At 71.8% G+C, this 57,671-nt stretch carries 52 protein-coding genes (2 of these 52 only partly in view); 30 read left to right on the top strand and 22 right to left on the bottom strand.

The window, feature by feature from the left end; translation table 11 throughout:
* Positions 1–571, top strand: partial view of an alpha-hydroxy acid oxidase gene (locus ABD987_RS10575; RefSeq protein ID WP_345389771.1) — the final stretch only. 641 nt of this gene lie to the left of the window's left edge; the window shows 571 of its 1,212 coding nt (coding positions 642–1,212); its start codon lies off the left edge, out of view; it ends in the stop codon at positions 569–571.
* Positions 572–716: 145 nt separating this feature from the next.
* Entirely contained in the window at positions 717–2,333 is a 1,617-nt protein-coding gene (locus tag ABD987_RS10570) for an L-lactate permease (RefSeq protein ID WP_345389768.1), read from the top strand.
* Here the strand turns inward: ABD987_RS10570 and ABD987_RS10565 are convergent.
* Together ABD987_RS10565 and ABD987_RS10560 are read right to left on the bottom strand one after the other, a co-directional pair.
* The gene (locus tag ABD987_RS10565) at positions 2,314–2,955 is read right to left on the bottom strand and encodes a nicotinamide mononucleotide transporter family protein (RefSeq protein WP_345389765.1); all 642 of its coding nucleotides are present in this window, start codon (positions 2,953–2,955) and stop codon (positions 2,314–2,316) included. The genes ABD987_RS10570 and ABD987_RS10565 overlap by 20 nt on opposite strands.
* A 99-nt stretch (positions 2,956–3,054) precedes the next feature.
* Positions 3,055–3,756: an MOSC domain-containing protein gene (locus ABD987_RS10560; protein WP_345389762.1), complete on the bottom strand. Its 702-nt coding sequence runs from the start codon at positions 3,754–3,756 to the stop codon at positions 3,055–3,057.
* A 174-nt stretch (positions 3,757–3,930) separates the two neighbouring features.
* On the opposite strand from ABD987_RS10560, the gene ABD987_RS10555 reads away from it, so the two are divergent.
* On the top strand, positions 3,931–7,170 hold the full coding sequence (locus ABD987_RS10555; protein WP_345389759.1) for a S8 family peptidase: 3,240 nt from the start codon (positions 3,931–3,933) through the stop codon (positions 7,168–7,170).
* 59 nt (positions 7,171–7,229) lie between these two features.
* On the opposite strand, the gene ABD987_RS10550 is transcribed toward ABD987_RS10555, so the two are convergent.
* The 3 genes from ABD987_RS10550 to ABD987_RS10540 form a co-directional block, all read right to left on the bottom strand.
* Complete coding sequence (locus ABD987_RS10550) at positions 7,230–7,967, bottom strand: mechanosensitive ion channel family protein (RefSeq protein WP_345389756.1); 738 nt, start codon at positions 7,965–7,967, stop codon at positions 7,230–7,232.
* Between the two features lie 529 nt (positions 7,968–8,496).
* Complete coding sequence (locus tag ABD987_RS10545; protein ID WP_345389932.1) at positions 8,497–9,690, bottom strand: ABC transporter permease; 1,194 nt, start codon at positions 9,688–9,690, stop codon at positions 8,497–8,499.
* Positions 9,691–9,719: 29 nt separating this feature from the next.
* Positions 9,720–10,631: an ABC transporter ATP-binding protein gene (locus tag ABD987_RS10540; RefSeq protein WP_345389753.1), complete on the bottom strand. Its 912-nt coding sequence runs from the start codon at positions 10,629–10,631 to the stop codon at positions 9,720–9,722.
* A gap of 137 nt (positions 10,632–10,768) precedes the next feature.
* Between ABD987_RS10540 and ABD987_RS10535 the strand changes: the two genes are divergently transcribed.
* The 5 genes from ABD987_RS10535 to ABD987_RS10515 all read left to right on the top strand — a co-directional run bounded on the left by ABD987_RS10535 (position 10,769) and on the right by ABD987_RS10515 (position 15,809).
* Positions 10,769–11,983, top strand: coding sequence for a PucR family transcriptional regulator (locus tag ABD987_RS10535; protein ID WP_345389750.1), 1,215 nt, complete (start codon positions 10,769–10,771; stop codon positions 11,981–11,983).
* Positions 11,984–12,279: 296 nt separating this feature from the next.
* A complete protein-coding gene (locus ABD987_RS10530; RefSeq protein WP_345389747.1) occupies positions 12,280–13,206 on the top strand; it encodes an ACP S-malonyltransferase in 927 nt (308 codons plus the stop codon).
* Positions 13,203–14,189 (top strand): beta-ketoacyl-ACP synthase 3, encoded by a 987-nt coding sequence (locus tag ABD987_RS10525; protein ID WP_345389744.1) that lies wholly within the window; start codon positions 13,203–13,205, stop codon positions 14,187–14,189. The genes ABD987_RS10530 and ABD987_RS10525 overlap by 4 nt, the downstream gene beginning before the upstream one ends.
* A 68-nt stretch (positions 14,190–14,257) precedes the next feature.
* On the top strand, positions 14,258–14,503 hold the full coding sequence (locus ABD987_RS10520; RefSeq protein ID WP_345389741.1) for an acyl carrier protein: 246 nt from the start codon (positions 14,258–14,260) through the stop codon (positions 14,501–14,503).
* Between the two features lie 58 nt (positions 14,504–14,561).
* Positions 14,562–15,809, top strand: coding sequence for a beta-ketoacyl-[acyl-carrier-protein] synthase family protein (locus ABD987_RS10515; RefSeq protein WP_345389738.1), 1,248 nt, complete (start codon positions 14,562–14,564; stop codon positions 15,807–15,809).
* Positions 15,810–15,865: 56 nt separating this feature from the next.
* Here ABD987_RS10515 and ABD987_RS10510 read toward each other — a convergent pair whose 3' ends face one another.
* Together ABD987_RS10510 and ABD987_RS10505 are read right to left on the bottom strand one after the other, a co-directional pair.
* Complete coding sequence (locus tag ABD987_RS10510) at positions 15,866–16,474, bottom strand: hypothetical protein (protein WP_345389735.1); 609 nt, start codon at positions 16,472–16,474, stop codon at positions 15,866–15,868.
* Between the two features lie 29 nt (positions 16,475–16,503).
* The gene (locus ABD987_RS10505) at positions 16,504–17,007 is read right to left on the bottom strand and encodes a DUF3145 domain-containing protein (protein ID WP_345389732.1); all 504 of its coding nucleotides are present in this window, start codon (positions 17,005–17,007) and stop codon (positions 16,504–16,506) included.
* Positions 17,008–17,633: 626 nt separating this feature from the next.
* Here ABD987_RS10505 and ABD987_RS10500 point away from each other — a divergent pair.
* Positions 17,634–19,250: a hypothetical protein gene (locus ABD987_RS10500; RefSeq protein WP_345389729.1), complete on the top strand. Its 1,617-nt coding sequence runs from the start codon at positions 17,634–17,636 to the stop codon at positions 19,248–19,250.
* Between the two features lie 93 nt (positions 19,251–19,343).
* Here ABD987_RS10500 and ABD987_RS10495 read toward each other — a convergent pair whose 3' ends face one another.
* Positions 19,344–20,738 (bottom strand): dihydrolipoyl dehydrogenase family protein, encoded by a 1,395-nt coding sequence (locus ABD987_RS10495; protein WP_345389726.1) that lies wholly within the window; start codon positions 20,736–20,738, stop codon positions 19,344–19,346.
* A gap of 143 nt (positions 20,739–20,881) precedes the next feature.
* Between ABD987_RS10495 and ABD987_RS10490 the strand changes: the two genes are divergently transcribed.
* On the top strand, positions 20,882–21,565 hold the full coding sequence (locus ABD987_RS10490) for an Lsr2 dimerization domain-containing protein (protein WP_345389723.1): 684 nt from the start codon (positions 20,882–20,884) through the stop codon (positions 21,563–21,565).
* 88 nt (positions 21,566–21,653) lie between these two features.
* Here ABD987_RS10490 and ABD987_RS10485 read toward each other — a convergent pair whose 3' ends face one another.
* The 3 genes from ABD987_RS10485 to ABD987_RS10475 form a co-directional block, all read right to left on the bottom strand.
* Positions 21,654–22,397, bottom strand: coding sequence for a lipoate--protein ligase family protein (locus tag ABD987_RS10485; protein WP_345389720.1), 744 nt, complete (start codon positions 22,395–22,397; stop codon positions 21,654–21,656).
* A gap of 93 nt (positions 22,398–22,490) precedes the next feature.
* Positions 22,491–22,664, bottom strand: a complete 174-nt coding sequence (locus tag ABD987_RS44550; protein ID WP_378214017.1) for a hypothetical protein — start codon at positions 22,662–22,664, stop codon at positions 22,491–22,493.
* A 250-nt stretch (positions 22,665–22,914) separates the two neighbouring features.
* Positions 22,915–23,586, bottom strand: coding sequence for a TetR family transcriptional regulator (locus ABD987_RS10475; RefSeq protein ID WP_345389717.1), 672 nt, complete (start codon positions 23,584–23,586; stop codon positions 22,915–22,917).
* A gap of 96 nt (positions 23,587–23,682) precedes the next feature.
* Here ABD987_RS10475 and ABD987_RS10470 point away from each other — a divergent pair, with 96 nt between their 5' ends.
* The 9 genes from ABD987_RS10470 (at position 23,683) to ABD987_RS10430 (ending at position 32,599) form a co-directional block, all read left to right on the top strand.
* Positions 23,683–24,786, top strand: coding sequence for a ferredoxin reductase (locus ABD987_RS10470; RefSeq protein ID WP_345389714.1), 1,104 nt, complete (start codon positions 23,683–23,685; stop codon positions 24,784–24,786).
* Positions 24,787–24,805: 19 nt separating this feature from the next.
* Entirely contained in the window at positions 24,806–25,921 is a 1,116-nt protein-coding gene (locus ABD987_RS10465; RefSeq protein WP_345389711.1) for a fatty acid desaturase family protein, read from the top strand.
* Positions 25,922–25,931: 10 nt separating this feature from the next.
* A complete protein-coding gene (locus ABD987_RS10460) occupies positions 25,932–26,180 on the top strand; it encodes a hypothetical protein (RefSeq protein ID WP_345389708.1) in 249 nt (82 codons plus the stop codon).
* A gap of 559 nt (positions 26,181–26,739) precedes the next feature.
* Positions 26,740–28,029 carry a sensor histidine kinase gene (locus ABD987_RS10455; protein WP_345389705.1) on the top strand — a complete coding sequence of 430 codons (1,290 nt, stop codon included), beginning with the start codon at positions 26,740–26,742 and terminating at the stop codon, positions 28,027–28,029.
* Between the two features lie 60 nt (positions 28,030–28,089).
* Positions 28,090–28,734 carry a response regulator transcription factor gene (locus ABD987_RS10450; protein WP_345389703.1) on the top strand — a complete coding sequence of 215 codons (645 nt, stop codon included), beginning with the start codon at positions 28,090–28,092 and terminating at the stop codon, positions 28,732–28,734.
* 122 nt (positions 28,735–28,856) lie between these two features.
* On the top strand, positions 28,857–29,162 hold the full coding sequence (locus ABD987_RS10445; RefSeq protein WP_345389700.1) for a hypothetical protein: 306 nt from the start codon (positions 28,857–28,859) through the stop codon (positions 29,160–29,162).
* A 37-nt stretch (positions 29,163–29,199) separates the two neighbouring features.
* The gene (locus tag ABD987_RS10440) at positions 29,200–29,610 is read left to right on the top strand and encodes a secondary thiamine-phosphate synthase enzyme YjbQ (protein ID WP_345389697.1); all 411 of its coding nucleotides are present in this window, start codon (positions 29,200–29,202) and stop codon (positions 29,608–29,610) included.
* A 19-nt stretch (positions 29,611–29,629) separates the two neighbouring features.
* Positions 29,630–30,337: a haloacid dehalogenase-like hydrolase gene (locus tag ABD987_RS10435; protein ID WP_345389694.1), complete on the top strand. Its 708-nt coding sequence runs from the start codon at positions 29,630–29,632 to the stop codon at positions 30,335–30,337.
* A 102-nt stretch (positions 30,338–30,439) separates the two neighbouring features.
* Positions 30,440–32,599: a bifunctional lysylphosphatidylglycerol flippase/synthetase MprF gene (locus tag ABD987_RS10430; protein WP_378214016.1), complete on the top strand. Its 2,160-nt coding sequence runs from the start codon at positions 30,440–30,442 to the stop codon at positions 32,597–32,599.
* A gap of 173 nt (positions 32,600–32,772) precedes the next feature.
* On the opposite strand, the gene ABD987_RS10425 is transcribed toward ABD987_RS10430, so the two are convergent.
* Together ABD987_RS10425 and ABD987_RS10420 are read right to left on the bottom strand one after the other, a co-directional pair.
* Positions 32,773–33,762 (bottom strand): DUF8017 domain-containing protein, encoded by a 990-nt coding sequence (locus ABD987_RS10425; RefSeq protein WP_345389691.1) that lies wholly within the window; start codon positions 33,760–33,762, stop codon positions 32,773–32,775.
* Between the two features lie 16 nt (positions 33,763–33,778).
* Entirely contained in the window at positions 33,779–35,527 is a 1,749-nt protein-coding gene (locus tag ABD987_RS10420) for a proline--tRNA ligase (RefSeq protein WP_345389688.1), read from the bottom strand.
* A gap of 122 nt (positions 35,528–35,649) precedes the next feature.
* Between ABD987_RS10420 and ABD987_RS10415 the strand changes: the two genes are divergently transcribed.
* Positions 35,650–36,006 carry a VOC family protein gene (locus tag ABD987_RS10415; RefSeq protein WP_345389685.1) on the top strand — a complete coding sequence of 119 codons (357 nt, stop codon included), beginning with the start codon at positions 35,650–35,652 and terminating at the stop codon, positions 36,004–36,006.
* Between the two features lie 35 nt (positions 36,007–36,041).
* Positions 36,042–36,947 (top strand): 2-hydroxyacid dehydrogenase, encoded by a 906-nt coding sequence (locus ABD987_RS10410; RefSeq protein ID WP_345389683.1) that lies wholly within the window; start codon positions 36,042–36,044, stop codon positions 36,945–36,947.
* A gap of 5 nt (positions 36,948–36,952) precedes the next feature.
* Here ABD987_RS10410 and ABD987_RS10405 read toward each other — a convergent pair whose 3' ends face one another.
* Together ABD987_RS10405 and ABD987_RS10400 are read right to left on the bottom strand one after the other, a co-directional pair.
* Positions 36,953–37,894, bottom strand: coding sequence for an aminoglycoside phosphotransferase (locus ABD987_RS10405; protein WP_345389680.1), 942 nt, complete (start codon positions 37,892–37,894; stop codon positions 36,953–36,955).
* 77 nt (positions 37,895–37,971) lie between these two features.
* Entirely contained in the window at positions 37,972–38,931 is a 960-nt protein-coding gene (locus ABD987_RS10400; RefSeq protein ID WP_345389677.1) for a GNAT family N-acetyltransferase, read from the bottom strand.
* A gap of 65 nt (positions 38,932–38,996) precedes the next feature.
* Between ABD987_RS10400 and yaaA the strand changes: the two genes are divergently transcribed.
* Positions 38,997–39,743: a peroxide stress protein YaaA gene (yaaA, locus tag ABD987_RS10395; protein WP_345389674.1), complete on the top strand. Its 747-nt coding sequence runs from the start codon at positions 38,997–38,999 to the stop codon at positions 39,741–39,743.
* Here the strand turns inward: yaaA and ABD987_RS10390 are convergent.
* Positions 39,730–40,947: an FAD-dependent monooxygenase gene (locus ABD987_RS10390; protein ID WP_345389671.1), complete on the bottom strand. Its 1,218-nt coding sequence runs from the start codon at positions 40,945–40,947 to the stop codon at positions 39,730–39,732. The two genes, yaaA and ABD987_RS10390, sit on opposite strands and share 14 nt — an antisense overlap.
* A 98-nt stretch (positions 40,948–41,045) precedes the next feature.
* Between ABD987_RS10390 and ABD987_RS10385 the strand changes: the two genes are divergently transcribed.
* Both ABD987_RS10385 and ABD987_RS10380 read left to right on the top strand, forming a co-directional pair.
* Complete coding sequence (locus ABD987_RS10385) at positions 41,046–41,675, top strand: MerR family transcriptional regulator (protein ID WP_345389668.1); 630 nt, start codon at positions 41,046–41,048, stop codon at positions 41,673–41,675.
* A gap of 95 nt (positions 41,676–41,770) precedes the next feature.
* A complete protein-coding gene (locus ABD987_RS10380) occupies positions 41,771–42,550 on the top strand; it encodes a PE-PPE domain-containing protein (RefSeq protein WP_345389665.1) in 780 nt (259 codons plus the stop codon).
* Between the two features lie 33 nt (positions 42,551–42,583).
* On the opposite strand, the gene ABD987_RS10375 is transcribed toward ABD987_RS10380, so the two are convergent.
* The gene (locus tag ABD987_RS10375; protein WP_345389662.1) at positions 42,584–43,690 is read right to left on the bottom strand and encodes an NAD(P)/FAD-dependent oxidoreductase; all 1,107 of its coding nucleotides are present in this window, start codon (positions 43,688–43,690) and stop codon (positions 42,584–42,586) included.
* A gap of 249 nt (positions 43,691–43,939) precedes the next feature.
* On the opposite strand from ABD987_RS10375, the gene ABD987_RS10370 reads away from it, so the two are divergent.
* The 4 genes from ABD987_RS10370 to ABD987_RS10355 all read left to right on the top strand — a co-directional run bounded on the left by ABD987_RS10370 (position 43,940) and on the right by ABD987_RS10355 (position 49,921).
* The gene (locus tag ABD987_RS10370) at positions 43,940–44,908 is read left to right on the top strand and encodes a serine protein kinase RIO (protein ID WP_345389659.1); all 969 of its coding nucleotides are present in this window, start codon (positions 43,940–43,942) and stop codon (positions 44,906–44,908) included.
* Positions 44,909–45,223: 315 nt separating this feature from the next.
* Positions 45,224–46,807: a DEAD/DEAH box helicase gene (locus tag ABD987_RS10365; protein WP_345389656.1), complete on the top strand. Its 1,584-nt coding sequence runs from the start codon at positions 45,224–45,226 to the stop codon at positions 46,805–46,807.
* A 308-nt stretch (positions 46,808–47,115) separates the two neighbouring features.
* Complete coding sequence (locus ABD987_RS10360; protein ID WP_345389653.1) at positions 47,116–48,714, top strand: ABC-F family ATP-binding cassette domain-containing protein; 1,599 nt, start codon at positions 47,116–47,118, stop codon at positions 48,712–48,714.
* A gap of 25 nt (positions 48,715–48,739) precedes the next feature.
* On the top strand, positions 48,740–49,921 hold the full coding sequence (locus ABD987_RS10355) for an 8-amino-7-oxononanoate synthase (RefSeq protein ID WP_345389650.1): 1,182 nt from the start codon (positions 48,740–48,742) through the stop codon (positions 49,919–49,921).
* Here the strand turns inward: ABD987_RS10355 and ABD987_RS10350 are convergent.
* Together ABD987_RS10350 and ABD987_RS10345 are read right to left on the bottom strand one after the other, a co-directional pair.
* Positions 49,887–50,351 (bottom strand): GNAT family N-acetyltransferase, encoded by a 465-nt coding sequence (locus ABD987_RS10350; RefSeq protein WP_345389647.1) that lies wholly within the window; start codon positions 50,349–50,351, stop codon positions 49,887–49,889. The two genes, ABD987_RS10355 and ABD987_RS10350, sit on opposite strands and share 35 nt — an antisense overlap.
* 14 nt (positions 50,352–50,365) lie before the next feature.
* A complete protein-coding gene (locus ABD987_RS10345; protein WP_345389644.1) occupies positions 50,366–51,178 on the bottom strand; it encodes a S1 family peptidase in 813 nt (270 codons plus the stop codon).
* A 241-nt stretch (positions 51,179–51,419) separates the two neighbouring features.
* Between ABD987_RS10345 and ABD987_RS10340 the strand changes: the two genes are divergently transcribed.
* Positions 51,420–52,814 (top strand): mycothione reductase, encoded by a 1,395-nt coding sequence (locus tag ABD987_RS10340; RefSeq protein WP_345389641.1) that lies wholly within the window; start codon positions 51,420–51,422, stop codon positions 52,812–52,814.
* Between the two features lie 312 nt (positions 52,815–53,126).
* On the opposite strand, the gene ABD987_RS10335 is transcribed toward ABD987_RS10340, so the two are convergent.
* Positions 53,127–54,419 carry a CynX/NimT family MFS transporter gene (locus ABD987_RS10335; RefSeq protein ID WP_378214015.1) on the bottom strand — a complete coding sequence of 431 codons (1,293 nt, stop codon included), beginning with the start codon at positions 54,417–54,419 and terminating at the stop codon, positions 53,127–53,129.
* Positions 54,420–54,467: 48 nt separating this feature from the next.
* On the opposite strand from ABD987_RS10335, the gene ABD987_RS10330 reads away from it, so the two are divergent.
* Positions 54,468–55,145, top strand: coding sequence for a FadR/GntR family transcriptional regulator (locus ABD987_RS10330; protein ID WP_345389638.1), 678 nt, complete (start codon positions 54,468–54,470; stop codon positions 55,143–55,145).
* A gap of 45 nt (positions 55,146–55,190) precedes the next feature.
* On the opposite strand, the gene map is transcribed toward ABD987_RS10330, so the two are convergent.
* Positions 55,191–56,045, bottom strand: a complete 855-nt coding sequence (map, locus tag ABD987_RS10325) for a type I methionyl aminopeptidase (protein WP_345389635.1) — start codon at positions 56,043–56,045, stop codon at positions 55,191–55,193.
* Positions 56,046–56,069: 24 nt separating this feature from the next.
* Positions 56,070–57,671, bottom strand: the 3' portion of a protein-coding gene (locus tag ABD987_RS10320; RefSeq protein WP_345389632.1) for a penicillin-binding transpeptidase domain-containing protein. Its footprint extends 204 nt past the window's final position; the window shows 1,602 of its 1,806 coding nt (coding positions 205–1,806); the start codon falls outside the window, past its right edge; it ends in the stop codon at positions 56,070–56,072.

Raw genomic sequence — 57,671 nt, 5'->3', positions numbered from 1 at the left:
CCTCGACGGCGCGACGCACCCGGCGTGGTGGTTCAACCTGCTCACCACCGAACCGCTGAACTTCGCGTCGCTGAGCCATTTCGACGGCACCGTGGCCGAGCTGCTCGACAAGCTCTTCGACCCGACACTGAACTTCGACGACCTCGACCGGGTCCGGGCGACCTGGCCGGGCAAGCTCGTCGTCAAGGGCATCCAGAACGTCGCGGACGCGCGCGAGGTCGTCCGGCACGGCGCCGACGTGGTGCTGCTGTCCAACCACGGCGGCCGCCAGCTCGACCGCGCCCCGACCCCGCTCGAACTGCTGCCCGCCGTGCGCGACGAGATCCAGCGTGACGCCGAGGTGTGGCTCGACACCGGCATCCTGTCCGGCGGGGACATCGTGGCCGCGATCGCGAGCGGCGCCGACGCGGTGCTCGTCGGCCGCGCGTTCCTTTACGGACTCATGGCGGGCGGCGAGCGCGGCGTCCAGCGCTGCGTCGACATCCTGCGCACCGAAATGGTCCGCACCATGCAGCTGCTCGGCGTCCGCGCCGTCGACGACCTCCGCCCCGAGCACGTCGTCCTGCGCTGATCACGCGAGATCTCCGTCCAATCACGCGAGATGCGCGTCTGATCACGCGAGTTCGCCCGTCAAGCTTGACGTGACCAGGGTGCCGTGAGCAGGATCACGGGCGCCGTGGGAAAACACGTTCTCGCGCAAGGGAAACGAGGCGGTCATGTTCGTCCAGGAGCTCGCGCCACTCGGCGGCTCGCTCGGGTTGTCCGCGCTCGCCGCGGTGCTTCCGCTCGCCACCGTGCTGGTGCTGCTCGGAGTGGTCCGGTCCAAGGCACAGCACGCCGCGCTGGCCGGGCTGCTCGTCGCGCTCGTGGTCGCGATCGCCGCGTTCGGCATGCCGATCGGACAGGCGGTTTCCGGCGCGCTGCAGGGCGCGGCGTTCGGGCTGTTCCCGATCATGTGGATCGTGGTCAACGCGCTGTGGCTCTACCAGCTCACCGTCCACACCGGACATTTCGACGTGCTGCGCCGCTCGTTCGGCCGGGTCTCGGACGATCCCCGCATCCAGGCGCTGATCATCGCGTTCTGCTTCGGCGCGCTGATGGAGGCACTGGCCGGGTTCGGCGCGCCGGTCGCGATCAGCGCGGTGATGCTGGTCGCCGTCGGCTTCGCCCCGGTGAAGGCCGCGATGGTGGCGTTGCTGGCGAACACCGCCCCGGTCGCGTTCGGCTCGATGGGCACCCCGGTGGTCACGCTCGCCCAGGTCACCGGCCTCCCGCTGGAGCAGGTGTCCTCGATCGTCGGACGGCAGACGCCGCTGCTCGCGCTGGTGGTCCCGCTGCTGCTGGTCATGATCGTCGACGGCCGCCGCGGGCTCCGTGACACCTGGGTGCCCGCGCTGACCTGCGGGATCGCGTTCGCGCTCGTGCAGTTCCTCGCGTCCAACTACGTCTCACCGCAGCTCGCGGACATCGGGGCCGCGCTCGCGGGGGCGGCCGTGGTGGTGCTGCTGCCGCACGCGCGCCGTCCGGCGAGCGAGGCCGTCCGCGCCGAGGTCCTCACCGGGACGCGCACCGTCACCCAGGAGCGCCCGGACACCCGCGGCGAGGTCGTCCGGGCGTACCTGCCCTACGGCCTGATCATCGTGATCTTCGCGATCGGCCAGCTTCCCCCGGTCAAACGCCTGCTCGACACGGCGACCTGGAAGTTCCACTGGCCCGGCCTGCAGGTGGCCGCCTCGAACGGGAAACCCGTGTCGGGCAACACCTTCTCCCTCCCGTTCCTGAACACCAGCGGCACCCTCGTGCTGCTCGCGGGGATCATCACCGCGGCCGTGCTCGCCGTCTCCGCGCGCGCCGCCGTCCGGCAGTGGCTGGCCACGATCAAGGAGCTGCGGTTCGCGATCCTCACCGTGGCGGGCGTGCTCGCGCTCTCCTCGGTGATGAACCTGTCCGGTCAGGCGACCACCATCGGCACGTTCATCGCCGCGGCGGGCGCCGGCCTGGCCTTCCTCGCCCCGGTACTCGGCTGGTTCGGCGTCGCCGTGTCCGGTTCGGACACCTCGGCCAACGCGCTCTTCGGCGCGCTCCAGGTCACCGCCGCGCACAAGACCGGGCTGGCCGCCGAGCTGCTCGCCGCGGCCAACAGCTCGGGCGGGGTACTCGGCAAGATGATCTCCCCGCAGAACCTCACCATCGCCTGTGTGGCGGCGAACCTGCCCGGCGAGGAGGGAAAACTGCTGCGCCGGGTGTTGCCGTGGAGCCTCGGGCTGTTGCTGGTGATGTGCCTGATCGTGTACGGCCAGAGCACTCCCGCGCTCAGCTGGATGCTGCCATGACCTCGCCGCGCCGGGCCCGGATCTGCTTGGCCGAGGAGTTCCAGCTCCACCAGCCGTGGATCACCAGCCCGGCGAACACGACGTAGATCGCGGCGGAGAAGTACAGGCCGGAGGAGATCTGCAGCGGCACGCCGATGGCGTCGACGACGAGCCAGACCAGCCAGAACTCGACGAGCCCGAGGCCCTGCGCGGCGAAGGCGACGAGGGTCCCGACGAACAGCGCGGCGTCCGGCCACGGCGCCCACGAGGCGTGCAGCGCGTCGAGGACCAGCGCCATCGCGGTGGTGCCGAGGGCGAACGCGGCGATCATGCTCAGCCGCTCGGCGAGCCTGCCCTTGCGGACGACGATGCCGAACACCGGGTCGTTGTGCCGGGACCAGGCCCACCAGCCGTAGACCGAGATCGCGAGGATGGCGATCTGCCGGGTGGCGAGCCCGCCCAGGTGCGCGGAGGCGTACACGGCGAACAGCAGCACGGTGGCGCCGACCTGCACCGGCCACGTCCACAGCGTGCGGCGCTGCGCGAGGAAGACCACCGCGAGCGCGAACAGCTGACCGGCCAGTTCCGCGATCGAGATCCACTGGCCGAACACCGTGATCCCGTGGTGCAGCAAGAAGTCCACGAGCGCCCCTTCCGTCTACCGCTCCCAACATGCTCCCCCGCGCGCGCATTCCCCAGTGAGTGTGAGGCGCGGAACATCCGGATGGTGGGACAGGAGAACTCAGCGGCCGACCCGGTCACCGACGCGGACCGTGCCCCCGCGGACAACACGCGCGTGCACCCCGAGCCGCCGGTCGTTGTGCGTCGCGATGATCTTGAACAACCCAGGCGCCGCGGCCAAGCCCGCATACGGCAGATCGACCATCACGCAGCGTACGGCCGGGCGCAGGATCTCCAGCTCGACGTCGCCGATCCGGACCACCTGGCCGATCCACGCCTCCTCGGCCAGCCCGGGCGCGGAACCGGTGTCCACGAGGATGTTGGGCCGGAGCCGCCGCTCGTCGACCGTCACCCCAGGCGCGCGTTCCCGCAGCCAGGCGAGGGTGGAGGTGGTGACCAGGTGCACGGCGGCCTCGTCGTGGTGCGGGATCGAGGCTTCCTTCACGAGCGTCACCGACGGCCGGGCCAGGTGCTCGGCGAGCAGCCCGTGCACGGCGTCGTCGTCGCCGCGGACCGTCACGCCGTCCGGCAGGGTGAGGACCGGGACCTCCGCCACGTACTCCGCGCCGAACCGGTTCAGGCCGTCCATCCGGCGGAACCGCCGCGTGTGCTTCCCGCTGCCGAACTTGCCGTCCGGATCGCGGACGGCGTAGAGCCGGTCACCCTCGACGCCACGCTCGTCGAGCTTCGCCTCGCGCAGCCGTTCGCCACGCATCGACTTCACCGGGTATCGCCACAGTGCCGCAACCGCCCCTCGTCCCACTGGCCCAGCCTATTCGGCGCAGCACTCACGCACTGACGATTCGCGGCGGAAAAGCTTGTCGCGCACCAGGTTCGCCGCTACCGTCGCCCCCGCAAGACGGATGCCAGGAGTGCCCGCTCGGCTGCGCGCCGTCCCTGGGCGCTCAAGGAGAGTTCCGGCCTTCGGAGGTGGCGCGTGCGCATCGAACCCGTACGAAGAAGACCTTCACGGACAAGGCGCTGGGGCACCGCCACGCTGGTGCTGGGGATCGCGGCGGGCGCCGTGACCGCGACGCCGCCCGGCCCCGCGACGGCCCTCGCGCGACCCGCCCCGGGCACCGGGATTTCCCGCACCGTCACCCTCGTCACCGGTGATCGGGTCGTCCTCCCCCAGGGCGGCGCGCCCACGCTGCTCCCGGCTCCCGGCCGGGAGCACCTCGGGTTCGCCACCCGCGAGGACGGCACCCACCTGCACGTCGTCCCGCAGGACGCCGGCCCGCTGATCGCCGCGGGCAAGGTCGACGAGCGGCTCTTCGACGTCACCACCCTGATCGAGTCCGGCTACGACGACGCCGGGCGCCCGGACGTGCCGCTGATCCTCGTCCCGGCCGACGCGGCCAGGCCGTTCTCCGCCGCGGGCGCCCGGGTCACCGCCGCGCTGCCGGTCATCCACGGCTCCGCCGTTTCCGCGCCGAAGAACACCGCGCCGGAGTTCTGGCGGGCGCTGGACAAGGCCGCGTACACGCGGATCTGGCTGGACGGCGTCCGCAAGCCCGCGTTGGACCGCAGTGCCGCGCAGATCGGTGCCCCCGCCGCCTGGAAGGCCGGGTTCACCGGCGAAGGAGTCACGATCGCGGTCCTGGACAGCGGTGTCGACAGGACCCATCCCGACTTCGCCGGGCGCGTGGTCGCCGAGCAGAACTTCTCCGCTTCGCCCGACACCGTCGACCGCTTCGGGCACGGCACCCACGTCGCCTCGATCGCCGCGGGCTCCGGCGCGAAGTCGGGCGGCAAATACCGGGGCATCGCCTTCGGCGCGAAGATCATGAGCGGCAAGGTGTTCGGCGACAACGGTTTGGCGACCGACACCAGCATCCTGCGCGGCGTCCAGTGGGCGGCCGAACAGGGCGTGAAGGTCGTGAACATGAGCATCACCAACGACGTCATCCCGGGATTCGATCCGGTCGTGGACGCGGTGAACACCCTGTCGGCGGCCCGCGGCACGCTGTTCGTGATCGCCTCGGGCAACGGCGGCCCCGATGAGGAGACACTCACCTCTCCCGGCATCGCCGAGGCGGCGTTGACGGTGGGCGCGGTCGAGCGCGACGACACCCTGGCGCCGTTCTCCAGCCGGGGGCCCCGGCGTCCCGACGGCGCGGTCAAACCCGACCTCACCGCGCCGGGCGTCGGAATCGTCGGGGCCAAATCCGCCGAAAGCCGGGAAGATCCCCCGGTCGAGGACGGCTATACCGCGGGAACCGGGACATCGATGGCCACCCCGCACGTCGCGGGAGCCGCGGCGATCCTCGCCCAGAAGCACCCGGACTGGACGGGACAGCGGCTCAAGGCCGCGCTCACCGCGTCGGCGAAACCCCAGGCCGGGCAGACGGTCTTCCAGCAGGGTTCCGGCCGGGTCGACGTCGCGAAGGCACTGGACCAGACGGTGTCGACCACACCGAGCAACGTCAACCTCGGGGTACAGCCATGGCCGCACCAGAGCGGGCCGCTGCACCGGACCTACGCCTACCGCAACGGCGGAACGGCCGAGGTCACCCTCGACCTCGCGGTGTCCGGCACCGGCCCGGACGGCAGGCCCGCGCCGGGCGTGTTCTCGGTCGAGCCCGCCCGTGTCACCGTGCCCGCGGGCGCGGAGCGCACCGTGACGCTGTCCGGCGACGCCACTTCCGCGCCCACCGACGGCGAGTACGGCGGGACCGTGGTGGCCACCTCAGCCCAGACCACGGTGACCACCCCGGTTTCGCTCGACCGCGAGCCGGAGAGCTTCGACGTCACGTTCAACCACATCGGCCACGACGGCGCGCCGGCGCGGCCGACCAACCTGCTCGTCACCTCCCTCGACAGCCAGAAGCACTACAACGCGAGCAGCACGACCATCCGGTTGCCCAAGGGGCGATACCTGGTGGACTCCTCGATCGTCGAACCGGACAGGGAGATGGCCTGGCTCGTGCTGCCCACCCTGGACGTGGCCGGGAACCTGACGGTCGACCTCGACACACGCCTGGCGAAACCGGTCAAGATCACCGCACCTGACCCGACGGCACGGATGTGGGCGAGCACGATCGGCTACCACCGGGTGGCCCGGCACTCGTTCCAACGGCGGTGGACATTCCTCGACAACGACCTGAGCTGGTTCTCGATGGCGCAGATAGGCCCGGATCCGCCGCCCGCCGACCTGCTGTCCCAGGTCAGCACCCAGTGGGAGACGCCGAGCGGTGACTTCTACGGGCTCGCCTGGTACCGCGAGGGCAGCTTCCCGACCGGGTTCACCCGCGTGGTGACCAAGGTCGAACTCGCCACCGTCCACGTCGAACTGGCCGCCCCCACGGCCGGACGCCAGGGCATCCGCACGGTGACCCCGGCCCCGCGGTTCCGCGAAGGGATCGAGGGCCCGGTGCCGGTCCGGCGGTTCCCGCTGCCCACCACGATCACCGAGTACTACACGACCGGGGACATCGCGTGGCGTTCGACACTGGAGGACGGGGAAACCCGGCTCGTCTCTCCGGCCAGGGCCCTCGAAGCGGGCCGGACCTACCGGCAGACGTTCAACCGGGCCGTGTTCGGACCGGCGCTGCCCCCGACACCGGATCCGGCGCGGTGGATCTCCCGCACCGGGAACACGGTTTCGGTGCGCGCGCCGCTCTTCGGCGACGCGGACGGCAACGCGGGATACTCCACAGTGGACTCGGCGAACACGGTGCTGTACCGCGACGGCAGGGAAATCGGCCGGACACCGCTGGCCGGCGAAGGAGAGTTCACGGTCCCGGCCGAGCCGGGTACCTACCGGCTGACCACCGAGGCGAGCCGGACCAGCACCGCCGGCCTCAGCAGCCGGGTCAGCGCCGCGTGGACGTTCGGCTCCCGGCACACCGAGGGTCCAGCGCGGCTGCCGATCGGCGTAATCCGGTTCGCTCCCGGCCTCGACGCGGACAACGCCGCGCCGGCGGGGCGTCCCTACCTGCTCCCGCTCGCCTACTGGCCGCAGGGCTCGGACACCGGCGAAGCACCAGCACAGCTCACCGTGGAGGTCTCCTACGACGGCGGCGTCGTCTGGACGGCAGCGCCGGTACTGGCCAACGGACTCGCGCTCCTGCATCACCCCGCAGGGGCGAGCACGGTGTCCCTGCGAGCCAGGGCCACCGACCGCTACGGCACCACCGCCGAGCAGACCGTCGTCAACGCCTACAAGCTGAAATAGCCGTGGTCTCCCGCGCGGGCCCGGTGTCTTCCTCGACCACCGGGCCCGCTCGGGAAGCCTCACTCGTCCAGCCGGTGAATCCCCGCGGGCGGCGTCGGCGTCTCCGAACCCACCGTCGGCTGCCGCTCCTGCTTGCCCACCTGGCCCTGCAGGTTGGCCAGCCAGCCGTGCCACCGCTCCTGCGCCGGCTTGATCAGCCCGCCGCCGAACCCGACCACGATCACGCCACCGATCGTCGCCAGCACCGTGATCAGCACCGGCCCGGTGATGGCCGTCGCGATGTTCACCTGGCCCAGCGCCGCGATGATGCCGAACGCCATGATCAGCCAGTAGCTGGCCGTGCCCAGCAACCGCCCGGCAGGCCGCGTCGACAACGCGCCGGTCACCGCGCCGCGGACCACGTTCGCGATCGCCGCCGCCACGATGATCAGCACCAGCGCCACCACCACCCTCGGCAGGAACGCGATGATGTCGTTGATCAGCTGACTCACCGGGTTGCTCTGCCCGAACACCCCGAACGCCAGCTGAAGCGCGATCAGCAGAATGAAGTAGTAGACGATTTTGACCAGGATTCCGGCGGCGTCGACCTTCGCCTGCCCCAGCATTCGGGTCAGACCGGTCTTCTCGATCAGTTTGCTGAAACCGAGCTTCCCGAGCACCAGTTCGAGCGCCTTCGCGATGGCCTTCGCGATCAGCCACCCGATGAACAGGATGATCAGAAATGCGATCAGTTTCGGCACGAACGTCGCGACCAGGCTCCACGCCTGCCCGAGCCCGTCCTTGAGCTGCTGGCCCACGACAACTCCTTCCGCCGATTCGTTGCACATTCGCTGCGTGGATCGTTGATCAGTCGAAGGTGCCCGGCAACTCGGGAGTTCCACGATCGAGTGAGTCGGCTAGCGCGGGAAGATCAACGCCATCCATACTTGAGCTACCGGTGGGGACCGGGGAGACGAGGCCGTCCGGCGCAGCGAAAACCGCTCAGCGCCGGGCGGCCTCGACAGTTTCTTCTGAGGCCGAGCCCCAGGCCCCGCCGGGTGGGGCTTCGCCCCCCGGACCCCCCCGCAGCGGGTCACCTTTTGCGGATTTGTTGCCTGGTCAGCGTTGGCGTTCCCGGCTTTCCCCGTGAGACATTCGTGCATCTGTCACTTGAAGAGCCGAGCCACGCGGGCCTTTGTGAGACGTTCTTTAGTTTGTCGCTGGTGAGTCTTTTTCGGGTTCTTCGTCGACAGTTTTTGCCCGGGGTTTGCTTTCGCCTCCCCGCGGCGGGTTACCGCGGGGAGGCGAAAGAGGCGGGTGGGATTCCTGTGGGTGAAGCGTCCGCGGCTAGGCTGCGCGGAGTGCGTCTCGCAGTTTCACCTTCGCGCCAGTACGCATGACGGCGTTGCGGTAGATACGCGCCGCCAGCCAGATCAGCGCCGGGATCAGGGCGATCACCAGGGCGATGGACAGCACGGCCTCCCAGACGGGGACACCGCCCATCGCCAGGCGGATCGGCATCACCGTCGGCGCGAACACCGGAATGATCGAAAGCACCTCGGCGAAACTGTTCGACGGATCGCTCGGCAACACCGAGATACCGACCAGATACCCCGCGATCACCAGCATCAGCGCGGGCATCGTCGCGCCGCCCACGTCTTCCTGCCGCGAAACCAGCGCACCGAGCGCCGCAAACACGATCGCGTACATGAAGAACCCGAGCAGGTACCACACGATCAGCCACACCACGGTCCCGACCGCCGCCGAAACCGACAGGTCCAGCGTCCCCGTCGCGCGGGCGGAAACCACCCCGACGACGCCGATCAGCAACATCTGGACCAGCCCGACCGTGCCGATGCCGAGCACCTTCCCCGCCATCAGCTGCCACGGTTTGATCGTCGACAGCAACAGCTCCACGACCCGTGACGTCTTCTCCTCCACGACGCCCTGCGCGACGCTCTGGCCGTTGATCATCAGCGACAGATAGATCAGGATCCCGGTGACGATCCCGAGGAACAGCTGCTGGCCGTCGTACTCGTAGGGCTTCTCCATCGGCGAAACGGCAACGGTCGCGCCCGCGATCGCGGCACCCACCTTCGCCGGGTCCCCGCCGAGACCGGTGATCTGCTGATCCAGCGCGACCTGCCCGGCGAGCACGTTCAGGACGTTCTTCAGCTTCCCGTTGATGTCCTTCTTGACGACCACCTGGAGCTTGCCGTCCGCGGCACCGGTCAGCAGCGCGTCCAGCGAGCCGTCGGCCACCTTCGCGCGCCCGGCCACCTCATCCGGCACCGAACTCGTCGCGATCTTCTGGTCCAGGGTCTTCCCGCTCGCCGCCAACGGAGCCGCGAGCGACGAAGCCGCGGGCACGACACCGACCGTGGCGTCGGCGCCACCGCCGCCGCTGAAGAACTTGACCACGATCGTCGCGACCACGATCAGCAGCAACATCACCGCCGTGCTGACACGGTAGGCCTTGGAGCGGAACCGGGTGCCGATCTCGCGCGAAGCCACGAGACCGACCGCGGACAACGACCCCATCCGGACATCCGGCGTCGAAACGGGCGTACTCACGCGGCCACCTCCTGGGTCACGACGGAACGGAACAATTCGGTCAGCGAAGGCTGTTTGCGCGCGAACTCCCGCACCGGCCCGGTGGCCAGCGCCGCGCGCAGCACGGCCTGGTCGTCGGCGCCCTCGCCCAGCTCGACCTCGGTCACGGTGCCCTCGCGGCCCAGCACCTTCACCCCCGGCAGCGCGTCGGCCCAGCCGTCCGGCGCCTCCGGGGCGTCGACGAGCAGCCGCACGGCGCCACCCGCCCGAAGCTCGGCGACCGTGCCGTCGGCCACCATCTGTCCACTGCGGACAATGCCGACGCGGTCACAGAGCCGCTCCACCAGGTCCAGCTGGTGGCTGGAGAACACCACCGGGACCCCCTCGGCGGCCTTCTCGCTGAGCACCTGGCTCATCACGTCCACCGCGACCGGGTCGAGCCCGGAGAACGGCTCGTCCAGCACCAGGATCCGCGGTTCGTGCACGAGCGCCGCGGCGAGCTGCACTCGCTGCTGGTTGCCGAGGCTCAGCTTCTGCACCTCGTCGTCACGACGGGCGGCGACACCGAGCCGTTCGGCCCACCTCGCCGCCGACGCCCGAGCGTCCACAGCGGACATTCCGTGCAGCCGGGCCAGATACGTCAGCTGTTCAGCCACCTTCATCTTCGGATACAGGCCACGCTCTTCCGGCATGTACCCGATGTGCCTGCGTGTCTCGTGCGTCACCGGCTCACCCGCCCAGCGCACCGCGCCGGAATCGGCGGACAGCACCCCCAGCGCGATCCGCATCGTCGTGGTCTTGCCCGCCCCGTTGCTGCCGACGAACCCGAAGAGCTCGCCGGGCCGGACGGAAAAGGTCATTTCGCGCAACGCGACCACGTCGCCGTAGCGCTTGGAGATCGCGTCGATCTCCAATCCGGGTTCTCGCACGGTGTCTCCCCACTGTGTCTGCCAATACCCCTGGTCACGGATAGTAGAGAGCCCGCCACCGGCCCGCCTACCGACTCGGGTTGCGGATCCGCCACCGAAAGTTGCGGGCACCGGCGCCCCCGTAGGATCGGACAGCCATGGCGGAAACGAACACCGGGCGCCGGGTGGCGAAACACCACGGCCTGTCCGCGAAGACGCTCAACCGGCTGGAGCACGCCTCCGGCCGGCTCGCCAGCGCGAGCGTCACGGCGATGGAACAGCGGCTGCCCTGGTTCGCCCGGCTGCCCGCCGACCAGCGGGCCAGCGTGCTGCTGATCACCCAGGCCGGCGCCAGCGGATTCGTCGACTGGCTGCGCGACGACAAGGAATCGCCGCGGCTGACCACCGAGGCGTTCCGCGACGCGCCCGCCGAGCTCTCCCGCTGGGTCAGCCTGCGCCAGGCCGTCGGCATGGTGCGGCTGGCCATCGAGGTGTTCGAGGAACAGCTGCCCGAGTTCGCCGCGGGCGAGGCGGAGCGCGCCGTCCTGATCGAGGGAATCCTGCGCTACGGCAGGGAAATCGCCTTCGCCGCGGCGAACTCCTACGCCGCGGCGGCCGAGGCGAGGGGCGCCTGGGACGCGCGGCTGGAGGCGCTGGTCGTCGACGGGATCGTCCGCGGCGACGCCGAGGAGTCCGTGCTCTCCCGTGCGGCCGCGCTCGGCTGGGACCCGGCCGCCGCGGCGACCGTACTCGTCGGCAACCCGCCCTCGGAGGACCCGCCGACCGTCGTGTTCGAGGTCCGCAGCCGGGCCGCGCGGGTCGGGCGCCCGGTGCTGCTGTCGGTGCAGGGCTCCCGGCTGGTGGTGGTCGTCGGCGGACCGACCGACGGCGGGCTCAAGGAACGGGAGGCGCTGGCGAAGATGTCGGTCGCCTTCGCCGACGGCCCGGTCGTCGCCGGCCCCACGGTGCCGTCGCTCGCCGAGGCGCACCGCAGCGCGGTCGAGGCGCTCTCCGGCCTGCGCGCGGTAGTCGGCTGGCCCGGCGCGCCCCGGCCGGTCCGGTCCGAGGACCTGCTGCCCGAGCGGGCCCTGTCCGGCGACCCCGAGGCCGAACGGCTGCTCGTGGACGAGATCGCGCGGCCGCTGGAGGAGGCCGGGCCCGCACTCCAGCGCACGGTCGAGACCTACCTGGAAAGCGGGGGCGTGCTGGAGACCTGCGCACGCACCCTCTTCGTGCACCCGAACACCGTCCGGTACCGGCTGCGGAAGGCCGCCGAACTCACCGGCCGCAACGCCACCGACCCGCGCGACGCCCTGGTGCTGCGGATCGCCCTGACGGTCGGCAGGCTCGCCCGCGGCCGAGGCCTGTGGTGAATTCCGGCGGCCGGATGTGCTGAAGGACGCCATCGGTGCGCTCACTGCACTGAAGGCGTCCTTCACCGCGCCCAACGCACTGAAGGCGTCCTTCAGCACCCCGCCGCCGCATTGGGCGCCCGAACCCGCGGGACCAGTGACCGACTTCATAGCGAAAGGTGATTGAACCCGACAAGGCTTCCGGGTTAAGCGTGGCGATCCACCGAATGCTTTTGGAGGTTTCCTCCAATAACGTCGGCCGGACTTGGTGAGCGTCGGCATCCCCGCGAAGGGCGGTCGGCGTGTTCCCTTGTGGGGTGACAGTCGCAGTCCTCGCTCCCGGCCAGGGGTCACAGGCCCCCGGCATGCTCACTCCCTGGCTCGAACTCGACGGCGCCCGCGCACTGCTCGAGGACTGGTCCGCTCGCGCCGAGCTCGACCTGGTCCGGCTGGGCACCGAGGCCGAGGCCGACGAGATCCAGGACACCGCCGTCGCCCAGCCCCTGATCGTCGCGGCCTCGCTGCTCGCGTTCGACCAGCTGCGGCGCACCGCGCCGGTGCCCGCCGACGCCCCGGTCGCCGGGCACTCCGTGGGTGAGCTCGCCGCCGCCGCGATCGCCGGGGTGCTCCCGGCCGCCGACGCGGTCATGCTCGCCGCGGTGCGCGGCGCGGAGATGGCGAAGGCCTGCGCGCTGGAACCGACCTCGATGGCCGCGGTCATGCTCGGCGATCCCGAGCAGGTCACCGCCTGGCTGGCCGGCCACGGGCTGGCCGCCGCGAACCGCAACGGCGCCGGGCAGATCGTCGCCTCCGGCGCGGCCGACGCCATCGCGCACATCGTCGCCAATCCGCTCGAGGGCACGAAGATCCGCGCGCTCAAGGTGGCCGGCGCGTTCCACACGCAGTACATGGCCCCCGCCGAGGAAATGCTGCGCGCCTACGCGGCCGAGCTGAGCCCCGCCGACCCGACCCGTCCGCTGCTGTCCAATTCCGACGGCACGGTGGTCACCAGCGGCGCGGAGTACCTCGACCGCCTGGTCAAGCAGGTCACCCGCCCGGTGCGCTGGGACCTCACCATGGACGGCCTGGTCTCCCTCGGCGTGACCAGCACTCTCGAACTCGCGCCCGCCGGCACGCTGACCGGGCTGGTCAAGCGGCAGCTCAAGGGCGTCGTGACCACTACCACCGCGCTGAAGTCGCCTGCCGAGCTGGCCACCTTGCAGCGCAAGGAGGACGCCCAGTGACCGACCCCCGCCCCGCCCTGCGTCAGCCCCAGGTCGCCGCCGGAACCCGCATCCTCGGCGTGGGGAGCGCGCAGCCGGACAAGATCGTCACCAACGACGACCTGTCGCAGCTCATGGACACCAACGACCAGTGGATCCGTGACCGTGTCGGCATCATCGAGCGCCGCTTCGCCGAGAAGGACGAGCTGCTGGTCGACTTCGCCGTCGCGGCGGGCACGGCGGCGCTGGCCGACGCCGGCGTCGATCCGTCCGAAGTGGACACCGTGATCCTGCCCAACTGCACGATGCCCTCGCCGATCCCGAACGCCTCCGCCCAGGTCGCCGCCCGCATCGGCATCCCCAACCCCGGCGCGTTCGACCTCAACGCCGCCTGCGCGGGGTTCTGCTACGGCCTCGGTGTCGCCTCCGACCTCATCAGGAGCGGCTCGTCGAAGAAGACGCTGGTGATCGGCGCGGAGAAGCTGACCGACTCGGTCGACCCGACCGACCGGGCGAACGCCATCATCTTCGCCGACGGCGCGGGCGCCGCGGTGGTCGGCGCGGCCGACGAGCCCGGCATCGGCCCGGTCGTCTGGGGCAGCGCCGGCGAGCTGGTCGACCTGATCTACATGCGCGACCACAAGTACATCTACCAGGAGGGCCAGTCGGTCTTCCGCTGGGCGACCACGCAGATCGCGCCGATCGCGCTGCAGGCACTGGCCGCCGCGGGGCTCGAACCGTCCGATGTGGACGTGCTCATCCCGCACCAGGCCAACCTGCGCATCGTCGAGGCGATCGCGAAGAAGCTGCGCGCCAAGGGTGCCCGCGAGGACATGGTCGTCGCCGACGACATCAAGTACTCCGGCAACACCTCCTCGGCCTCGATCCCGATCGCACTGGACCACATGCGCAAGGCGGGCACCGCGAAGTCCGGGGACCTCGTGCTGGCCGTCGGCTTCGGCGCCGGGCTCTCCTACGCGGGACAGGCGTTCGTCTGTCCCTAGTGGATACTTCCCCCGCGGGCGCCGTGCCCGCGGGGCACACGAAAGAACACCGAGAAGGGAACAACCCCATGGCTGAGAACACTGAGATCCTCGCCGGCCTCGCCGAGATCGTCGAAGAGGTGGCCGGTGTGGCCAAGGACGACGTCACCGCCGAGAAGTCGTTCGTGGACGACCTGGACATCGACTCGCTGTCGATGGTCGAGATCGCCGTGCAGGCCGAGGACAAGTTCGGCGTCAAGATCCCGGACGACGAGCTGGCCAACCTGAAGACCGTCGGCGACGCGGTCAACTACGTCTCCGCCAACCAGAACTAAGGCCTTTCGTACTCGGATCGGGGCCCACCCGGTCCGGAGCCGACCTTGGGAGTTCTCCATGAGCACCATCGACGTCGTGGTCACCGGCCTCGGGGCCACCACCCCGCTCGGCGGGGACGTCGCGTCCACCTGGGACGGTCTCCTGTCCGGGAAGAGCGGGGTCCGCACGATCGAGGCCGCGTGGACCGAGAAGATCGACCTGCCGGTCAAGATCGGCGCCCCGCTGGCCGTCGAGCCGAGTGAGGTCCTGCCGAGGGTGCAGGCCCGGCGCATGGACCGCTGTGAGCAGATCGCGGTGATCGCCGCACGGCAGGCCTGGGCCGACGCCGGTTTCGCGGCGCAGACCGACGAACACGCCGACGTCGAGCCGGAACGGCTCGGCGTGACGATCGGCACCGGCATCGGCGGCCCGGTCACCCTGCTCAACCAGAACGACCTGCTGAGCGAGCATGGCATCCGCAAGGTGTCGCCGCTGACCGTGCCGATGCTCATGCCCAACGGCCCCGCCGCGCACGTGGGCATCGAGCTCAAGGCGCGGGCGGGCGTGCACTCGCCCGCGTCCGCGTGCGCCTCCGGTGCCGAGGGCATCGCCGCCGGGGTCGAGATGATCCGCTCCGGGCGGGCCGATGTCGTGGTCGCCGGGGGTGCCGAGGCGTGCATCCACCCCATCACGCTGGCCGGTTTCGCCCAGGCCCGCACGGTGTCCACCCGCAACGACGACCCGGCCGCCGCATCGCGGCCGTTCGACGCCCACCGGGACGGGTTCGTCCTCGGCGAGGGCGCCGGGGTACTCGTACTGGAGCGGGCGGACCGGGCCAGGGCACGGGGCGCGCGGATCTACGCCACCCTCGCCGGGCACGGCACCACCTCCGACGGCTACCACATCACCGGCAACCACCCCGAGGGCATCGGCCAGATCGCCGCGATGCGCGCGGCGATGACGATGGCCGGGGTCTCGCCCGCCGACATCGGCCACGTCAACGCGCACGCGACGTCGACCGTGGTCGGGGACGTCGGGGAAGCGGCGGCGATCCGGAACGCGGTCGGTGACCACCCGGTGGTCACCGCGCCGAAGGGCTCGCTCGGCCACCTCGTGGGCGGGGCGGGCGCGGTCGAGGGGATCGCCACCATCCTGGCGCTCTACCACGGCCTGGTGCCCGCGACCCTCAACCTGACCGACCTCGACCCGAAGGTCCAGCTCGACGTCGTCCGGGACGAGCCGCGCAAGGTCGAGCTCGGCGCCGCGATCAGTAACTCGTTCGGGTTCGGCGGCCACAACGTGGCCCTGCTGGTCACCCCGGCCTGACCGACCGGGACCTCAGGGGGCTTTCCTCGCGGATCACGCGAGGAAAGCCCCTTTTTTCAGCACTTTTCGTTGATCGGGCTCTCGTTCTGCGAGCCCTTGTCGACCTTGTAGCCGGTGGTCTCGCGGACCAGCGGCATCACCATGCGCCACCGGAGGCAGGTCGCCTTGGCGTCGTTCGGGGCGTAGTCCAGTGACTGGGTGCTGGTGAACCCGACCAGCGCCCGCAGCGTCGTCACCGTCGAGCCCTGCTCGATCCGGTAGACGCGGATGCTGCCGTCCTTCGTGGTCGAGAACGCGTCCTGCCACTCCGCCGGCGGCTTCTCGAAGAACAACGTCCTGGTGACCGAGGTGCCCCACTTCGTGTGATCACGCTCGTTGATCGCGCTGAAGTACGTCTGCAGTGTCTTGCGGACGGCGTCCTGCGAGGGGTGCGCGGCGGCGTCCGGGCTGAGATCCACGGCGTCCGGCCCCGGCTCCTGGTCCGGGCGCAACGGCGTGGACGACACCGGGCTGACGGTGCCCGCGGAGGCGCCCGCGGGAACGGCGTCCGGGTGGCTGTAGACCTCGCGGGCCAGCAGCCCGACGCCGACGGTCAGGGACGCGACGACGACGAGAACGGGGATCAGCCAACGCTGGCGGGTCGGCGACGAGGTACCGGCACTCACCCCAAGAGGTTAGCGGCCGCCCACCCGGGTTACCCGACCTGGTGCAACCAGGTGACCGGAGCGCCGTCGCCGGCGTGCCGGTAGGGCTCCAGCGCCTCGTCCCAGCTCGCGGCGAGCAGCTCGTCGAGCTGGTGGGCCAACGGCTCGCCCGCCCGCGTCTTGGCCACCAGCGCGCGCAGCTGGTCCTCGCCCACGACGATGTCGCCGTTGGCGCTCGTCCGCCCGTGCCACAGGCCGAGGCCCGGCGCGAAGCAGAACCGCTCACCGTCGACGCCCGCGCTGGGCTCCTCGGTGACCTCGAAGCGCAGCATCGGCCACGCCTTGAGCGCGGCGGCCAGCTTGCCACCGGTGCCCGAGGGCGCACGCCAGCCGCACTCGGCGCGCAGCTGACCCGGACTGGCGGGCTGCGCCGTCCACTTCAACTCGACTCGGGCACCGAGGGTGCCCGAAATAGCCCACTCGACGTGCGGACAAACCGCAGACGGCGACGAGTGGACGTACACCACGCCTCGGGTGTTGCCACGGGTGCTCACTGCTGACCTCCGCTTGCTCGACGAGGGACGTCTTCCCCTACGGCCTCTCCCGAGCGATGCAGGTCTTGGGCTCTCGTGCCAATTCCCGATGCGTGTAGCACATTCTGCACCCCAACCGTGCTGTTTGGCCACACGAACACCACAAGTCCCACGGTCGCGGAGGGGCGGGGGCCCGAGATCCAGCACGGTCAGCCCGCCGGTGGGCAACCGTATCGGGTTTTCGGGTCCCCCGCCAGGGTGATCGGAAACGCGTATCGGGCGCGGCCGTCGTCCGCGCTCCCGTTCCGTTGCCGTAACTGGGCAAGCACCGGCCGTTCACGCGGCCGGTGTCCCGGTCACCGGGCGAAAACGCGCGGGTGTCCACAGTGGCCACCGCCACGGCTGTCCTCTGTGGATCGTCGGAAACCCGTATGGCGCGCGATGTGCACGAGAGGAGGACTCCGCCGCCTTCGTCGTTACACCGCGTGCACCGCCATTCGGGTGACGCTTGGCACAGCCACCCGAGCCTCCGTCGCACTCCTTTCGGAGGGTGAGACAGCGGAAGTCCCCGTGTCGCGTGGCTCCCGGGGCGCGGCGCGCTAGCGTGTGCGCGAACGAGCCGGAAAATCACAGTCGGGGAGGGTTTCGTGCGACTGGTACGTCTCGCTCAGCAGCCGTCCCGGGTCGCCGAGGACGTCCGCGCGGCGCTCGCCTCGCTGGGCCGCGGCAGCACCGTGATCGGCGGTGTCGCGCTGATCGGCGCCGACCCGGTCGGCGCGGGCAGGCCCGTGGAGGCCGTCGTCGTGCTGCCCAAGGGCGTCCTCATCGTCATCGGCGTCGACCTGCCGGATCCCGCGCTGCGGCTGGAGGCCCCGCTGAGCGCGCAGTGGAAGGCCGACGGCTGGCCGCTGGTGCACGGCGACGACACGGTGAACCCGGCCACCGAGGCGCTGGACGTCTCCCAGGCGTGTGAACGCAGGATCGCCGAGATCGCGCCCGGCGCCGCGCCGATCGGGACGATCATCGCCGTCGGCCCGTACGTGGAGACCGTCGAGCAGCCGCCCGCGGACCTCGCGGGCCCGGTCCGCGTCCTGCACCCGACCCCGACCTCGATGCTCGCCGCCACCGTTTCGCTCGCCACGGCGCGCCGCCCGCGCTCGGTCGACCAGGCCCGCGCACTCCTCGAAGCGCTCGCGCCCGGCACACCGGAGCTGTCCGACGAGATTCTGCTCGGCGAGGGGTTCAGCCAGTTCTCCGACAACGAGCAGACCGTCATCCGGGAGAACCCCCTGGTCGCCGCCGCGCCGACGAGACCGGTGCCGTCACCGGCGAAACCGCCCGCGAAACCGGAGCCCGCCCCGGCTTCCGCACCACCCGTCGCCCAGCCCGTCGCCCAGCCCGTGGTCCCCGCCCAGCCCCCGGCCCCGGCCGAGCCCGCGCCGAAGCCGCCCGAACCGGTCCGGCCCGTGCCCGTCCCCGCCCAGCCCGTGGCACGACGGCCGCCCACCCCACCGCCTCCCGCACCGACGCCCCCACCGCCCGCGGCACCCGCCCCGGAACCCGCTCCCCCGGTCGCCGCGGCGACCGCGGCGACCGCGGCGACGTCGGCGCCGCCGGAAACCACGCGAGCCTCCCGGCCGGAGAAGTCCCGCACCGTCCGCTGGCTGCCGCTGGGCGCGATCGGGCTGCTGGTCGTGCTGCTCGTCGCGGCGATCGTGGTGGCGACGAACAGTTCTTCCCCCGCTCCCGCCCCCGCCGCGCGCCCGAGCCCTCCCCCGGCCACCACGTCACCGGCGCCGGTGTCCAGCGCCCCACCGAGCACCGCCCCGGCACAGACCCTCGAGTTCGCCCGGCGGGCGAGCAGCGCGGACCAGCGCTGCGCTTCGCACGCGTTCGGCGACGTCCAGGTGAGCCTGCAACGCACGAGCTGTTCCGCCGTCCGCCGCGCGAGCTTCGCCGCGACGGTCGACGGGCGGGCCGCCGCGGTCACCGTCGGGGTCGTCGACTTCGCGAGCCCGGGACAGGCGGCCGCCTTCAAGGAGATCGCCGACGCCCCTGGCGGGGGCGGCATCCTCGACGTCGCGACCGAGACCGGCCAGTGGAACGGCGAGGTCCCGCGCTTCGAGAACGCCGCCTACCAGAGCAGGCTCGACGGCGCCTCGGTGCGGCTCGTGCAGGCGGTGTGGCTCACCGGACCGTCCACTTCGGACGATCCGGCGCTGACGAGGGCCGCGAAGGGCGCGCTGGACCAGCCGCTGAGCTGACCAGCGCGCCCCCGAACGGCGAACTCGCGTGTCCAGACGGCGAACTCGCGTGTCTGGATGGAGAACTCGCGTGTCTGGACGGACGACACGGCCTCAGAGGCCGTAGGCCTCCAGCAGGCGCAGCCAGACCTCGCTGATCGTCGGGAACGCCGGGGTGGCGTGCCACAGCCGCGAGAGCGGGACCTCGCCCACGATCGCGACGGTCGCGGCGTGCACCAGCTCGGCGACGTCCTGGCCGACGAAGGTCGCGCCGAGCAGGACCTCGCGCTCGGTGTCCACGACGATCCTGGCCCGGCCCGCGTACCCGTCCGCGTGCAGCGAGGACCCCGCCACCGCGATGTCGATCTCGACGACGCGGTCGGCCGAACCCGCACGCGCGTCCGCGAGCCCGACGGCGGCGACCTCGGGGTCGGTGAACACGACCTGCGGGACGGCGTGGTGATCGGCCGTCGCGGTGAACCGGCTCCACGGAGCGGCGTCCACCGGCTCGCCCTTGGCCAGCGCGGCCACGGTGTCCCCCGCCGCCCGCGCGGCGTACTTGCCCTGGTGCGTCAGCGGGGCACGGCCGGTGACGTCGCCCGCCGCGTAGAGCCAGCCACCGTCCACAGCGGACACCCGGCCGGTGTCGTCGACGTCGAGCGGTTTGCCCTCGGCCAGCCCCAGCCGGTCGAGTCCGAGCCCGGTGGTGGCCGGGCGGCGTCCGGTGGCGACGAGCAGTTCGTCGACCACGAGCCGCGATCCGTCCGTCAGTTCCAGCTCGGTGCGGCCGTCCACAGCGGACACCCCGGCCAGGCCCGAGTTCGCGTGGACCCGCACCCCGGCGTCACGCAGCCCGGCCGACACGGCGTCCCCGGCGAAGGCGGGCAGCCGGGGCAGCGGCCGCTCCCCGGTGATGATCAGGTGCACCTCCGCGCCGAGGGTGGCCCACGCCTGCGCCATCTCGACACCGACCACCCCGCCGCCGAGCACGCCGAGGGCCCCGGGCACCGCGGACGCCGAGGTGGCCTCCCGCGAGCCCCACGGCCGGATCGTGTCCAGCCCGGGGATCGGCGGCGTGCTCGGCACGCTTCCGGTGCACACGAGCACCGCGTGCCGCGCGGTGAGAACCCGGTCACCGTCCACGGTGACCTCCCGCTCACCGGTGATCGCCGCGTGCCCGCGCACCGGTTCGATCCCGGCGCCGCGCGCCCACTCGACCTGTCCGGCGTCGTCGCCCTTGCCGGTGAACCAGTCCCGGCGCGCGAAAACCCGTTCCGGGTCGATCCGGTCGCCGACCGGCACCCCGGGCACCCGTTTGGCCGCGGCGAGGAGATTTCCCGGGCGCAGCAATGCCTTACTCGGAATGCAGGCCCAGTAGGAACACTCGCCGCCAAATCGCTCGTGCTCGACGAGGGCGACCTTCAGCCCTCCCCGCGCCGCCCGCTCCGCGGCGACCTCGCCCACCGGTCCCGCCCCGATCACGATCACATCGAAAGTCTGTGCCGACATGGGTTCAGCGCACACCACCACGCGGGTTCGCGCAAGCCTGCGGTTATCCTCATCAGCGAACTGCAAGGAATCGGCGGTATCGGGGGCCAGTATCGTCGCCGACCCGTTGCGCGCAGTAGGACGATCGAGCACGGGAGGTTTTCGTGGCCAAGAACACGGCGGTGCACTTGCTGGACGATCTGAACGGGGAGCCCGCGGCGGAAACGGTCGCCTTCGCCCTGGACGGAATCGACTACGACATCGACCTTTCCGACGACAACGCGGTCGCGCTCCGGGCGTTCCTCGACACCTACGTCCGCAACGGCAGGCGGATCGGCGGGCGCAAGCGCAGGCCGCGCATCGTCCCCGGCGCGAAGAAGAAGTCCCGCGCCACCAAGACCGCCAAGCCGGTGGCCGGCCGCCGGGCCGCGAGCGCCCCGAAGGCCGCGGCCAGGACCACCGCCACCAAAACCGCCGCGGCGAAGACCCCGGCCAAAAAGACCTCCGCCAAGGCGGCTCCCGCCAAGAGCACGGCGAAAACGGCCGCGGCGGCGAAGACCGCGACGAAGAAGACCACCACCAAAACCGCGCCGAAGAGCACCGCGGCCAAGGCCGCCCCCGCCAAGGCCACTCCCGCCAAGGCCACGACCGCGAAGACCCCGGCCACGAAGACCGCCGCCAAGAAGACCCCGGCGAAGACGGCCGCAGCGGCGAAGAAGACCGAGCCCGCCACCCGGTCGTCCCGCGCGAAGAAGGTCGCGGCCCCCAAGACCGCGGCGAAGAAGACCACGCAGGGCGCCGCGCGGAAAGTCCCGTCGGTGACGTTCTCGGCCGCCGAACAGGGCTGATTCCCCTGGGCGCGGATCGTGCCGGGGCCGCCCTCGGTGCGTCCGGCCCATCCCGGGTGCGTCCGTCCGGACGGAGCCGCCCGCCGGATCAGCCGAGCAGCGCGTCGGTGCGCTGCGCGCCGTCGGAGTGCCAGCGCTCGTAGCGGTACCGCGTCCGCAGCAGCTTCCGCTGTTTGTCCACTTCGGACTGTGCGGGCGGCCGGGGTACCAGCGGCCCCAGCACGGCCGAGGCGGCGTCCCGGACGGCGGCCTCCACCGTGGCGAGCCCCGGCCGCAGCCCGTGCTCGGCCAGTGAGGCCACCGGGCTGCGGTGCGAATCCAGCGGACGGGGATCCGGCGGCGGCCCGGTGAGGTAGGCGCCGACCCTCGCCGCGTCCGTGTCGACGAGCAGCGTCGAATGCGCGAGTAGTCCCGTCTTCGTACGGAATACGGCAAAACCGCAGAGCTTCGCCTCCCCGACGAACAGGCCGCGCTCCCCGATCCGCGCGGGCAGTCCCAGCCCCTCGACGGCGGTGCGCATCACCGCGCCGATCGCCTCCAGCGGACGCTGCCCGGCGTCGGGGAGCACGAGCGTCACGTTGAGGTTGCCCGGATCGTGGAACACCGTTCCCCCGCCGCTGGCCCGGCGCAGCACCGGGATCCCGTCCCGCGCGCAGGCCTCCAGCCGGACCTCGCGCGCGAGCTTCTGACCCCGGCCGACCACGACACACGCCGGGTTGCGCCAGAGCCACACCGCCGGTGCCGCCTGGGCGACCCGCAGCAGTGCCTCGTCGAAAGCCAGGTTCTCGGCCGGATCCGCGAAGATCGCCCGCACATCCGACCCGGGGTTCATAGCGCTTTCAGTTCCTCCACGATCTCGCCCACCGAGGACTTCGCGTCCCCGAAGAGCATGCTGGTCTTGGAATCGTAGAACAGGGCGTTGGCGTCACCGGTCACTCCCTTCCCCGCGCCCGGCCATGCCCTTGACGGCGTCCTCGGTCACCAGCGCCGGTGCCCTGCGTCCCGGGCCGAGCGCGGAGGACAGGGCGTCCATCGCCTGCGCGCGGGAGATCGCCTCGACGGCGAACGCGCGCACCCCGGCCTTTTCCAGCGCCGCCACGCCATCCGGATCACCGCGCGGGCTGAGGAATCCAATGAGGACGGTCCCCGGGCCGAGCCGGGCGAGGGAGCCGCCACCTTGACGAGGATGGCGCCCCAGGCGTCCCCGAGTTCGGCGCCCGCTCGAACGCGTCGTCGGGCACGTGCGCGCCGGTACCGGCACCCGGTCGGACCACGACTTTCAGGCCGCAGCCGATCACGCCTGCGAATTTTCTTACCACGTCCGGTGGGTGCCCGGGTACGGCCGGAAGTCAGCGACTGGACCAGTGCGGCACCGCGGAAAGCAGGAAACGGAGCCGTTTCTCGGCCGTTGCGACGAGCCGTCCGTCGGTTTCGGCGTCCCGCGGGTGCGCGTCCAGCAGTTCCAGCACGGTGTCCAGCATCGCCGTGACGATGAGCCCGGCGAGCAGGTGCAGATCCTCGGTGGTCCAGGTGCGCAGCTGGTCGAACCGGGCGAGATCGATCGCGAGGTCACTGGAAAACAGCCGCAGCTCCACCCCGATCGCGCGGGCCACCTCGCCGCTGCCGCCGTAGCGTTCCCTTGTCAGGAAACGGAAATGGTCCTCGTGGGCACGCACGTGCTCGTAGAGCGTGCGCACCGAGGCCTCGATCAGCTTCTCGTAGCCACCCGGACGGCGGCGCGCGGCGCGGATCATCCCACGCAGCGTGCGCATGGACTCCTCCACCAGCGCGACGCCGAGCTCGTCCATCGAGGCGAAATGCCGGTAGAACGCCGTCGGCACGATCCCCGCGCGCTTGGCGACCTCACGCAGCGACAGGCTCGCGAAACCGCGGTCGGCCAGCAGCTCCAGCGCGGCGTCGAGCAGCGCCTGGCGGGTGCGCTGCTTGCGCTCCTGCCTGCTCACCGGCTCCACCGCTTCGGACACGACCGACAGCGTACGGGCGTTCGCGGTATCGCTCACGTCACATCCGCCTTCTTCCACCTCGGCATTGACAGCGCACCGGGTCATGCACTCCACTGTTCAGTGTACAGCCGTTCACTGAATTCGGGAGATGTGATGACGGCACTGCTGCCACGAACCGGGCGTGTCCGCGCGCTGGTGTCGCTGGCCGAGGCGCTGCTGACGCCGCACGGCGTGGACCGCTACCTCGAACTGCTCGACCCGATGCTGGTGCGCCGCGAGATCCGCGGCCTGGTGACCGACGTCCGGCACCAGACGGCGGACACGGTCACGCTCACCGTCCGGCCGTCGCGCGCGTGGCGGGGGTTCACCGCGGGCCAGTACGTCCGGGTCACCCTCGACATCGACGGCGTCCGGCGCACCCGCTGCTATTCGCCGTCGTGCTCGCAGCACCGGGGCGACGGACTGCTCGAGTTCACCGTCAAGGCCGACCCACAGGGGCTGGTTTCCCGGTACCTCAGGGCGAACGCCGGTGTCGGCACCGTACTCGGACTGTCCACAGCGGACGGGACGTTCACGCTCCCGGACGCCCGGCCCGACCGCGTCGTGCTGATCAGCGGCGGCAGCGGGATCACCCCGGTGCTGTCGATGCTGCGCACCCTCGTCGACGAGGGGCACCCCGGCGAGATCGTCTTCCTGCACTACGCGAACTCCGCGGCGGACGTGCTCCACCGCGACGAACTCGCGGCACTCGCCGCGCGTCACCCCGCACTGCGTGTCGTCCACGCCTACACCCACGCCAAGCGCGGCGCGCAGCTGCACGGGTTCTTCTCCGCGCGGCACCTGGCGAAGGCGGCGCCGTGGTACGCCGAGGCCGAGACTTACCTGTGCGGGCCGAAGCCGTTGCTGGACGCGGTCCGAGCGGTCTACGGCGAGGCAGGTTTGAGTGAACGGCTGCACACCGAGGAGTTCACCCCGCCGGCGCTGAGCTTCGACACCGCCGACGCGGCGGGCCAGGTCCGGTTCGCGCGCAGCGGGCGGGAGTGCGCGAACTCCGGTGTCCCGCTGCTGGAGCAGGCCGAGGCGGCCGGGCTGCGCCCGGAACACGGCTGCCGGATGGGCATCTGCTTCTCGTGCACGCGGGTCAAGACCACCGGCCGGGTGCGCGACGCCAGGACCGGCGAGGTCTCCGGCGAAGAGAACGAAGAAATCCAGCTCTGCGTCTCCGTCCCGGTCGGGGACGTCGAGATCGACCTGTAATCCCTAAGGAGCGAACGTCATGACCGGTCTGCAGGACCGCCTCACCCCCCAGCAGGTCGAGGACTTCGGCCGCGAACTCGACGCGCTGCGCCAGCGGATCGTCGACGACCTCGGCCAGGCCGACGTCGACTACATCCACACCGTCATCAGGACCCAGCGCGGCCTGGAGGTCGCCGGGCGGGCACTGCTGTTCGCCGGGTTCTTCCCGCCCGCGTGGGTGGCCGGGGTCGCGGCGCTTTCGGTCGCGAAGATCCTGGACAACATGGAAATCGGGCACAACGTCATGCACGGCCAGTACGACTGGACGCGCGATCCGGCGCTGAGCTCGCAGCGGTTCGAATGGGACACCGTCGCGCCCGCGGAGAACTGGCGGCATTCGCACAACTACATCCACCACACGTACACGAACATCGTCGACAAGGACCGCGACGTCGGCTACGGCATCCTGCGCATGGACCCGGCGCAGAAATGGCACCCCTACTACCTGGGCAACCCGGTGTACGCGACGCTGCTGGCGATCTTCTTCCAGTGGGGCGTGATGCTGCACGACCTGGAGGTGGAAAAGGTCGTCAAGGGTGAGCGGACGTTCGCGGAGAACCGGCCGGTCCTGAAGAAAATCGTGCGCAAGGCGGCCCGGCAGATCGGCAAGGACTACGTGCTGTTCCCGGCGCTGACCGGTCCGCTCGCGCCGCTGACCTTCCTGGGCAACGCGACCGCGAACCTCACCCGCAACCTGTGGGCGTTCGCGATCATCTTCTGCGGCCACTTCCCCGCCGACGTCGAGAGTTTCACCGAGGAGGAAACCGAGGAGGAGACGCGGGGCCAGTGGTACCTGCGGCAGATCCTCGGTTCGGCGAACATCACCGGCGGCCCGCTGTTCCACATCATGAGCGGGAACCTCTCGCACCAGATCGAGCACCACCTGTTCCCGGACATTCCGGCGCGGCGGTATCCGGAGATCGCCGGTGAGGTGCGGGCGATCTGCGAGAAGTACGGCCTGCCGTACCACACCGGCCCGCTGCACCGGCAGCTCTGGTCGGTGGCGAAGAAGATCGTGAAACTGGCGCTGCCGTGGACCGGTGAGCGGGGTACGGGCGCTACCGTTGAAGGCGACCGTGCACTCCGAGCAGCATAAGGAACCTTCCATGGTGGGTCAGTTCGAGAGCGGCAAGGACACAGTTCAGGTGATCACCGAATCGGCGGCCACGCACATCGGGAACATCGCCACCATCATCACCGGCGCGATCCGCGACATCGCCCGCGAGACCGGCGACCTGCTGACCGACGTCATCGAGATGCGGGAGGCCTCGGCCCGCGCCCGCGCCGACCACGAGTCCCAGCGGCCCGAGTCCGAGGACGCCGCCGTGGAGGTGGAAGTGTCCCGCGCGGACTAGCGCGGCTCGACCGCCCCCATGAGGTTTTCTCACTGGGAGTGGTGGGTTCTGGCGGCCGGGGTGTGCTGAAGGACGCCTTCGGTGCGCTCAGCGCACTGAAAGCGTCCTTCAGCACAGCCAACGCACTGAAGGCGTCCTTCAGCACCCCGCTCACCCCCACGCACGGCCACCAGCATCACTCACCATCCCCAGCGCCCCGCCCTGGACCCGGGCTTCAGCTGAGACGATGTCACGAATGCGACATTCGCGACACCAGCACAACCCCAACCGCTACCGAGAAAACCCCAATGTGGCATCGGGTGCGCTCAACGCACCGAACGCCACATTGGGTGCGCTGGACGCACCGAATGTGGCATTGGGGGTTTCCCGCTGCGGCTGGGATAGCCCGAACCCCATGCCCTGAAGGGGCCCTTCAGGGCACTCGACGCCCCCAAGGCCCCCTTCACAGCATCAATGGAGCGCATGGGGCGCCGCGGCGACCACTGCCCGGCCTTCCCCCGGCGGGGAGTAGGGAAAACCGGATGGGCGACGCGGGGGTGCGGACGGCAGACTGGAGCCCGTGACCAGCCAGTTCGTGCCCTCGACCACCGGCCGTGGCGTCGTCCTGCGACGGATCGTCGGCCGCTGGGCGAGCCGGGACTTCTACGCCGAGTACGCCTGGGTGTTCGTCTCCGCGGTGCTCTCGCCGTTGTCGCTGGTGACCGTGCTCGTCGGGCTCGTGCTCGGGATCGCGTTGTCCCCGCTGCTGCTCGGGCTGCTCCTGCTCGGCGGCGCGGTGCAGTACGCGCGGCTGCTCGGCGGCGCGCACCGGCGGCTGGCCGGGGTCATGCTCGGTGTGCGGGCACCCGCGCCGCGGCCCGCGGAGCTGAAACCCGGGCTGTGGGGCTGGCTGAAGGCGCGCGCCGGTGACCCGTTCGGCTGGCGGTCGGTCGGTTACCTCGTGCTGCGGCTGCCGCTGGCGATCGCGGGCCCGTTCCTGCTGGTCCCGGCCACCATCTTCGGGTTCGCCGCGACGAGCTACCCGGTGCTGTGGACGCTGCTGGGCGGGAAACGGCTGGCGGTGTTCGACATCTACAGCCGGACCTGGCCCGGCACCCTGCTGTGGGGCGCCGGCGGTCTGCTCGTGCTCGTCGCGCTGCCGTGGGTGACCCACCTCCTGGTCGCGCTCGACCGGCTGCTCGTGGTGGCGCTGCTCGGCCAGCGCGCGCTGTCCGAGCGGGTGCGTGATCTGGAGGAGAGCCGCGCCACCGCGGTCGAGGACGCCGCCCTGCGGCTGCGCCGGATCGAGCGGGACCTGCACGACGGCGCGCAGGCGCAGCTCGTCGCGCTGGCCATGCGGCTCGGCCTGGCCAAGGACGAGCTGACCGGCGAGACCGTCGACGTCGGGCAGGTCCGCGAGCTGGTCACCGCGGCGCACGCCAACGCGAAGCAGGCGCTGACCGAGCTGCGGGACCTCGCCCGCGGTATCCACCCCGCCGCGCTCGACGCCGGGCTCGACATCGCGCTGTCCACGCTGGTGGCCAGCTCCGGGATCGACGCGCGGATCGAGGTCGAGCTGCCGCGCCGCCCGCCGCCCTCGATCGAGACGATCGTCTACTTCAGCGCCGCCGAGCTGCTCACCAACGCGGCGAAACACGCCGCCACCCCGGTGCTGGCGACCATCTCCGAGCACGACGACGTGCTGCGGCTGCGGGTGTCGGACGGCGGGCCGGGCGGTGCCCGGGTCGTGACGGGCGGCGGGCTGGCCGGGCTCACCGACCGGCTGCGCACGGTCGACGGCGAACTGGCCATCGGCAGCCCGGCGGGCGGGCCGACCGTCGTCACCGCGGAGATCCCGCTGCCCCACTGACCGCAACCCGGATAGGGTCGGGTCGTCGCGACCGCGACCATTCACCATCGGGGGCATGCCGTGCGGATCGTCATCGCGGAGGACTCGACCATCCTGCGCCAGGGGCTCGTGGAGCTGCTGACCTTCCGCGGGCACGAGGTCGCCGCGGCGGTGCGGGACGCCGACGAGCTGCGCGCCGCGGTGGCCGAGCACCGGCCCGACGTGTCCATTGTGGACATCCGGATGCCGCCGACGCACACCGACGAGGGCCTGCGCGCGGCGATTTCCCTGCGCGCCGAGCGGCCGGGATGCGCGATCCTGCTGTTCTCCCAGTACGTCGAGACCAAGTACGCCGCGCAGTTGCTGGCCGACCGGGCGGGCGGGGTCGGCTACCTGCTCAAGGACCGCGTCGCGGAGGTGTCGGACTTCCTCGACGCGCTGCGCCGGGTGGCCGAGGGCGAGACGGTGCTGGACCCGGAGGTGGTGAGCCAGCTGTTCACCGCGACCCGGCGGACCGACACGGTGGACACCCTGACCCCGCGCGAGCGCGAGGTGCTGGGCCTGATGGCCGAGGGCCGCTCGAACGGCGCGATCGCCACGGCACTGTTCCTCTCGGCCGGTTCGGTGGAGAAGTACGTGACGAGCATCTTCGGCAAGCTCGGGCTGCCCCAGTCCGAAGAGGACAATCGCCGCGTGCTCGCGGTGCTGCGCTACCTGGACTCCTAGACCCGCTTGCCGCGCCCGGTAGCGCGCGTTCGAGGATCTCGCCGCCGGGGTTCCGCGGTACGCCACGCCCGGGCGTGGCCGCCACGCTGCCGCGCACGGACCGGGCGGCTACCGTGGGGTAGATGAACAGACTTCCCGTGCGCAACGCGGGCGACCGCGCGCTCTGCCTGTTTCTGGAGCCGTACGGCGAGGACTACTGGATCGCGCCGGGACAGGCCCTGTGCGTCCAGGCGACGGCCGACGACGTCGACGCCCAGTTCGACGTGACCGCCGGGCCCGACCTGGTGAGCGTCTGGATCCACGAACGCGGTGACTGCGCGAAGGCCGTCCTCGACTACCAGGTCACCGACGAGCACGGCGAGCGCGTCGAATGCGGTCACCAGCGGCCCAGCGACCAGCCCGCGCCGCGGGCGCCCGTCTGCGGCTAGCCCGCTGCCCGTCGCCGGGCGCGCCTACGCTGGCGGCATGTACTCCACCGAGATCGAGGTGCGCACCGGTGACACCGCCGTGGTGCACGACCTGACCCGCGACGCCGAGTCCTTCCTGCGCGACGCCGACGCCGAAGACGGCCTCCTGCACGTGTGGGTTCCGCACGCGACGGCCGGGCTCGCCGTGCTGGAGACCGGGGCGGGCAGCGACGAGGACCTGCTCACCGCGCTCGACGAACTCCTCCCCCGCGACGGCCGGTGGCGCCACCGGCACGGCACCCCCGGGCACGGCCGCGATCACGTGCTGCCCGCGCTGGTGCCGCCGTACGCGACGATCCCGGTGCTCGGCGGCGTACTGGCGCTGGGCACCTGGCAGTCGGTCTGCCTGGTGGACACCAACGTCGACAATCCCGTCCGGCGGGTCCGGTTCAGCTTCCTCGCGGGCTGAGCCGGGTACCGTCGCCATCGTGACAAGCACACGTCCGCACCGGCTGGTGCTCTGGGACATCGACTGCACGCTGGTGCGCTACCCCGGCGTCGGGACCGCCTGGTACGCCGCCGCGCTGAGCGCCGCGGCCGGGGTCACCCTGAGCGAGCAGCCCGACTTCGGCGGCCGGACCGAACGCGCGATCAGCACCGACATCCTCACCCTGCACGGCATCGAACCGACCGAGGAGATGATCCAGCGGCTCTGGGCCGAGCTGATCGCGGCCTCCGCGCGGGCGGACGGAACCCTGCACACCGACGGGCACGCGCTGCCCGGCGCCGCCGAGGCGCTGACGGCGCTGGCCGGGCACGACGGCGTCGTGCAGACGCTGGTGACCGGTAACCTGCCGGAGGTCTCCCGGGTGAAGCTCGCCGCGTTCGGCCTGCACGAGCACCTCGACCTGGACATCGGCGGCTACGGCTCGCTCTCGGCCCACCGGCCCGATCTGGTCCCGCACGCCGTCGCCCGCGCGGCGGCCAAGCACGGCACCGCGTTCGCGGCGGACGCGGTCGTGGTCATCGGGGACACCCCCAACGACGTCGAGGCGGCGCTGCACCACGGCGCCGTCGCCGTCGCGGTGGCCACCGGCACCTACGACGCGGACGAGCTGCGGGCGGCGGGCGCGCACACGGTGCTGGCGGACCTCACCGACGTGGCCGCGGTCCGGACCGCCGTGCTGGGGTCATAGTCCTTTCGGTCAGGGGTCCTCAACCGCTAGTAGCACACCCCTAGGGGAAATCTAGCCCCGCCGATGGATGTCCTTCTTCCGTGCGCACGGAAGACTCCCGGTATGACCGACGCAGCGCTGGCGGGGGCAACCGCCGACGGTGCCAAGAACGGGGGAAGTGCCTCCGGCCGGACAGGCCGGGCCACTGCGAAGCTCGCCGTCCTGTGGCACCGACTACCGTTCACCACCACCATCGTCATGGCGATGCTGATGCTGGGCGCCGTCACCGGCACGCTCTGGCGGGCCGCGCAGGACCACGCGGCCTACCCGCTGGTCGCCTACGGCCTGCCCTCGTTCGAGGCCGGACACTGGTGGACGCTGCTCACCGGGCCCTTCTTCGCCGTCGTCCCGCTGTTCTACCTGCCGATGGTCGGCAGCTTCGCGATCTTCGCCGGGATCGCCGAATGGCGGCTCGGCTCCCTGCGCGCGATGGCCATCACGATCGGCGGGCAGGTCGCGAGCGTGCTGATCGCGCTGCAGTTCCTCGCCCTGTCCCGCGGGTTCGGCTGGCCGTGGGCGGACCGGCTGGCCACCAGCATGGACGTCGGGTTCTCCGGCGGCGCGCTGTTCGCCATGGCCGTCGCCAGCGCCAGCCTCCGCGCGCCGTGGCGCCTGCGGGTGCGGGCCGGGCTGTGTGTGTACGCCTGCGTCGCGATCATCTACGTCGGCACGCTGGCCGATCTGGTGCACTTCTTCGCGCTGGTGCTCGGGCTGCCGCTCGGCCGCCTGCTGGTGGGCCCGCACCGGAGCGCCGAACCCGGCCGCCCCAGCCTGCGCGAACGCCGGTTGCTCGCCGTGTCGGGCCTGCTCCTGGTCACCGTCGCCGAGCTCGTCATGTACTTCGTCCCCGGGGACGGCCCCTTCGGTTCGTCGGCCGACATGTCGCCCTCGGGCCTCGAGGTCGCGGTGCTGTGCGTCGTGGTGCTCCCGGTCCTCAACGGCCTGCGCAAGGGCAGTCAGTTCGCCTGGCGCTGCGCGATCGGGCTCACCCTGCTCGCGATGGCGCAGGTGCTCGTGATCGGCGGGCTCATCGCGGTCGCGCGCTACATCGGCGGTGACCTGGACGCCGAGGCGCCCTCACTGTCCCTTGTGGACAACCTGCTGTGGACGATCGAGTTCGTGTTACTGATCAGCGCGCGGGACGCGTTCCGGGCACCGTCCCGGCGGCGGCGCAAGCGTCTCACCAGGGTGGGCCCCGGCCCGGCGATCGCGCGGGCCCTGCTCGGGCACAACGGCGGCAGCACGCTGTCGTGGATGACGACCTGGCCGCAGAACTCCTACTTCGTGACCGCCGACGGCCGTTCCTACCTCGCCTACCAGCGGCACGCCGGTGCCGCGATCGCGCTCGGCGACCCGATCGCCCCGGACGGCCAGGGCGCCCGCGCGCTCATCGAGTTCGCCACGATGTGCGAGGACACCGGGCTCGTCCCGTGCGTGTTCTCGGCCACCGACACCACGATCGAGGTAACCAGGGAACTCGGCTGGAAACACGTGCAGGTCGCCGAGGACACCCTGATCGACCTGGAGTGCCTCGAATTCCGCGGCAAGGCGTGGCAGGACGTCCGCACCGCGCTGAACCGGGCGAAGAAGGACGGCATCGAGTTCCGGCTCGTGCGGCTGGCCGAGCAGCCGGCCCCGATCGTCGAGCAGGTCCGCGCACTGTCCGAGGAGTGGATCAGCGACAAGGGCATGCCGGAGATGGGCTTCACGCTCGGCGGCGTCGACGAGGCGATGGACCCGGCGACCAGGGTCGGCCTCGCCGTCGACGCGGACGGCGTCGTGCACGGGGTGACCTCGTGGCTGCCGGTGCACATCGGCGGCGGCCAGATCGGCGGCTGGACGCTGGACGTGATGCGCCGCCGCGGCGACGGGTTCCGCCCGGTGATGGAGTTCCTGATCGCCTCGGCCTGCCTCGCCTTCCGCGAGGAGGGCGTCCGGTTCGTGTCGCTGTCCGGCGCGCCGCTGGCACACAGCTCGCGCAGCGGCCGCGCGCAGGTCGTGGACCGCGCGCTCGAAACGCTCGGCGCGCTGATGGAGCCCTACTACGGCTTCCGCTCGCTGCACGCGTTCAAGGCGAAGTTCCAGCCGCGGCACGAGCCGCTGTACCTGACCTTCCGCGACGAAGCGGACCTGCCGCGGATCGGGCTCGCGCTGCAGCGCGCGTACCTGCCGAACACCGGACTACTGGAGCTGGCCAGAATGGCCCGCTCCGGCAAGCGCTGAGGTTCCCCCAGTGCCTCGGTAGCGCCGTCAAGGCCACCTTACGGGCTCCAGACGCCCGTAAGGTGGCCTTCACGGCATTGGGGTCCTTTGTGGACTCAGGCCCGTCGAAAGTCCGTGAATGCCACATTGAGGGACTCTGAGTCCCTCAATGTGGCATTCACGGACCGGAAGCCTCAGCGGGTCGAGGGCGGCGGGGTGACGGTCGCCCGGTCGGTTTCCGGGACACCGCGGTAGCTGCGCAGGACGCGCAGCAGCTGCTCACGGTCCGGCGCGCCCGGGACGTCCTGGTCGGCGTAGGCGACCAGGACGGCGGACTGCGGTTTCGCGGGGTCCTCCGTCCCCATCGCGATGGCCGCGACCAGGGCGCGCTTCGGCGCGCACGGACCGGTGTCGGTGGGCACGACCTCGGCGAGGGCGATGCTCGCGGGCCGCGTCCGGCCCGGGGCGAGGATGACCTCGGCCTGCTGCGCGGGCTGCCGGACGACCTGCGCGAGCGGACCGGCGTCGGGGCTGTAGCGGCTCACCGCGAGATTGTCGACCGCCTGGGCCGCGGCGCCCGCGGGATCGGCGACCTTGACGGTGGTGACCCCGGCACCACCGCGCTTGCTCGCGGACTGCCCTTGGCAGAACCCGCTGTCCAGGAAGGCACTCGTGGTGAGCGTGATCCCCGGGAGAACCGGTCCCTTCTCCCAGCCGTGCAGGGTGCCCGGCTCCGGCTGCCAGTTCGGCGGGACGTCGTAGGCGTACGACCCGTCGCGCCCGGCCACCGACCGCCAGCCCGCCACCGAGACGGGCACGGTGGCCCGCGGTGGCGGGGTGTAGACGCTCGGCCCGCGGCTCGCCGGCGCCGACGAGCGGTCGTTGTGGCCCGACCCGAAGTACTGCGCGGCCGCGCCCGCCAGCGCCACCACGCCGACGGCGATCCAGCCGACGTAGCCGCGGCCCCGCTTCGGCGGGCGGGACGGGCGGGTGGCCCGGATCCGTCGCGGCTCGGCGCGCGGCGGCGGCTCGGGCTGCTCGATCCCCGAGGGCTGGGGCGCGCCGTAGCCCTCGCTGGGCCGGAAACCGCGCGAGTCCGAGGGCTCGTAGCCCCCGAACCCGCCCAGCGCGGCGTTGTCCTCGTAGCCGGGCGCCTCTTCGCGCCTGCGGCCGAACCACCCCATGTTCTCGCGAAACCCCTCAGGAGCGGACGAGCTTGACCAGGTGATCGACCACCGCGTCGACGGCGATCTCCTCGCGCTCACCGCTGCGCCGGTCCTTGACCTCGACGACACCGTTGGCCAGGCCGCGCCCGACCACCAGGATCGTCGGGACGCCGACCAGCTCGGCGTCGGCGAACTTGACGCCGGGGGTCGCCTTGCGGTCGTCGAGCAGCACCTCGACACCGGCCGTGCTCAGCTCGGCTGCCAGCTTCTCGGCACCCGCGGCGACGGTCTCGGCCTTGCCCGCGATGACGACGTGCACGTCGAACGGCGAGACCTCGCGGGGCCAGACCAGCCCGAGGTCGTCGTGGTTCTGCTCGGCGAGCACCCCGACCAGCCGCGAGACCCCGACGCCGTAGGAGCCCATGGTGATGCGGATCGGCTTGGAGTCCGGGCCGAGCGCGTCCAGCTCGAACACGTCGGCGTACTTGCGGCCGAGCTGGAAGATGTGCCCGATCTCGATGCCGCGCGCGGCGACCAGCGTGCCGTGGCCGTCCGGGGAGGCGTCCCCCTCGCGGACCTCGGCGGCCTCGATCGTGCCGTCCGGGGTGAAGTCGCGGCCGGCGAGGAGGTCGACGACGTGGTGGTCGGCCTTGTCCGCGCCGGTGACCCAGGCCGTCCCGGTGACCACGCGCGGATCGACGAGGTACCGAACCCCGTTGTCCTGCAAGGCTTTCGGCCCGATGTAGCCCTTGACGAGGAACGGGTTCTTCGCGAAGTCGGCTTCTTCGAGCAGCTCGACCTCGGCGGGTTCGAGCGAGGCTTCGAGGCGCTTCATGTCGACCTCGCGGTCGCCCGGGATGCCGACGCCGAGCAGCTCCCACTCCTTGGCGCCCGGCTGCCGGGTCTTCACGAGAACGTTCTTCAGCGTGTCGGCGGCGGTGAACTCGCGGCCGAGATCGGCACCGTTCAGGAACGCGACGAGCGTCTCGATGGTGGGCGTGCCCGGTGTGTGGTGCACCTGCGCGGCGGGCCTGCCTTCGAGGGGCCGCGCGGGCGGCGCGGGGGTGACGACGGCTTCGACGTTGGCGGCGTAGCCCGATTCGGTGCTGCGGACGTAGGTGTCCTCGCCCGTTTCGGCGACGGCGAGGAACTCCTCGGAGGCCGAACCCCCCATCGCGCCCGACGTCGCCTTGACGATGACGTACTCCAGGCCGAGCCGGTCGAACAGCTTGACGTAGGCGTCGCGGTGGGCCTGGTAGGACCGCGCCTGACCCTCGTCGTCGAGGTCGAAGGAGTAGGAGTCCTTCATGACGAACTCGCGGCCGCGCAGGATGCCCGCGCGGGGACGCGCCTCGTCCCGGTACTTCGTCTGGATCTGGTACAGCGTGACCGGATAGTCCTTGTAGGAGGAGTACTCCCCCTTCACTGTGAGCGCGAACAGCTCCTCGTGCGTCGGGCCGAGCAGGTAGTCGGCGCCCCGGCGGTCCTTGAGCCGGAACAGGTTGTCGCCGTACTCGGTCCAGCGGTTGCTCGCCTCGTAGGGCTCCTTCGGCAACAGCGCGGGGAACTGGATCTCCTGCCCGCCCATCGCGTTCATCTCTTCGCGCACCACGTTCTCGATGCGGCGAAGCACGCGCATGCCCAGCGGCAGCCAGGAGTAACCACCCGGGGCGACCCGGCGGACGTAGCCGGCACGTACCAGCAACCGGTGGCTGGGTACCTCGGCGTCCGCCGGATCCTCGCGCAGGGTGCGGAGGAACAACGACGACATCCTGGTGATCACTTCTGGCTCCTCGCGAAAGCGGCAGGTAGATGTGATGAGTAGCGTAGTCAACCCCCCTTGACCGAATCCAACGGGTTAACGAGGCCCCGGTTTTGTCGGTGGTCCCCGCTAGCGTCCCGCCCATGACACTCACCATGGGCATGATCACCATCGACTGCGCCGACCCGACCAGGCTGGCGAGCTTCTGGACGCGGGCGCTGGGCACGGAAATCGATCAGGACTACGGCTTCTTCCTGACGCTGAAACCACCGGCGCAGGGCGGGCTCGTGCTGGGCTTCCAGCAGGTCCCCGAACCGAGAAAGGGAAAGAACAGGGTGCACATCGACTTCGGCGCGAGCGACCGGAAGGAGGAGATAGCCAGGCTGGTGGCACTGGGCGCGGCCGAGCACGACACCCACGAGGTGCCCGGGCTCACGTGGACGGTCCTCACCGATCCGGAGGGCAACGAGTTCTGCGTCTCTTCGGGCTCACACGGCTGACACCGCGCACCGGCACGCGAGGCAGACTGGCGGGCATGTCCCACCGCGTACTCCTGCCCTGGCCCGACTTCGATGTCCCGGCGAGCCTGTCCGCCACCTGCTACGACGGCACCGGCCCGCTCCCGGAGGGCGCGGTCCTCGACGAGGTCGAGTTCTACGTGCTGCCCTACGACCAGGGGCCGCGGCCCCCGACGCTGATCCCGCGCCTGCCGAAGCTGCGCGTGGTCCAGTCGCTCTCGGCCGGGGTAGAGACACTGCTGCCGCTGCTGCCCGAGGGTGTCGCGCTGGCCAACGGACGGGGGCTGCACGACCTCAGCGTCGCCGAGCACACGCTCGCGCTGATCCACGCCGCGCAGCGGGACCTGCCGCGCTGGTTCGCGCAGCAGGCCACCGGATCGTGGGTCCGCGAGCACACCCGCTCGCTCGCCGACAGCCGCGTGCTGCTGGTCGGCCACGGCTCGATCGGCCGGGCGATCGAGCGTCAGCTGCTCGCGGCCGAGGCCGTGGTGACCAGGGTGGCGCGCACGGCACGGCCCGCCGAAGGGGTGCACGCGGTCTCGGAGCTGCCGCGCCTGCTGCCCGAAGCGGACATCGTGGTGCTGGTCCTGCCGGACACCCCGGACACACGCGGGCTGCTCGGCGCGGCCGGGCTGGCCGCGCTGCCCGACGACGCACTGGTCGTCAACGTCGGCCGTGGCACCGCGATCGACACCGCGGCGTTGCTCGCCGAGACGTCCTCGGGCCGCCTGCGCGCGGCGCTCGACGTCGTGGATCCCGAGCCACTGCCGAGCGACCATCCACTGTGGAAGGTGCCGGGCGTGATCCTGACCCCGCACATCGCGGGCGGGTCGGCCTCGTTCTATCCGCGCGCGAAGCGGCTGGCCGCCGAGCAGTTGCGGCGCTTCGCCGCGGGTGAGGAGTTGCTGAACCTGGTGCGCTGAGCGGCTCAGCTCCAGCGCGTGCGGTGGGCCAGCCAGCGCAGGGCCGCGGCGGCGAGCCTGCGCTGGCGTGCCCGGACCCCGGTGGTCGCCGGGGGCTCGGGCAGCCTGCCCGCGTGCTCGCTGTACCCGGCGAGCGCGACCCCGAACGCGGTGACCGCCCAGCCGGGCACCCCGGACAGCACCGGGCGGCCACGCAGCAGCCGGTCGACGTCAGCGGGTGCGTGCCCGGCGTCGAGCAGGTGCGGCACGAGCGTGACCAGATCGAGCCAGCCGGCCCCGCGCGCCGGGTAGCGCCAGTTCGTCACCAGGACCCGGCCCGGCCCGGTGCGCACCAGGCTGTCCGGCTCGATCCCGTTGTGCAGCAACGTGTCCCCGGCGGCCCACGGATGCCACGAGGTCTCCAGCGCGACCAGCGAGCCGAGGTTGCGCACCGCCCACGGGTCCAGATCGTCCGGCGGACGGGCGGCCAGCTCACGCCAGCCCCGCAGGAGCGGGCCGAGGTCCTCGAGCGCGGCCGGGACGTCCGGCAGCGGGCTCGGGGTGAGCGTGCGGCCGAGCGCGCCGAACGCGGCCAGCACCGCGGACAGGTCGGGCGAGCCGGGGCGCAGCACCGGACGGGTGCCGTCGAAGTCGGCGAACGCGAGCACCAGCCACCCGTCGTCGTCCACAAAGGACAGCAGCCGGGGCACCGGCGCCGCCGGGGGCAGCCGGGCGGTGACCGCGGCCTCGGCCCGGTAGCCGCCCGCCCTCGGGCTGTCCGCGGGCAGCGCCTTGACGAACGCGCGGCCGCCACCGCCCAGCTCCAGCCGGGCCGCGATGGCGCCGTCGAACTCCGGGGTCTGCCACAGCGAGCGCCGTACCGCGCCTCCCAGCTCCCGTTCCACCAGGTCACGCACCGGCTCCGGCAGATCGTGCCAGCCCCGGCGCGCGGACACCGACGCCGTCATCACGCTCCCCTGCGTCGCACTCCCCGTCCGTGACGTTCAACGGTACAGAAATCCGCGCGAGCGGGTGATCGCCTCGATCAGCCGAGGCGGACGTACCCCTTCCAGCTCTGGTCGACGCGATAGCCGCAGCGTTCGTACACCCCCACCGCGCGATGCGCGTTGTCGACATCCACGCCGAGCGACGAACGCTCGTAGCCTCGCTTTTCCGCCTCCGCGAGCGTGTGCCGGAGCAACGCCGACGCGATCCCCCTGCCCCGCAGCGGCTCCCGGGTGCCGACGTGGCTGACATGCAGTTCGCGCACCCCGGTCACCGCCTCGTCGGAGGCGAAGTACGAGCTCAGCACGAACGCGAGCACCTCGTCCTCCGCCGGGGAAAGCACCAGGAAGGACAGCTCGGGCAGGAAGTCCCTGCCGGTCACCAGATGACGCCACGTCTCGGGCGAACGCTCGGTCGACCCCCAGTGGCCGTCGAAGGCGGCGTTGCACGCGAGCCGGGTGAGCTCGTCGTGGCGCGGTTCGTACGGAACGGGTTCGACGCCCTCCGGCAGCGGCGGCCGCTCCGGCAGCGCGGCGAGGTCGGCCCGCATGTCCACAAAGGACCGAAGATGCCGGAACCCGGCGCGCTCCAGCGTCGTGGCCAGCCAGCGCTGGCCCTCGTGCGTGGCCGCGTGCAGTTCCAGCGGAGCGCCGGGGAACGCCTTCTCGTGCACCTGGTCCGCCGTTTCGGCGAACCAGGACATGAGGTACTCGCCCAGCGCGTCGTCCCGGCACTCCGGATGCGTGAGCGCCTCGAACCGCACCATGTGCGCCGGGTTCGCGGCGTCCCGGCGGAGCACGACGCCGGTGGCGACGAGCCGGTCGCCGTCCCAGCCGCCGGTCGAGGCCGTGGCGAGGTCGACGTTCGGGCTGCTCAGCATCTCCCGCAGGTCGGCCGCGTCGTGGTGCTCTCCGGTCGGTTCGGCCCGCTCCATGAGCGCGACCAGCCCGGCCATGGCCGGGGTGTCGTCGAGGGTCAGCGGCCGCCAGGTGAGGTCCATGTCCCGAGGCTAGGGAGCGCCACCGGCCCGCGCACCCGGATTTCCGCGCCGATTAGGCTCGGGGGGTGCTGGTGCTCCTCCCTCCTTCCGAAACCAAGGCCGACGGCGGCAAGGGCCCCCCGCTCGATCTGGCCGCGCTCTCCTTCCCCGCGCTGAACCCGGTGCGGGCGAAGCTGGCCGACGCGCTGGCCGACCTCGCCCGCGACGTCCCGGCCAGCCTCGCCGCGCTCGGCATCTCGGCCCGGCAGAGCGAGGAGGTCACCCGCAACGCCCGGCTGTGGTCCTCGCCGACCATGCCCGCGCTGAGCCGCTACACCGGCGTCCTCTACGACGCGCTCGACGTGCGCGGGTTCACGAAGGCGGGACTGGCGAAGGCCCAGCGGAGGCTCGCCGTCACGTCCTCGCTGTTCGGGGTGGTCTCCGCCACCGACCCGATCCCCGCGTACCGCCTTTCCGGCGGCAACACCGTCCCGGGGCTGGGCACCGTCCGCGGCCTGTGGAAGCCGGTGCTCGAACCGGTGCTGCGGGAGATCGACGGCCTGGTCGTGGACCTGCGCTCGGGCACCTATTCGGCGTTCGCGAAGCTGCGGCCCGACGCGGTGACCGTGCGCGTGGTGACCGAGGACGCGCATGGAAACCGCACCACGGTGAGTCACTTCAACAAGGCCTACAAGGGCAGGCTGGCCGCGGTGCTGGCGACCACCCGTGCGGAGCCGTCCACTGTGGAACAGCTGATCAGGGTGATCGCGAAGGCCGGGATCACGGTCGAGCGCACCGGCGAGCACGCGCTGGAACTGGTCACCGGGGACTGATCTCGGGCACCGGGTAGTCCGGCAGGTCGACCGCGGTGGCGGCCTTCTTCACCTGCCGCCCGATCAGCTTGAAGACGAGGTTCTTGCCCGGCGTGTGCGGGATCATCCTGATCTGCCACAGGTGCAGCCGGGTCTGCCACGGCGTGCGCGGCGCGACCCGTTTCGCCATGCCCAGCGCGAACTTGTTGTTGACCCGCGCGAACTCGCGCAGCCGCTGCTCGTACCGGGCGAACGCCGCCCGGTGTTCGCCGTCCGCGGCGGCGAGTTCCCCGGCGAGCACGTACGCGCCGACCAGCGCCACGCTCGTCCCCTGCCCGGACAGCGGTGATCCCGCGCAGGCCGCGTCGCCGACCAGCGCGACCCGGCCCGCCGACCAGCTCTCCAGCCGTACCTGCGCGCAGGCGTCGAAATAGAAGTCCGGCGCCCGGCGCGCCTGTGCCAGCAGGAACGGCACGTCCCAGGCCGCGCCTTCGTACACCTCGGCCAGCAGCGCGTGCTGGCTCTCGACGTCGCGATGGTCGTACACCCGCCCTTCCGAAGGGAAAAGGAGCGCGGCGCGTGCCTCGCCCTCGATCCGGGTGTCGGACACCGTCGCGACCCGGCCGGGCTCGACGAACGATCGCTGCGTCCGATCCAGTCCCCAGCGATCGGGCACGGTGAACGTGGAGATCACGACGCCGAGATCGTGCAGTGCGTCGTCACCGTCGAAGGCCAGCTCCCGCACCGTGGAGCGCAGGCCGTCCGCGCCGATGACCAGGTCGAAGATCCGCGGCCCGGATCGGGCTAAGGTCACCTCGACGCCGTCCGGTGTTTCGGTCAGCGCGGTGATGGTGTCGCCGAACACGAACTCCGCGTGGTCGCCGGCCCGTTCGCGGAGCAGGGCGAGCAGGTCACCACGGAGAATCTCGACGTCGAGCGGGTCGAAGGCGCCGAACGCCCCGTCCATCCAGGCGATCCGCTCCCCCTGCGCGTCCACATAGGACATCCCGGTGATGTCGGTGGCGGCGGCCCTGGCCTCGTCGAGCACGCCGGTCCGCTCGGCGACGTCGAGCGCGGCGCCGCGGATGTCGACGGCCTGCCCGCCCTGGCGCAGCGCCCCCGCGCGCTCGACGACGGTGACGGCGAACCCGTACCGGCCGAGCCAGTACGCGAGCGTGAGCCCGGCGATCCCGGCGCCGGAAACGAGCACGGTTCTCTTGGTCATGAAGGCTCCCCTGCCTCGGTGACGACGCGAGTCCCTCCTCTGGATACCCGCGCTATCCAACGTAGGATAGTGCGGGTATCCAGTCAAGAAGGAGCGGTGTGAAGGTCAAGGAACTGAGCGTGCGGGCGAACGTGCCCATCCCGACGATCAAGTACTACCTGCGCGAGGGGCTGCTGCCCAGGGGCGAGTCGCTCGGGGAGACCAAGGCGGAGTACGACGAGGGACACCTCGCCCGGCTCCGGCTGATCCGCACGCTCGTGGAGACCGGCGAGGTGCCCATCGCCCGGATCCGGCGGCTGCTCGACGCCATCGACGACGAAACCCTCGCCACGGAGGACCTGCTCGCGGCGGCCATGGACGCGGCCGCACCGGACCTTCGCGCCGCGGCACGCGAGGACGACTCCGGCGACCGTACCGGCGCCGAAGCGTTGCTAGGCCACGAAAACTGGAAGTCCACATCGGACGGACAGGGCCAGCTCGCCCGCGCGCTGGCCGGCCTGCGCCGGCTCGGCCTGCCCGCCGACCCGGACAAGCTCGGTCCCTATCTGGACGCGGCGAAGGCGATCGCCGGGCAGCAACGGCCCCTGCTGCCCGTACCCGAGGAGCGCGCCGAGTTCGCCCTGCGCGCCGTCCTCGGTTCGGTGCTCTACGGACGCCTGCTGACGACGCTGGTCCGGCTCGCGATGGAGAACGCCACGAGCGGACCCGGCGTCACCCGAACGCCTTAACCGAAAAGCGATGTCATCCGGATTTCATGGTTCGTGGATAACTTTCCTTTCCTTCGCCCAGAACCCAGCGTATTCGGCAGGGAAGGAACGGGAACATGAAGAAACCTCTGTGGGTGGCGGTGATCGGTACCGCGGTCGCCACCCTCGTCGCCGGTCTCCTCGGCGCGACGGCTTCGACAGCGCAGGCCGCGGGCGCCCACTACTACATCCTCATCGGCGGGACGTGCGACGGCGCCGCGCACGTGTACAACGACGCCTGGCTGCGGGGCGGGATCCGGCGGGTGGTGAACTACCCGGCAGGCGCGGCCGGGCTGCCCGGCTGTGACCAGACGCCCATGGACCAGAGCGTCGCGCGCGGCCACGAAGAGGGCAATCGCGTGGTCCAGGCCGCTTTCCACGAGAACCCCGGCGCCGAGTTCACCGTCGTGGGCTATTCGCAGGGCGCGATCGTCGCGAACCTGATGCTCAACGACATCGCCGACGGAAAGCTGGGCGTGGACAGGTCCCGGTTCTCCGCGAAGATCTTCGCGGACCCGATGCAGCCGGTCGGGCCGCCGGGACGGGGCATCAGCGCGGTGATCCCGGCGGGCATGGGCGCGCCCTCGCCGTTCGGCGGGTACGTCTCGTTCGGGCCCGGCCGCACCGGCTTCGACGGCATCCCGTTCATCCGCTACTGCATCGAGACCGACGGGGTCTGTCACTTCGACACGCTCGAAGCGCCGGGCGGGTACTTCGCGCAGCACCAGTGCTACCAGTGGGCGAGGCCGGCCGACCACCGGTCCATCATGGAGGACACCATCGCCGACGGGGTATACACCAACGCCTCGCAGCCGTTGCCGAGGCAGAACTGCCGTCCGCCATGGCCCGCCGCCTGAGCGGATGACCACCCCGGCCGGTTCGCCGCGCGCTCAGCGAAGGGCGAACCGGCCCGGGGCACACGGCATCAGGTCGAACCCGGCGTCCTCGCCGAGCGCGAGGTCGGCCACCAGCCTCCCGGCGAACGGCGCCAGGGTCAGCCCGGCCGCGCCGAACCCGGTGGCCAGCACGAGACCGCCGGTCACCTCGCCGAGCACCGGCAGCCCGTCGGGCGTGCCCGGCCGGAAGCCCACCCGCGTCTCGGCGAGCGTCGCGTCCGCCAGCCCCGGCGCGACGGCGAGCGCGTGGTCCAGCACCTCGCGCTGCCCGGCGGCGGTGACCCGGTGGTCGAACCCCGCCCCGGCCTCCCGCGTCGCCCCGGCCACCACCCGCGAGCCGGGGAACGCGAGCAGGTAGTGACTCGTCCCCGGGAGCACCACCGGCCACGCCGCGGTGTCCACACCGGGCAGGTCGAAGTGGCTGATCTGGCCCCGCTGCGGTGTCACCGGCACCCGGATTCCCAGCTGGGCCAGCAGTTCGCCGGTCCACGCGCCCCCCGCGGCCACGACCACGTCGGCGCCAAAGACCTCGCCGCCGGCCAGTACCCGCGGCGCCCCGCCGGGCCGTGGCGACACCCGGGCGTGCGCCGCCACCAGGCGCGCGCCCCGGTGACGCGCCGCCGTGAGCAGCGCGCGGCGCACCCGGCGCCCGTCCACCCTGGCCGCCCCGGACAGGTGCACCGCGCCCAGGCCGGGGGCCAGCGGCGGGAACAGCTCCCGTGCCCGCGCCGGGTCGAGCCGCCGGATCTCCCCCGCGCCCGGCGCGGCCACCGCCCGCGCGGCCAGCCGTCCTTCGGCGGCGTCGAGTTCGCCCTCGTCGGCGGAGACGACCATGCCGCCCACGACCTGGTACGACGTGGGCTCGCCGGTCTCCTCGGCGAGCCGCCCGGCCAGTTCCGGGTAGTACGCCGCGGCGGCCGACGCGAGCGGGAAGAGCGCGTCCTCCCAGTGCGAGGTCCACGGGCTGACGATCCCCGCGCCCGCCTCGGTCGCCGTCCCCGCCAGCCCGGCGTCCACCACGACGACCTCCGCGCCGCGAAGCGCCAGGTGATACGCCGTCGCGGCGCCCGAGATGCCACTGCCGATCACGATCACACGCATGGCGCGACCCTGCCGCAGGATCGCGGTGCGGTTCAACGCTTACCGGCACGGAATTAATTCGGTTGCGCGCCTGCGCGCGGGTACGGGATGCTTCGGCGCGATCCGGCAGGGAGCCGGTGGTGATTCGAGGGAGGTGCCTCGTGGAGATGACTGTCCGGGGTGTGACCTGCCCCCGCCCACCCGCCCCCCGAGGCTGATCCGCGTCTTCCGCGCGCCCGGTGGGGCATCCCTGATCGAGGAGAACCACCAGTGCGTCAGCACGATTACGAAGACTCCGATTTCGACGACGACTCCGATTTCCACGACCGGCTGGCCCGGCTCCAGCGGCGGGCCCGGTCCGACCGGGCACCCGCGCCGGCGCGGCGCGGCAGGCTCACCGAAGACGAGCGGGCGCGGCTCGCGCTGCTGCGCGAGGACGCGTACACCGAAACGGCGCTGCCCGACGGCGCCGACCGCTGGACCACCTGGGGCGAGGCCGAGCAGGGACCGCTCCCCCGGCCGGACTGGGTGATCACCGAGCTCGGCGCGGTCGACACCGACCTCGGTGTGCTCAAAACCGGCAAGGAGGCCGACGTCCATCTGCTGCGGCGTAACCTGCCCGGCACCGACGGCGTCCTGCTCGCGGCCAAGCGGTACCGCAGCGACGAACACAAGCTGTTCCACCGGGACGCGGGCTATCTCGAAGGCAGGCGCATGCGCCGGTCACGGGAGAACCGCGCGATGGCGGGCCGGACGACTTTCGGCCGCAACCTGATCGCCGAGCAGTGGGCGGCCGCCGAGTTCGCCGCGCTGAGCCGGCTGTGGGCGTTCGGGGCACCGGTGCCGTATCCGGTGCAGCGCAACGGGACCGAGGTGCTGATCGAGTTCCTCGGGGACGGCGACGGCGCGGCGGCGCCGCGGCTGGCCCAGCTCCGGCCGGAGCCCGGCGAGCTGACCGAGCTGTGGCACCAGGCCGTCGCGGCGCTGGAGCTGCTCGCCGGCGAGGGCGTCGCCCACGGTGACCTCTCGGCCTACAACCTGCTTGTGCACGAGGGCAGGCTCATGGTGATCGACCTGCCACAGGTGGTCGACGTGGTGGCCAACCCGCGCGGTCTCGAGTTCCTCGCCCGCGACGTCCGCAACCTCGCGGGCTGGTTCCACGCCAGGGGCCTGTCCGAGCAGGTCACGGCGATCGACGAGCTGCTGGCGGAGCTCACGAAGGCCGCCGGGCTGGGCTGAACGGGGCGACGCCGCGGGCGCGGGTGCCCGACGCGTGTGCGGCGTTGCCCACACCCGGCCGCCTCGATGCGAAGTCGCAGCGGGGACTCCGGTACAGTAATGACAGACCGCAACCGGCGGCGTGGATGAGTTGGTGTCCGTCGCCTCCAAGGCCAGCCGAATGGCCCGCGGTATCCGAAATGACCAAAGCGGCGCGCGGTGTCGGCGACACGGTGTGCCGGGTTCGTCCCTGTGAACGCCCACCGCACACCATCTTGTCCGCCTGCGCGCGGACAGCCGGGCCTCCTTGTGACGTACCACGTCCGAGAGGCATTTGTGACAGTCACGTTCAACCATGGTCCCTCCTCCGCGCGCGCGGACCGTCCCCGGGGCCGCAAGCCGCGCCACCGCGGCGCGGACACCGGCCGTCCGGCTCCCGCTTCCGCGGACACCGGAATGCTGCGCGACGACGCGGTGGAGACCGTGGTCACCAAGACCTTCGCCCAGCTGGGCCTTCCCGAGGAACTGCTGCGCGCGCTGGCCGACGCCGGCATCGACAAGCCCTTCCCGATCCAGTCCGCGACCATCCCCGACGCGCTGGCCGGGCGCGACGTCCTCGGCCGCGCGCAGACCGGTTCCGGCAAGACCCTCGCCTTCGGGCTGGCCATGCTGGCCCGCCTCGACGGCGGCAAGGCCCGGCCGAAGCGCCCGCGCGCGCTGGTGCTGGTGCCCACCCGTGAGCTGGCCATGCAGGTGGCCGACTCGCTGACCCCGCTGGCCAAGGCCATGGGCCTGTGGTGTCGCACCGCCGTCGGCGGGATGGCCTTCGGCCGCCAGGCCGACGCGCTCTCCCGCGGTGTCGACCTGCTCATCGCCACCCCCGGCCGGCTGTCCGACCACGTCCGTCAGGGCACCGCGCATCTCGGCGACTGCAACTTCATCGCGCTCGACGAGGCCGACCAGATGGCGGACATGGGCTTCATGCCGCAGGTCCGCGAGATCCTCGACCTCACCCCGCAGGGCGGGCAGCGACTGCTGTTCTCCGCCACGCTCGACGGCGACGTCAACAAGCTGGTGAAGCAGTACCTCGCCGACCCGGTGACCCACTCGGTCGCGCCGTCGACCGCGAGCGTGACCACGATGGATCACCACCTGCTCCAGGTCACGCACCAGGACAAGCAGGACATCGTCACCCAGATCGGCGCCCGCGAGGGCCGCACGATCATGTTCGTGCGCACCAAGCACCACGTCGACCGGCTCGCCGAGCGGCTGCGTGAGCAGGGCGTGCACGCGGGTGCGCTGCACGGCGGCAAGACGCAGGGCCAGCGCAACCGGGTGCTCTCCGACTTCAAGGAGGGCTACACCCCGGTGCTCGTGGCCACCGACGTGGCCGCCCGCGGTATCCACGTCGACGACGTCTCGCTGGTGCTGCACGTCGACCCGGCCGCCGACCACAAGGACTACCTGCACCGCGCGGGCCGCACCGCCCGTGCCGGGGCGTCCGGCGTCGTGGTCACGCTGGTCACCAACGACCAGCGGCGCACCGTCCGCCGGATGACCGACCGCGCCGGTGTCCGCGCCGAGTCCACCATGGTCCGGCCGGGCGACGAGGCGCTGACCGAGATCACCGGCGCCCGCGAGCCCTCCGGCGAGCCCGTGGTCGAGCGTCGCCGGGAGAACCCGCGCCGTTCCGGCGGCCGCGGCTTCGGCGGCGGTGGCAACCGCGGCTACGGCGACCGCCGCGGCGGCGACCGGGATCGCGGCGGCTACGGCCAGGGTTCGCGTGAGGACCACGGCCACCGCGAAGGCCGCCCCGGCGGCTACGGCGGCCGTCGCCCGCGCTTCGGCAACGGTGGTGGCGGCAACGGCGGCGGACGCCCGCAGCGTCCGGGCCGTCCCCGCCGCAGCTACGACAGCTGACCCCACGGCGATCTGACGTAACCGAACAGCGAACTCGCGTGATCCGGCAGCGAACTCGCGTGATTGGACGGAGATCTCGTCCGATCACGCGAGTTCTCCGTTTGATCACGCGAGTTTCGTCTTCAATCACGTGAGATCCGTGCTCGATCACACCACCCCGCCCATGCCGGCGCGATAAAGGGTTTGCTCGCGGACCCGGCGGTCGCTAGCTTGGGCGTTGTCGGTGTTGTCGTCGAAGGGAGCCGGGACGTTGATCTTCTGAGGTTTTTCCGCTTAGCCAAGCCGAAAAAACCTTTGAGGAGTCCCGTATGTCTTCGTCCATTGTCGTTTCCGACCTTTCCTTCTCCTGGCCCGACGGCGGGCCGGTGTTCGACCACGCCACGTTCACGCTCGGCCCCGGCCGTACCGGGCTGATCGGCGGCAACGGCGCGGGCAAGTCCACCCTGCTGCGGCTGATCAGCGGCGCCCTGACGCCCTCGGCCGGGTCGGTCTCGGTGCGTGGCACGCTCGCGTACCTGCCGCAGGACCTCGCCCTCGACCCGGACCGCCCGATCGACGAACTGCTCGGCATCTCCGCGATCCGCGCGGCGATCTCGGCGGTGGAGCGCGGTGACACCGACGAACGGCTGTTCGCGGTGATCGGTGACCAGTGGGACGTCGAGAAGCACACCCGTGCCACGCTTGATCAGCTCGGTCTCGACGCGGTCCCGCTGTCGGGCCGTGCCGGGGAGCTGTCCGGCGGCGAACTCGTCCTGCTCGGCCTCGCGGCGCAGCTGCTGCGCCGTCCGGACGTGCTGCTGCTGGACGAGCCGACCAACAACCTCGACCGCCGGGCCAGGGAGATCGTGTACCGCACGGTCGCCGGCTGGCCGGGCACGCTCGTGCTCGTCTCGCACGATCGCGAGCTGCTCGACCTCGTCGACCGGGTCGGCGAGGTGCGGGACACCCACGTCACCGTGTTCGGTGGGAACCTCAGCGCGTTCGAGGCCGCGCTGGCCGCGGAACAGGAGGCGGCCGAGCGCCGGGTCCGGGCAGCCGAGGCCGATTTCGCGCGGCAGAAACGCGAACTCGCCGACGCGCGGGTCAAGCTGGCGCGCAGGCAGCGCTACGCCCGCAAGCAGTGGGAGAACAAGCGCGAGCCCAAGGTCCGGATGCGCAAACGCCAGGAGGACGCGGAAATCGCGGCCGGGAAGCACCGGATCATGCACCAGGATCGGCTGGAGCAGGCCTCGGAACGGCTCAAGAGCGCGGAAAACGCCGTCCGCGCCGACGACGTCATCCGGGTCGACCTGCCCGCGACGTCCGTCCCGCCCGGCAAGGAGGTCCTGCGCCTGGCCGGGGTGGAACTGCGCAACGGACCGGTGGTGGATCTCGACGTCCGCGGCCCGGAGCGGATCGCGGTCCTCGGCGCGAACGGCGCCGGGAAGACCACACTGCTGCGGACGATCACCGGCGCGCTCGCCCCGCTCGCCGGGGAAACCGAGGTGCACGTGCCCGCCCGGCTGCTCCCCCAGCGACTGGATCTGCTCGACGACGAGCTGTCCGCCGTCGGGAACGTGCGGGCGGCGGCACCGTCGGTACCGGACAACACCGCCCGCGCGCTGCTGGCCCGGTTCCTGGTGCGGGGCAGGCACGCGGACCGTCCGGCGGGCAGCCTCTCCGGCGGCGAGCGGTTCCGCGCGACGCTGGCGACGCTGCTGCTGGCCGAGCCCGCGCCCCGGCTGCTGATCCTCGACGAGCCGACGAACAACCTCGACCTGGCCAGTGTCCGGCAGCTGACCAGCGCGCTGACGGCGTTCCGAGGCGCGCTCGTGGTGGTCTCGCACGACCACGAGTTCCTGCGCGGGCTGGGAATCACGCGCTGGCTGCGGCTGACGGACACGCTGCACCCGGTCGATCCGCCGTGACGCGCCGGGTGGGAGACTGCGGGGCGTGAACGCACCGGTCCCCCCGCAGCTCCCGCCCGACGAGGTCTTCGACTGGCTCGACGCCGAGGCGGAGAAGCGGGCCGGCGCGGGCCTGACGCGCAAGCTGCGTCCCCGCCCCGCGGTGGACCACGAACTGGACCTCGCCGGGAACGACTACCTCGGCCTGGCCAGGGACAAACGGGTCGCCGGCGCCGCCGCGGCCGCCGCGCTGCGCTGGGGTGCCGGGGCGACCGGCTCCCGCACGGGCAGCGGTTCGCTCGAACTGCACACCGAACTCGAGCACGAGCTGGCCCGCTTCTGCGGTGCCCAGGCCGCGCTCGTGTTCTCCTCCGGGTTCACCGCGAACCTCGGCGCGATCACGGCGCTTTCCGGTGCCGACGCGGCGATCGTGACCGACAAACACCTCCACCCCGCGCTCATCGAGGGCTGCCGCCTGTCCCGCGCGGACGTCGCGGCGGTGGCGCACGCGACGCCGTCGGCGATCAAGCACGCGCTGGCGACACGCCGCAAGCCGAGGGCGCTCGTGGTCACCGACGCGGTGTTCTCCGCCGACGGCGATCTGGCGGCGCTGGGCGAGCTGGCCGGGGCGTGCCGGGCGCACGGCGCGGCGTTGCTGGTCAACGACGCGCTCGGGTTCGGCGTGCTCGGCGAGGGCGGGCGGGGCGCGGTGCACGCGGCCGGGCTCGCCGGCGCGCCGGACGTCGTCACGACGGTGACGCTGGCGAATTCCCTTGGCGCGCAAGGCGGCGCGGTGCTCGGCCCGCGCCGGGTGATCCGGCACCTGGCGGAGTCGGCGCGCAGTTTCCTGTTCGACACCGCGCTCGCGCCCGGCAGCGCCGCCGCCGCGCTCGCGGCGCTGGGCGTGCTCCGGGCGGAGCCCGCCCTCGCGGCGAAGGCGATCGACGCGGCGGGGAACATCGCCGGTCACCTCAAGGCGGCTGGGTTCCGGGTCGAGCTGCCCGAGGCGGCGGTCGTCTCGGTGCGGGTGCCCTCCCCCGAGGTGGCGGTGTCCTGGGCCGAGGCGTGTGCCGAGCAGGGCGTGCGGGTCGGGTGCCTGCGGCCGCCGTCGGTGCCCGACGGGGTCTGCCGGCTGCGGATCACCGCGCGGGCCGATCTCACCGAGTCCGATGTGGACAAGGCGGTGAAGGTGCTCAGCGCGACGGCTCCGCACGGCGCCACATCGTGATGTGCGGGATACCGTCGTCGTCCACGAACTCCTCGCCGTGCGGGGTGAACCCGAAGCGCGCGTAGAACTCCTGGACGTAGGTCTGGGCGTCGAGCACGTAGTCGGTGTCCCCGTGCTCGACGAGGGCGGCCTCCATCAGCCGGGCGGCGAGCCCGCGGCCACGGGCCTTTCCCGCCGTGCAGACGCGGCCGATGCGCTGCACGTCGTCCGGTTCGGACAGCACCCGCAGGTAGGACTCAACGCCGTCCTCGCTCTCGAACCACAGGTGGCTGGTGCCGGGCAGCAGATCCAGCCCGTCCACGTCGAGATAGGCGGCTTTCTGTTCCACGACGAAGACATCGCAGCGCAGGCGCAGGATGTCGTGAAGCTGGGCCGCGGTGAGTTCGGGACCGGAGGCGATGAGCGGGGTGTGCACGCCTCTGCCTATCACACCCCGCTCCCGGCTCAGCCGAACACGCGTGGCCGCTCGTGCTCGGCGATGGCGTCGGCGTAGCTGGCGACGCGGGTGTAGACACCGGGTTTTCCGGCCTGGCCGCAGCCGACACCGTAGGAGACGACGCCGATCAGGGTGTCCCCGACGACCAGCGGGCCGCCGGAGTCACCGGTGCACGCGTCGACGCCGCCCTGCGGGTACCCGGCGCAGACCATGCTCTTCGCGTCGTACACGTCGTAACCGCTCTTGCAGGTCGCGTCGCTGGTCACCGGGACGACGGCACTGCGCAGGTAGTCCGAGCGCTCGCCGCCGTCGGCGACGCGGCCCCAACCGAGCACGGTGGCCTTGGTGCCCTCGCGGTAGAGCTCGCTGTCCGAGGACGTGGCGACCTTCGCGGGCCGGTACGGCATCCTGCCGCTCACGGTCAGCACCGCGATGTCGGCGCCCTTCTCCGGCCGGGTGAAGTCCGGGTGCTGCCACATCCGCGTCACCTTGTACACCGCGCCGTCGGAGGAGCGCTTGTCCTCGCGGCCCGCCACGACCCTGGCGTCGTCCTGTTTGACCGCCGCCGCGCAGTGCGCCGCGGTGACCACGGTCGCGGAGTCGACGATGACGCCGCCGCAGTACTGGTAGTTGTTGCTGTCGGTCAGGTACACCGCGTACGGGTGATCGGCCAGCGAGGCCTTGCCGCCGCCGACGATCCGGGGCTCGACGCCGCCGCTGTCCTGCGCGATGGCGTTGCCGACCACGACCGGCACCACCGCCGCGGTGAGCAGCAGCGCTCCGGCCGCGAGCAGCCACGGACGGCGCGAGGTCTTGGGCATGAATCGATCCCTTCACCGGATACTGGGCTATGCAGAAGAGCGCTCGGGAACCGGACGACTCCAGTACGTACACGAGCGGCTGGGCATACCCTAATCGGCGAGAGCCCGAAACGGTGTCACTGGAACGGGTGGTTTCCCTGCGCTGCGTCGTCACCCTGCCCTCCCGCGCCCGGGAACAATCGGGGTGGCTCCGGCGGTTGGCTAGGGTGGCAGACCGGCTTCTCACACGAAGGATGACAACGTGCCCCACTACGACCTGGTGATCGTCGGGACCGGATCCGGCAACTCGATCCTCGACCCGCGTTTCGCGGACTGGAAGACCGCCATCGTCGAAAAGGGCACGTTCGGGGGCACCTGCATCAATGTCGGCTGCATCCCGACGAAGATGTTCGTGCACACGGCGGACGTGGCCGCGACGCCGTCGAAGAGCGCGCGGCTCGGGGTCGACGAGGAACTGACCGGGGTGCGCTGGCGCGACGTCCGGGACCGGATCTTCGGCCGGATCGACCCGATCGCCACCGCCGGGGCGGAATACCGCCGCAGCCACGAGGACAACGCGAACGTCGACCTCTACGAGGGCGAAGGACGGTTCGTCGGGCACAAGGAGCTGCGGGTCTCGTTCGCCGACGGGCGTCCCGACGAGGTGCTGACCGCGGACCGGTTCGTGCTCGCCGCGGGCGGACGGCCGGTGATCCCGGACGTGCCGGGGCTGGCCGAGACCGGCTACCACACCTCGGACACCGTGATGCGGCTCGACGAACTGCCCGCGAGCATGGTGATCCTCGGCGGCGGGTACATCGCGGCCGAGTTCGCGCACGTCTTCGCCTCGTTCGGGGTCGCGGTGACCGTGGTCAACCGCTCGGGGGCGCTGCTGCGCGCGGAGGACGACGATGTCAGCGCGCGGTTCACCGAACTCGCGTCGCAGCGCTTCGACGTCCGGCTGGACCGCAAGGTGGTGCGGGCGCGGCGGACCGGGGGCGGGGTGGCACTGGACCTGGAGGGGCCGGAAGGGGCCGAGACCGCCGAGGCGGAGGTGCTGCTGGTCGCCACCGGGCGGCGGCCGAACTCCGACCTGCTCGGCCTCGACGCGACCGGAGTGACCACTGTGGACAGTGGGCACGTCGCCGTCGACGAGTACCAGCGGACGGTGGTGGACGGCGTCTACGCACTGGGCGACCTCTCCTCGCCGTACGAGCTCAAGCACGTCGCGAACCACGAAACCCGGGTGGTACAGCACAATCTGCTGCACCCGGACGAGCAGATCGCCGCGGATCACCGGTTCGTCCCGCACGCGGTGTTCACCGCGCCGCAGGTGGCCTCGGTCGGCCTGACCGAGCGGGCCGCGCGTGAGCGGGGTGTGTCCTTCGTGGTGGCGAAGCAGGACTACGCCGGGATCGCCTATGGCTGGGCGATGGAGGACACCACCGGCTTCGCGAAGATCCTGGCGGACCCGGCGACCGGCCTGATCCTGGGCGCGCACATCATCGGCCCGCAGGCCTCCTCGGTGATCCAGCCGCTGATCCAGGCGATGAGCTTCGGCCTCGACGCGCGCAGCATGGCGCGCGGCCAGTACTGGATCCACCCCGCGATGCCGGAACTGGTGGAGAACGCCCTGCTCAACCTGCCCCTGGACTGACCCCCGGCGGCGTTCCCATCACCGGGGTAGCCCCCTCCTGCCCTGGGGGGCGGCCCCGACAACATTCTATCGCCGGGGTACGACGGAACCGCGTTTCCGGCGCCGGGGAACGGAAGTTGTCCACAGTCGCCGGGGGCTGTGGACACGCGTCTCCGGCGGACGGTCCCCACCGAGGGACGCCCCCGGTGCGCTGGACGCACCGAGGGACGCCCCCGTCGCAGTGAACGCACCAGGGGCGTCCCTCGGTGCTCCGCCTCCCGCCCCCGCCCCGCACTGAAAGCGTCCTTCAGCTAGCAAGGCACCAACGAAAACTCAGATGTAGCGGGGACGTCCGGCCAGGAAACCGAAGAGGATCTGCGCGACGTAGACGGCCAGCATCACCAGCCACGGCACCGTCCAGCCACCGGTCAGGTCGTGCAGCGTGCCGAACAGGAACGGGCCGACCGCGGCCAGCAGGTAACCGAAGCCCTGCGCCATCCCGGACAGCCGCGCGGTGTCCTCCCCGCTCCTGGCCCGCAGCGCGATCACGGTCAGCGCGAGGGAGAACACGCTCATCCCGAGCCCGACCAGCAGGCTCCACACCAGCGGCGCCGCGCCCGGCGCGACGAGCAGGCCGACCATGCCGGCGAAGCCGCACAGCCCGAGCGCGACGATCCACAGGCTCTGGCTGCCCTGCCGCGCGGCCATCGGCGGCACGATGAGGCTGATCGGGACGGCGATGATCGAGATCAGGCCGAGCAGCAGACCGGCGTCGCCCTTGCTGACCCCGGCGTCCATCAGGACCTGCGGCAGCCAGCCCATCACGACGTAGGCGAGGAACGCCTGGAGCCCGAAGAAGATCGTCACGATCCACGCGAGCGGGACCCGCAGCAGCGATCGGCCGCCCCCGGCGGCGGAAACCTCCGCCCTCGGGGCCCGTCCGGTGCCCCGAGCTGCGAGAATCCAAGCGACAAACGCGATCCCGGAGAGCACCGCCCAGCTGCCGAGTGCGGGCCGCCAGCCGCCCAGCGCGGTGTCCAGTGGCGGGGTGACCGCCGAGCCGAGCGCGCCGCCACCCTGGAGCGCGGCGGTGTAGACACCGGTCATCATGCCGATGCGGGCGGGGAAGGAGTCCTTGATGACCACCGGGATCAGCACGTTGACCAGCGCGATCCCCGCGGTCGCGACCAGGGTGCCGCCGAGGACGACGTACGGCCCGTCCAGCACGCGCAGCACCAGCCCGGCCGACAGCACCACCAGCGCGGCCCCGATCGCCGTGCCGATGCCGAACCGGCGGGAAAGCAGCGGCGCGGTCAGCCCCGCCCCGGCGAAGCACAGCCCGGGTAGCGTGGTGAGCAGGCCCGCCCAGACCGACGAGGCGCCGAGCCCGTCCCGCATCTCGGCGAGCAGCGGGCCGACGCTGGTGATGGCGGGGCGCAGGTTCAGCGCGGTGAGGACCACCGCGACAGCCAGCAGCGCACCCCCCGCGATGACACCGGCGCGGCGAGGTTGCGCGTCTTCGACCGCACCTTCGAGCTCGAGTTCGAGCCGCTCGGCATATCCCGAAGCGGCAGGAGTGGTTTCGGCGGAGGTGGACGGAACGGAATCTCGGGAGTCGACACGCACGTCGGCTACTATTTCATACGTAGGATGATTGGATGAAGGGATAACTCTGTGCCTTTGGCCACGACACGTCGGGCCGGCCTGGTGGACCAGGTCATCGAGCAGCTACGGGAAGCCGTGACGCGCGGTGAATGGCCGATCGGCGAGCGCATCCCCACCGAGACCGCGCTGGTCGAACAGCTCGGCGTCGGCCGCAACACCGTTCGCGAGGCCGTGCGCGCGCTCGCGCACTCCGGCCTGCTGGAGGTGCGCCAGGGCGACGGCACCTACGTCCGCGCGACCAGCGAGGTCTCCGGCGCGATCCGGCGCCTGTGCGGCACCCAGCTGCGCGAGGTGCTCCAGGTCCGGCGGCTGATGGAGGTCGAGGGCGCGCGGCTGGCCGCGTCCGCGCGGACCGAGGAGGAACTCGCCGAGCTGCGGGAACTGCTGGAGCACCGCGACATCGACCAGCGGGACAAGGAGGTGGCCGACTTCGCCCGCACCGACGCGGAGTTCCATCTGGCGGTCGTGCGCTGCGGGCACAACGCCCTGCTCACCGAGCTCTACCGCGGGATTTCCGAGGCGATCACCGCGAGCGTGGCGGCGACCTACGACGACCCCGAGCACGCCGAGATGATCAAGCACCGCGGCATCGTCGACGCCATCGCCGAGCGGGACGCGGACCGGGCGGCCGCCGAGGCGGCCGGTTTCCTCGACGAGCTGCTCGCCCGCCTGGACGAGAAGAAGTAGCGACGTGGTGTGCGAGCGGCGAATCCGCTCGCACACCACCCGGCACTACGGCAGGGTCAGGATCTCGGCACCGTCGGCGGTGACCACCAGGGTGTGCTCGAACTGGGCGGTCCACTTCTTGTCCCGGGTGGTGACGGTCCAGTCGTCGTCCCAGAGGTCGTAGGCGATGGTGCCGAGGGTGATCATCGGCTCGATCGTGAAGGTCATGCCCTCCTCGATCACGGTCTCGACCGAGGGCTCCTCGTAGTGCAGCACGGTCGGCGGCGTGTGGAAGGCGGGGCCGACGCCGTGGCCGGTGAAGTCGCGGACGACGCCGTACCCGAAACGCTTGGCGTAGGACTCGATGACACGGCCGATCACGTTGAGCCGGCGCCCCGGCCGCACCGCCTTGATGGCGCGCGCGGTGGCCTCGCGGGTGCGCTCGACCAGCAGCCGCACCTCCTCGGAGACGTCGCCTGCGAGGAAGGTCGCGTTGGTGTCGCCGTGCACGCCGCCGATGTAGGCAGTGACGTCGATGTTGCAGATGTCCCCGTCCTCGATGACGGTGGAGTCCGGGATGCCGTGGCAGATGACCTCGTTGAGCGAGGTGCAGCACGACTTCGGGAACCCGCGGTAGCCCAGTGTCGAGGGGTAGGCCTGGTGGTCGAGCAGGAACTCGTGGACCACCTTGTCGACGTCGTCGGTGGTGGCACCGGGCTTGACGGCCTTGCCGCCCTCCTCCAGCGCCTGCGCGGCGATGCGTCCCGCGACACGCATGGCCTCGATGACCTCGGGGGTGCGCACCCCGTTGCCGGTGTCCGGTTTCGGCGAGGGCCGGTCCACGTATTCGGGACGGGTGATGCTGGCGGGGACGGCGCGGCGCGGCGTCTGCACGCCTGGCCTGAGCGGAGCACGGGACATGCCCTCCACCCTACGACGCACCGGTCAGACCGCGTCCCGCAGGAACCGGTGCGCGGCCTCGACCGCCGGTTTCGCCGAGCCCGCGTCGGTGAGCAGCACCGCGAACGCGAGGTCACCGGCGTAGCCGACGAACCAGCCGTGCGCGTGCGTCCCGTCGCCGAACTGGGCCGTCCCGGTCTTGCCCCGGACGTCGGGCAGCTCGCGCAGCCCGGTCGCGGTGCCGTCGGTGACGACCTCGCGCATCATGCCGCGCAGCGCGTCGAGCACCTCCCGGCTCGGGGGAAGGCCGGTGCCGCTCGCCTTCGCCGGCTGTCCCCGCACCAGCGAGGGCAGGGGCACCCGGCCGGACTGCACGGCGGCCGCGGCCAGTGCCATCCCGAACGGGCTGGCCACGACGGCACCCTGGCCGATCGCGTTCTCCGCGCGCCGCGCCACCGTGTCCGCGGGCGGAACCGACCCGGTCACCGTGGTCAGGCCGGGGATGACGAAATCCGCCCCGATGCCGAGCGCGCGGGCGGACTCGGTCAGCGCCGCGGGCGGCAGTTCGGTGGCGAGCCGCGCGAAGGTCGTGTTGCAGGAGCGGGCGAACGCGGTCGAGAGCGGGACGGCCCCGAGGGCGAACCCGCCCTCGTTCGGCACCGTCCGATCGGCGAACCTCGCCGTACCGGGGCAGTCGACGGCGTCCTGCGCGCGCACCGATCCCGCGGAGAGCGCCGCCGCGGCGGTGACGATCTTGAACGTCGACCCCGGCGGGAACCGGCCGGTGAGCGCGAGCGGGCCCTGTTCGTCCGCCGGATCGTTCTGCGCCACCGCCAGTAAGTCCCCTGTGGACGGTTGCACCGCGACGAGCGCGGCGGCCGCCGGCACCGGCTCCAGCGCCTTTTCGGCCGCTGACTGGAGTTTGGCGCTCAGCGTGCTGATCACCGGCGGTGCGGCCGTCGCCTGGTGCAGGTACAGCTCGCCCGTCTCGGCCCCGCCGCCGCCGATCCTGGTCACCCGCCAGCCCGCGGTCCCGGCGGCCCGCTGCCCGGCGAGCGCCCGGATCGGGGGCAGCACCTGACGCCCGGTGTCCCTGGTGGCGCCGAGCAGCTGTTCCTGACGGCTGAACCACACCCCCGGCAGGTCGTAGATCGCCGGTTTGACGCGCTCGTAGTCACCCGCGCGCAGGGTCAGCACCGGATACGCGCCGCCGGGCTTGGTGGCCTTGATGCCGTCGAGGACCGACTTCCCGGTCACGCTCGGCTCGAACCGGTGCAACGCGGATCCGAGGCGGGTGGCGACGTCCTCGGCGTCGGGCGTGCGGGCCGGGTCCACCACGACGCCGACGACGGTCTGCGGCCGCAGCAACGGGACGCCGTCGCGGTCGAGGACCGGGGCGAGCGGGGGCGGGGCGGACCGGACCGCGACGCTCTCGCCGTCTTCCAGTTCGGGATGGACGACCTGGGGCCGCCAGTGCACCTCCCAGCCGTTCTGCGCGGCGCGCACCTGCGCGGAGGTGGTGTAGGACCACGTCCGCCCGCCGGACAGACGCCAGGTCAGCCGGTAGGTCCCGGTCCCGGAGGTCCCCGCCTTGCCGAAGTGCCGGTCGGTGACCTCCACCGACTCCGGCGCGAGCGCGGACCGGAC

It is taken from the genome of Amycolatopsis samaneae, from assembly GCF_039541975.1.
In the GTDB taxonomy this organism is placed as follows: domain Bacteria; phylum Actinomycetota; class Actinomycetes; order Mycobacteriales; family Pseudonocardiaceae; genus Amycolatopsis; species Amycolatopsis samaneae.
This window is presented reverse-complemented; position numbering and strand designations above follow the sequence as displayed.

Coding starts and splice junctions, on each gene's coding strand:
- ABD987_RS10485 (WP_345389720.1), bottom strand. CDS start 22,397: ATGAACCCCGGGTCGGATGTGCGGGCGATCTTCGCGGATCCGGCCGAG.
- ABD987_RS10415 (WP_345389685.1), top strand. CDS start 35,650: ATGACACTCACCATGGGCATGATCACCATCGACTGCGCCGACCCGACC.
- ABD987_RS10405 (WP_345389680.1), bottom strand. CDS start 37,894: ATGACGGCGTCGGTGTCCGCGCGCCGGGGCTGGCACGATCTGCCGGAG.
- ABD987_RS10375 (WP_345389662.1), bottom strand. CDS start 43,690: ATGCGTGTGATCGTGATCGGCAGTGGCATCTCGGGCGCCGCGACGGCG.
- ABD987_RS10570 (WP_345389768.1), top strand. CDS start 717: ATGTTCGTCCAGGAGCTCGCGCCACTCGGCGGCTCGCTCGGGTTGTCC.
- ABD987_RS10460 (WP_345389708.1), top strand. CDS start 25,932: ATGGTGGGTCAGTTCGAGAGCGGCAAGGACACAGTTCAGGTGATCACC.
- ABD987_RS10440 (WP_345389697.1), top strand. CDS start 29,200: ATGTACTCCACCGAGATCGAGGTGCGCACCGGTGACACCGCCGTGGTG.
- ABD987_RS10425 (WP_345389691.1), bottom strand. CDS start 33,762: ATGGGGTGGTTCGGCCGCAGGCGCGAAGAGGCGCCCGGCTACGAGGAC.
- ABD987_RS10400 (WP_345389677.1), bottom strand. CDS start 38,931: ATGGACCTCACCTGGCGGCCGCTGACCCTCGACGACACCCCGGCCATG.
- ABD987_RS10545 (WP_345389932.1), bottom strand. CDS start 9,690: ATGGGGTCGTTGTCCGCGGTCGGTCTCGTGGCTTCGCGCGAGATCGGC.
- ABD987_RS10390 (WP_345389671.1), bottom strand. CDS start 40,947: ATGACCAAGAGAACCGTGCTCGTTTCCGGCGCCGGGATCGCCGGGCTC.
- ABD987_RS10430 (WP_378214016.1), top strand. CDS start 30,440: ATGACCGACGCAGCGCTGGCGGGGGCAACCGCCGACGGTGCCAAGAAC.
- ABD987_RS10345 (WP_345389644.1), bottom strand. CDS start 51,178: ATGCCCAAGACCTCGCGCCGTCCGTGGCTGCTCGCGGCCGGAGCGCTG.
- ABD987_RS10495 (WP_345389726.1), bottom strand. CDS start 20,738: ATGTCGGCACAGACTTTCGATGTGATCGTGATCGGGGCGGGACCGGTG.
- ABD987_RS10410 (WP_345389683.1), top strand. CDS start 36,042: ATGTCCCACCGCGTACTCCTGCCCTGGCCCGACTTCGATGTCCCGGCG.
- map (WP_345389635.1), bottom strand. CDS start 56,045: ATGTCCCGTGCTCCGCTCAGGCCAGGCGTGCAGACGCCGCGCCGCGCC.
- ABD987_RS10465 (WP_345389711.1), top strand. CDS start 24,806: ATGACCGGTCTGCAGGACCGCCTCACCCCCCAGCAGGTCGAGGACTTC.
- ABD987_RS10380 (WP_345389665.1), top strand. CDS start 41,771: ATGAAGAAACCTCTGTGGGTGGCGGTGATCGGTACCGCGGTCGCCACC.
- ABD987_RS10520 (WP_345389741.1), top strand. CDS start 14,258: ATGGCTGAGAACACTGAGATCCTCGCCGGCCTCGCCGAGATCGTCGAA.
- ABD987_RS10470 (WP_345389714.1), top strand. CDS start 23,683: ATGACGGCACTGCTGCCACGAACCGGGCGTGTCCGCGCGCTGGTGTCG.
- ABD987_RS10445 (WP_345389700.1), top strand. CDS start 28,857: ATGAACAGACTTCCCGTGCGCAACGCGGGCGACCGCGCGCTCTGCCTG.
- ABD987_RS10515 (WP_345389738.1), top strand. CDS start 14,562: ATGAGCACCATCGACGTCGTGGTCACCGGCCTCGGGGCCACCACCCCG.
- ABD987_RS10360 (WP_345389653.1), top strand. CDS start 47,116: ATGTCTTCGTCCATTGTCGTTTCCGACCTTTCCTTCTCCTGGCCCGAC.
- ABD987_RS10535 (WP_345389750.1), top strand. CDS start 10,769: ATGGCGGAAACGAACACCGGGCGCCGGGTGGCGAAACACCACGGCCTG.